Raw genomic sequence first — 57,347 nt, 5'->3', positions numbered from 1 at the left:
GGTGCACGGTCACTTCCAGCGCATTTGGTGTTACTGCATCGCCCAGGCCCCATGCGGCATGCTCCAGTGCCGAGTGCCGAACCGTTCGCCCGGCAGCGTCGATCAGACAAAGCATGATCTGCAGTTCGGCGGGCGCGAGCGTGACCGACAGATCACCGCAGGACATCTCGCGTTGCCGCGGATCCACTGTAACGTCCGCGAATGACGCGTCAAGCGCTCTCAGCACCACTGGCCGGCGCATGAGGGTACGCACCCGCGCAACCAGCTCGCTCATAGCGAATGGTTTGGTCACGTAGTCGTCCGCGCCACTCTCAAGACCGTCCACCCGATCGTGCAAGGCATCGCGCGCGGTCAGTATCAGGCATGGCGTCATCTGACCTGCAGCACGCAGTGCACTCAGGAAGGACAGTCCGTCGCCGTCCGGTAGGCCTCGATCGAGAATCATCACCGAGTAGTCGGCCTTGCGCAGGCCAAAGGTCGCCTCGGAGATGTTGCGAAACTGGTCGACCTCGATTCCCACGCCGGCAAGGGCCTGTCTCACCATATCGGCAAGACGTTCGGAGTCTTCAACGATTGCAACTCGCGACATGAAATGAACTCACTTGAACTGATTGTTCGGCCGAATCTGGTTTCCGGGGTGAATCACTTACTACTCGCGGAGATGACGCTGCCAACTGACGATGCAGCGGCGCCCAGAAAATCTGGGCTGTTGTTGCATTGACCAGGCGTTGAAGCGAGCGTTCAATGACACAAGCCCCGTGATTCGCACTGGTCGCCTTAGGGCAGCAACAGCAGATTTTCCGTATCGGCGTGGCTAGTGGCCACTTCTGCTTCCCCCGCCGCCCGGGAGAGAGTGCAGCCAAAGAGCAACATTTGTCGAACAGGCAAAGGTTTCGCTCACGGAACGTCAGTGTCCAAGGCGGGAGTGACTCTACAGCAACACGACTTACCGGTTCCTTACCGGTTCGAAAATGGTTGCCAACGATGCGTTATCGTGGCGGCTCAGTTGCTGTGTCGCCTGGATGAATGACGTGTCGATCCGTGACTGACAAGTGGAAGTCGCGCAGTGAGAAGAAGATGCCTGTGTTTTTCAGCATCCCCGTGGCCTTGAACGTGCATCTCAGACCCGAGCGCTGACGTCGCCGTCTTTGACCGTTCAATGACGACCAGGCCAAATGTAGAGGGCGACGGTCCCGCGTAATCCGCTCCGGCGAACGGCCGACACCCGGCGCTCCCGGAAGAGAAATGTGTTGGAAACGATGAAGGTTCCTGGCTTGAGAGCCTTGTCGAGAAAATCGCCCAGCTTCGCCATCACGCTCGGCATTAGATAACAGACGATTGCATCGGACTTGTCGAGATCGCTATGAAAGAAATTCCCCCATTTCAGCGACACGTTAGGCAAGTGGTGTGTTCTCAGGCGCGATACGAGATAAGGGAATAACGATATCTCCATGCCCTGAACGGACGCCTCGGGGAATGCTCGCGCCAACGCAATGACGGGCGCGCCCCACCCGCTTCCAAGATCGACGATCAACGCGTGCTTTGGCAGCCGCGCATGCTTGAGCAATGCGACAATGTCGTCCACTTCCGGTCTCCTTGATGAAAGCGTCGGCACGCCTGTCAACGCGGTGGAAATCAAAAGGGATGCACCGACGAGCAGGGTCAGGAAAACGGCAAAATATGGAATGAATGAGGCCGCCACGATATTGACTCAGCTGCGAGGCGGGATGTGAGGCAACAACAGGTACGATGCATGTTTGCTACCTGTCACGACAGTGTCCGTTCCACCGTATAGTGCGGGATCGCGATTGGGATGAGCGGCGAAGAACAGCCCGGAATGGCTGTAGTCCGGAAGATCGTAGTCTTTCGCGTGCACGGTGGACGCACCGGGCCCATAGCCGAAGTCCTTCCCCTGGATCGTCAGGGCCACGCGGTACCCCTTGGGAATTACGATGCTCGTCGGCTCCGTGAACTCCACGTCGACCGGATACAATTGGCCAGGAGTCATCGGCGCGGCAGCAAGGTGCGGATGAACCGGCTGCCAGGCAGTGGATTTCGCCAAGTCTACAGCACGGTGCGAGACCCGCAGATAGCCAAGATCGAGCGGTACGTTCGGATCGCTGTTTCCCATGAAAGTGACATCACGGCCGTCGGGATCGAGGAGCCGAACTGCCGCAAAAATGTCCATATCTGCCGTTGAGGAACTGACCCACAGCCGCAAAGCGATTGGACCAGTGAACTCCGTTTCGTTCGTAAATGGCGCGGTCGTAAATGTCAGCCCTTCACGTAACGCCGGCCAGGATTTCGCAGCTGGCGCCGCGGCTTCGAGCGCCGGATCCATCGACCCGCTCGCTGCGTCCAGGTAGTAGGGCTCCCAGTTCGTATCAGGCAATGGCCACGCCTTCTCGTTTCGCCATGTCGTGCCGTCTGGGCGCCTGACCTGCACGGCGACACGCGGCTCCTGGTCCCAGCCGTTGTCGATGCCTTTCAGGAAATGATCGAAGAAGCGCTTTTGCAGCGCCAGCGCCTCGTCCGAATAGAAGGGCGTCAAGTGGTCGCCGGTCTGGATGCGCAGCCACTTCTGCTTGCTGTCCGCCGCAAGATAACCTCGAGTGCTCCAGTCGGTCCAGTTGGCGACGTCGAGCAACGGCACCGTGATGCGGCGCCCGTCCGGTGTGCGCTCGTGATACCAGGCGTCGTCGAACGGATGTCTGGCGAAGGCTCCGACGGGATCGATGCGGTTGTCCTTCAGACGCTCCTGCGAAAGCGATAAGCCGGTGTCCTTGCCTCCCCTGATGGAATCGACCAGCGGTGTCCCGGCATTACCGTTCTGGTTAGGCACGACCTGATGTTCCCACCAGAACTCCCACGCCACGTTGAGAATCCCGCCGTAGTAAGCGATCTCGCGATATTGATCGAAGGCGCCTTCCCAGGGGAGGATCGCGGCGAGGCCTTCGGGCTTTAGAGCGGCGACCTGATACTGGTTGATTGCCTGGTACGATGTACCGAGCAGACCGACCTTGCCTGTGCTCCATGGCTGATGCGCGGCCCAGGTAATCAGTGTCGCGTAGTCTCGCGTTTCGCGCGGCGAAAAAGGATCGAGAACACCTGGCGATGCGCCGGCGCCCCGCACGTCGGCGTGGATAACGACATAGCCATTCGGAATCCAGCGCTCCGGATCGGGAGCCTCGAACCGGATATATCGGCAAGACGACTTTTTGCACAGGTCCGGATACTTCGCGATGAGCTTGGTCCACGACGTCTTGTACGCGGGCGCATCGGCCATGCTGGTGTCTTTGCCATAAGGGCCCATCAGCATCAGCACCGGATAACGACCGGGCTTGTCCGGACGATAGATGTTGATGCTCAGCTTTGCGCCATCGTTCATGGCCACAGGGACGTCATGCTCGAAGAGCATCCCCGGCACGCCGCTGTCGACACGCTCAGCCTGTGCCGACTGCGCGAACGCGATGAAAAGAGCCGCGGCTAGCGGCGCCACTCTGGTCAAACGCATCGGAACTACTCCTGGTTGTTGTGGAGCCCGTTTCGGCGGCCCGTCGTTTGCACCTACACGGCAATCAAGGGTTGGTGCCTCCATGCTGTGTCCGGAGCACGAGAGACGTTAACGACGTACGTCGCGCAAGAAAGCCATAAGGTCTGTCATCAACTGCGGATGGCGCGGCTCCCAGCCCAGTCGCTCCCGTGTGGCCTGACTGGAAACCGGGTTATCTGCGCTGACGAAGGGCGCAAGCCAACCAAAATGCTTCGCAGCATCTTCAGTTGGCAAAGGCATGACCTGGATGTCAAGATGGCGCCCAATTACCTCGGCGATGTTACGGAACGGGATGCCCTCCTCGGCCACAGCGTGATAGCGGGCCCCCGCCTCGCCGCTTTCGAGCGCGAGCCGGAATAGCAGCGAGGCGTCGAGCCGGTGCACGGCAGCCCATCTGTTGCCTCCATCCCCTGGATAGGCGGAAATCCGCTTCTTCCGTGCGATCTCGATCAACCGCGTGACGAGCCCGAGCCTGGTCTCGTCATGCACCGACGGCGGCAACCGAACGACCGTGGCGCTCACGCCGGTCCGGACGAGATCCAATGCCGCTTTTTCGGATTGCGCCCTGCGCCCGCCCACCGCACCGGCATCGGCGGAGTCAGTTTCAAGTGCCCGACGCCCCTGTGCCATCGCCATCGTCGGAAACGCGATGACTAGCGAGCCTTTTCTTGCTTCCAGTGCGTCACCGAATGTTTCGATGGCGCGCCGCTCTGCTCCCACGGCCGCAGTCGTGAATCGCTCGACGATATTCGTTGGGCGACCGCCGAACACGATGCGCGCACGAATACCGAGGCTGGCTTGCGATAGCGCGTGAAAGAAGGCGGTGTGAATGACGCCATCCGCAGTTGCCGCAGCCTGGCGCAGGACGTGGAGGTCCTCGATCGTCCCGCGGCAAGCTCGAGCCCCCAAGGCTTCCAGCGAAGCGGCGGCCTTCGCCGAGCGTACAAGTCCGGTAACGTCGTGGCCGGCGGCGACAAGACTGCGAACGGTAGCAGAGCCTATGAAGCCTGTGGCTCCCGTGATAAAAACCCGCATTCCGGGCTCCTTCGGTGTAAATTCAGTGGGAGGACGCGGCCGATCCGATGCCGAAATAATCGGATTGCGTCAGATTGGCGAGGAGGCCAGCTTGCTCAGGCGTCCAGCCCAAAAGCGCCCGCGTGCAATCACTTGTAGCAGGCGCGTCAATTGCCACGAATGGTGCAAACCATCCGAAATGCGCGGCGGCCTCCCCCGCAGAGGGTGAAACCAGCGGTAAGCCCAGGCTACGGCACCGACGAGTGACCGTGCACCGACGGCGGCGAGCTTCTCGACGCCCCATGCTGAGCGAACCAAACCGATGACCTGATGCCCACATTGAATCAGTTCCCGGACGACGGCGGAGCCAACCCAACCGGTCGCCTCAGTAACAAATACTCGCATCGCAAACCTCCTCTTTCGTTTCCGGGACAGGCTACGGCATTGAACCCGGACGATCTATGTTCTAAAGTACCGAATTAGCATTCAATCGTTCAGAATTTGTCTATGACGGACCCGTTATCGGATGTACTGTCGTTGCTGAAGCTGCGCAGCTATGTGTCCGGCGGCTTCGATGCGAGCGGCGATTGGGCCGTGCGATTCGGTCCACACGACGGCATCAAGTTTCACGCTGTTCTTTCGGGCCAGTGCTGGGTCCTCGTAGATGGCGAACCTGAGCCCGTGAAAGTCATTGCGGGGGAGTGCTTCATACTTGCGAGAGGGAGGCCCTTTCGAATCGCAAGCGACATGGCTGTAGAAGCAATCGATTTCCGCACGCTCCTACCGAACGTGCAGGACGGTCGTATCGTGACCTACAACGAGGGCGGCGAGTTTCTGAGCATTGGTGGCTATTTCACGCTGGCCGATGGCCAGGCAGATCTCCTGTTGAACATGCTCCCGCTTATCATCCATGTCCGGGACGAGCCGGGCCTCTCCACGTTGCGATGGTGTGTTGAGCGCATGAGGCAGGAATTGCGCGAGCGGCAACCGGGGGGAGGCATTATTGCTCAGCAGTTGGCCACAATGGTGCTGGTGCAGGCGTTGCGGCTGCAGCTTTCCAACGCGCGGAGCGATGGAGTCGGCTGGCTTTTCGCTCTCGCCGACAAGCGCATGCGCGCGGTGATCAATGCAATGCACGAGGCACCGGGCACCAAATGGACCCTGCAGACCCTGGCCGGCCAAGCGGCCATGTCACGCACCGCTTTCGCGCTCAAGTTCAAGGAACTCGTAGGGCTCTCGCCGATGGACTATCTGACGCGCTGGCGAATGACGCTCGCCGCGGACAAGCTGAGGCATTCCCGTGACTCCGTTGCCGAAATTGCGCGGGCGCTGGGGTATGAATCAGAGAATTCATTCAGCACAGCGTTCAAGCGGGTCATGAATTGCTCGCCTCGCCAATATGGGCGCAGGGAAAGCACAGGCAACGTATCGGCGAAACAGAACGAGACAGGAACGCGGGTTTTATGAGTTCCGCCGCTATTGACTGAAGCCAAGCGAAATCTGCTGCGGACCACGTGGAGCGGTAGTCCGAGATTTACCCGTGAAAACGGACACCTAACCTTTTATCGGGAGGTGTCGAAATGGGCAGGCAATGTACCCATACCCAGGGAGAGAGCATTGACAATCGCAGCATAGGCAATGTCTATCGATTTCGGATCGTCGTGCGTTCCGCACTCGACCGTCACGCCGAACCCTCCAACTGCGCCATGTACTCGGTCGTTCCACGGCCCTCTGAGACAGGGCCGCGCGGATATCCGTGACGTGCACGCACCTCGAGAAAGCGCGCGTAAATCTCCAGCCAGCCGTGAATGACGATTGACGGCCCCAAAACTGCCGCGAACGAACCCTCTGCCTCCGCATGGTGGAACGGTTCCAACATGCCATCGTTGTTCTGTGGCCCAAGAAAGATAAACGGCTCGCCCTTGCTGCGAAACGAGTGGAGGTCGAGCAGGATGTCATGCTCCCGCATCAGCGAGGACAAGTGGTTGCCGATGTGGTCCTCATAGTCCATAGGAGCGCTCTTCTCGCGTAGATCGCGATTCAGGTTGCGCTGACCTCCCCGTGTCCGCTGTCGAAATGCCTTCGGGTTGGCAACGGGAACGAACGTCACGCTGCCACGCCGGATGGCGAGCCGGCCACTGCGGCAATCCGCAAGCGCCGATAGCCCCAAATATTCTGTTTGACAAACACTCTTACGATATATATCTTAAAACATGTTTTAAGACACTCACCAGACAAGGAGGCCCTATGCGCCACCATTCGCACTTTGGTCAGAATGGCCGTCACGGCCATCCCGCGCGCGATCCGCGCGACTTCTTCGGCGGCCGCCACCCAGCCATGCAGGCGCTTCACGCGCTGCGCCACGCAATGGGCCGCCATCGCGGCGGCGAAGGTCCCGGCGACTTTGGCGACCGCTTCGGCGACGGTTTCGGCCGCGGCTTCGGCGGTTTCGGCGACGGCGACGGTTTTGGTCGGGGCCGCAAGTTCACGTCCGAAGACCTGCAACTCATGCTGCTCGTGCTGCTCGCCGAGCGCCCGAGCCACGGCTACGAACTCATCAAGGCGCTCGACGCACGTTCGAACGGCTTCTACAGCCCGAGCCCCGGCATGGTCTATCCAGCCCTCACGTACCTCGAGGAACTGGGCTATGTAAGCGTGACGCTCGAAGGCAACCGCAAGCGCTACGAGCTTTCGCCCGAAGGCCGCACGTACCTCGAGGCCAACCGCGAACGCGCGGACCTGATCCTCGCGAAGCTCACGCACTTCGGCCGCAAGATGGAAGTCATGCGCCGCGCCATGGCCGGCGAAGATCCGGCCGAAGGCAGCGCCTGGGTGCGCGAGTTGATCGAGGCGCGCCGCGCGCTCAAGCGCGCGCTGCTGCGTCGCACCGACGCCGCGCCGGAGGAACAGCGCCGCATCGCAGCGATTCTTGCGCGCGCCACCCAGGAAATCGAAACCGGCAGCGACAACAGCGACATTTGACAACCCGCTTCCACGCCGCGCCACCCCAACATCATCGGAGCCATACATGCAGAACCCGTCCCAACTCGAAGTCGTCCGTGTGCGTCACCCGCTGAAGTTCCGACTGTTGCGCGTGGCGCGCGTCACGGCGCTCTCGCCCTCGCTCGTCCGCGTGACGCTCACGGGTGATCTGAGCGACTTCGTCTCGGCGTCGTTCGACGATCACATCAAGGTATTCTTTCCCGCCGCCGGTGAAGAAAAGCCAGTACTGCCAACTTTTGGCCCTGACGGCATCGTGTTCCCCGAAGGCGTCGAGCGCCCTGCCGCGCGCGATTACACGCCGCGCCGCTTCGATACGCAAACCAACGAACTCGATCTGGAATTCGCGCTGCACGAAGCCGGCCCGGCAACGGCATGGGCGGCACAGGCGCAGGCCGGCCAGTATCTCGGCGTGGGCGGCCCGCGCGGCTCCATGGTGATTCCCACGGGCTTCGACTGGCATCTGCTGATCGGCGACGAAACGGCGCTGCCCGCCATTCAGCGGCGCCTAACGGAGCTGCCGGCCGGCGCGCGTGTAGCCGTGGTCGTCGAAGTGGCGAATCGCGCGGCCCGCATCGAGCTGCCCACCGAAGCCGATCTTTACGCCACGTGGTGCTATCGCGACGAAAGCGAGTCGGAGCACCCGCTCGTGGACGGCGTGTCCGAAGTGTGGCTGCCGCCGGGCGAGGGCTACGTCTGGGCTGCCGGCGAAGCCTCGGCGATCCGCGCAGTGCGCGCGCATCTGTGCAACGAACGCGGCGTCGACAAGAAGCGCATTCGCGCTTGCGCCTACTGGCGCCGCGGCGCGCAGGGGGCCCACGAAACGATCGACGACTGATCGATCTCGCTGGCGCGGCAATACTGCCGCGCCTTTTTACGTTCAGGCTCGAAGCCAATACATGACCACTTCTCTCACATCGCTGCGCGAACGCACCCTGCTCTGGCTGCTGGCGCTCACGCAGTTCACCGTCATCATGGATTTCATGGTGATGATGCCGCTCGGACCGCAGATCATGCGCGCGTTCGCGATCACGCCCGCGGCGTTCGCGACGGCCGTTTCCGCGTATTCGCTCTGTTCGGGTCTATCCGGACTCCTTGCTGCGACGTATATCGACCGCTTCGATCGCCGCCGCCTGCTGCAAGCGACTTACGCGCTTTTCGCGCTTTCCAATCTCGCCTGCGCGCTCGCCACGAACTTTCATCTGCTGCTCGCCGCGCGTGCGTTCGCGGGTCTCACCGGCGGCGTGCTCGGCTCGATCGTGATGGCGATCGTGAGCGACGTGATTCCCGCGGCGCGGCCACGGGCATCATCATGACGGCATTCTCCATCGCCGCGATCGCGGGCGTGCCGGCCGGCGTGCTGCTCGGCGCGCATTACGGCTGGAGCGCGCCGTTCATGCTGCTCGTCGTGCTCTCGGTTGCGATCTGGCTCGCGGGCTCGCGCGTCGTGCCCTCGCTCACCGAGCACCTCGGCCAGCGCACGCCGCTCGCGCAAGTGCTGCCGAACCTCTGGCGACTGCTCACGCTGCCGCGTCACCTGAAGGCCTTTGCACTGACCTTCACGATGATGGCCGGCCATATGCTCGTGATCCCGTTCATCGCGCCGATGCTCGTCGGCAATCACGGCATCGCGCCGCAGCAGCTTTCGTGGCTCTATATGGCGGGCGGCGCGGCGACGTTCGTGACCTCGCGCGCGGTGGGCCGTCTCGCGGACCGCTACGGCAAGCGCCGCGTGTTCCGCGTGATGGCGCTCGTTTCGCTCGTGCCGGTGCTGTTCGTCACGCATCTGCCCACGCTGCCTTTCCTCGCACTCGTGGCGTTCTTCGCCCTGTTCATGATCTCGATGTCGGGCCGCATGGTGCCGATGCAGGCATTGCTCACGACGATTCCCGAGCCCGCGCGGCGCGGCGCCTTCCTGAGCGCCAACAGCGCGGTGCAGGCGCTCGGCACCGGCATCGGCGCGTGGCTGGGCGGCCAGTGGCTCACGAATGGCGCGCACGGCGCGATCATCGGCTTCGGGCAGAACGGCTGGATCGCCGCAGCGCTCACGTGCGTGGCGGTGTTGTGGGTTTCGCGGGTGCGTGGGGCGTCGGAAGACGTGTCGAATGACGTCGCCGCAACTGTGAGCGCAGCACCGGCGGCTGCGGCTGCGAAATTCTGAGCCACAAAAGAAAACCGGTTCGCAGCCGTGGCGCGCCTCATGAACGCGTCACGCACCGCGAACCGGTCGTGCTTCAGGTAGAAAGCGGATGAAACCGCGGGCCTTGGGTAGCTTGCCCGCGTGCAGCGCGGGACCCGACCGGCCGATCGGGTGCCCGCGCTGCGTCACTCCGCGAGGGAGCGAGCCAACGATGCTTAGAAGCGGTGACGCAGACCCACCGTTGCGGCGACCTGGTTCTGCGAGGTCGACGGCGACAGCGTGTTGATCATCGCAACGTTCGCGCCAGCGTCGCCGAGTTCGCCCGAAGCGTGCTGATACACGGCGCCGGCGTAGACGTCGGTGCGCTTCGACAGCGAGTAGTCAGCCGTCAGCGAAACGGTGTGCCACTTCGGATCGCCCGAACCGTTCGAACCCGTGACCTTGCCGTCCGTGAACGTGTACGACGCGTTCAGGGCGAGAGCCGGCGTGAGTGCATAGGCGCCGTTCAACTCGAAGTTGTCGAGGTGCAGGTTCGTGCCCGTGGGGATCGAGAACGTCGTGCCGCCCTGACCGCCGGCGATCAGGTTCTGGTACTGCGTGTGCGTCCACACGAAGCCAACCGTTGCCGGGCCGTAGTTGTAGTTCGCGCCTGCGCCGAACGTGCGTTGCGTTTGAGCCGACAGGTTGAAGTTGTTGCCGTTCGATGCCGAGCTCGCGCCGTTCGTGTTACCGGTGCGCGTGTTGTTGATCTGCAGGTAGGCAGCCGAGAAGTTCAGCGGGCCGTTGCCGTACGATGCGCCTGCGCTCCATGCGCGGTTGTTCGCGAACTGGCCGGCGTCGTTGCTGAAGCCATACAGGCCGCCGAACTTGAAGCCCTGGTAGTTGACGCTCTGGTACTTGACCGAGTTCTTGATCGAGAACGAGTGGTCGAGGTTGTCGTTGTCGAACGGGTGAGCCGCGAGGTTGTTGCCGTAGCCGCTGCCGGTTGCCGAAAGCGGTGCCAGGTAGTCGACCATCGAGTCATACTGGCGGCCGAGCGTCAGCGTACCGAAGCGGTCGCTCTGCAGACCGACGAACGCCTGGCGGTTGAACATCGTGCCGCTCTCGGTGTCCTTGCCGTTGTTCAGGTTGAAGCCGTTTTCCAACGTGAAGATCGCATGCAGACCGCCGCCCAGGTCTTCGCTGCCCTTCAGGCCGAAGTACGTGTCGCCGACGGTGCCGCTACCCTGGTTCCATGCGGCGTGGCCGCCTGCATTGTTCGCGTAGACGATACCCGCATCCAGTGCGCCGTAGAGAGTAACGCTGCTTTGTGCGTGAGCGGAGGCTGCGAATGCGCCGAGGACGCCCGCGATAATCAAAGTATTCTTCATGACTTTCCTTATGACATTCAGACCGCGCTGACGCGGCTCCGGGTATTGGAGCCACACCGGCAATCCCGGGCGAAGTCTACGTGTCAAAGGCTTTAAATCGTCTTGGCAAACGCTGTAACAGTTATTTGCTAAATCTGGAAATATCGGAATAATAATCCGTAAGTCATTGTGGCGAATGGGAAATACGGAGTAATGCGCAGATCGGCCGGGATAGGCCGTGTGGCAAGGACGCGACGCCCGCTTCAGCGCGGAAATTCGATTATTGTGAAAAGTGGATTAATTGCAGGCGATTTCGCGAGATTAAAATCTTCGCGGCCGATGAAACTTTATGAGCACGATCATAGTCTTATCGCGCGCGTGCATTATTGCTATATACAGCGATTATTATTGCGCGAAATCGCGATTATCAAACCGATGATTTTCGGCGTCCTTTGAGGCGCTCGTGGGCGCCCCTCACGCGGCACGCGCGCGGGCGCGAGCGCGCGCATCCGTTAAAATCCCGGAACGCGCGCGCACCGCGAGCGCACCACCCGCATCGACGCCACTTCTACCGAACGGCCGCGTCGCCCTCACCCGTCCGGCGCGAGACCCCGTCATGACAAACAAAGCCACTCCTACGCAAGCCCAGCCCTTCAGCGAGCTGCCGCTCGCACCCGCCACACTCGAGAACCTCACGCGCCTCGGCTACGTCGACATGACGCCGATCCAGGCCGCGAGCCTGCCCATCGCCTTCGCAGGCCACGACCTGATCGCCCAGGCCAAGACCGGCAGCGGCAAAACGGCGGCGTTCTCGCTCGCGCTGCTCTCGCGCCTCGACCCGCGACGTCAGGATGTGCAGGCCATGATCCTCTGCCCCACGCGCGAACTGGCCGACCAGGTCACGCAGGAAATCCGCCGTCTCGCACGCGCGGAAGAGAACATCAAGGTGCTGACGCTGTGCGGCGGCACGCCCATGCGCCCGCAGGCGGCGAGCCTCGAACACGGCGCGCATATCGTCGTGGGCACGCCGGGCCGCATCATGGATCATCTGGAGCGCGGCAACCTCGCGCTCGGCGCGCTCAATACGCTCGTGCTCGACGAAGCCGACCGCATGCTCGACATGGGCTTTTTCGACGACATCGCCACCGTGGCGCGCCAATGCCCCAAGGAGCGCCAGACGCTGCTCTTCTCGGCGACCTACCCCGAAGGCATTACGAAGCTGAGCCAGCAATTCCTTCGGAACCCGAAGGAAGTCAAGCTCGAAGAGCATCACGACGACAGCAAGATCCGCCAGCGCTTCTATGAAGTCACGGAAGACGAGCGTCTGCACGCCGTGGGCATGCTGCTCAACCACTACCGCCCCGTGAGCACGCTCGCGTTCTGCAACACCAAGCAGCAATGCCGCGACCTGCTCGACGTGCTGCGCGCGCAGGGCTTTCACGCGCTCGCGCTGCATGGCGAGCTCGACCAGCGCGAGCGCGACCAGGTGCTGATCCAGTTCGCCAATCGCAGCTGCTCGGTGCTCGTGGCGACCGACGTGGCCGCGCGCGGCCTCGACATTGCTCAACTCGAAGCCGTGATCAACGTGGACGTCACGCCCGACCCGGAGGTGTACGTGCACCGTATCGGCCGCACGGGCCGCGCCGACCAGGACGGCTGGGCGCTCAGCCTCGCAAGCATGGACGAGATGGGCCGCGTGGGCGGCATCGAGCAGGCGCTCAAGCGCGAAGTCGAGTGGAGCCCGCTCGCAGAACTGAAGCCCGCCAGCAACGAGCCGCTGTTGCCGCCGATGGAAACGCTGCAGATCCTCGGCGGCCGCAAGGAAAAGATCCGCCCCGGCGACGTGCTGGGCGCGCTCACCGGCGAAGCCGGCTTCAGCGGCTCGCAGATCGGCAAGATCAACGTGACAGACTTTTCGACCTACGTGGCCGTGGAGCGCAGCATCGCGCGCGACGCGCTGCGCAAGCTCAACGCGGGCAAGGTCAAGGGCAAGAAGGTCAAAGCCCGTATGATGGACGAATGAACTGACGAATCATCCGCGCCGGGTGCGCACGCTGCTTGCGCACCCCCGCTGCACCGCGCCTCAGTTGCCCGGCGTTCAACCGGATCAGGAAAGCCATGAAACAACCGCTCAGAATCGATTTCGTCTCCGACATCGCGTGCCCGTGGTGCGCAATCGGCCTCTCTTCGCTGAACCTCGCGCTCGAACGGCTGCGCGACACCGTCGATGCACAGATCGTCGTGCACCCCTTCGAACTCAATCCGCAGATGGGCCCGGGCGGCGAATCCGTGCTCGAGTATCTCGGCAAGAAGTACGGCCGAACGCCCGAGCAGATCGCCGAGACGCAGGACATGATCCGCGAGCGCGGCGCGAGCGTCGGCTTCACGTTCGGGCCGCGCGAGCGCATCTACAACACCTTCGACGCGCATCGTCTGCTGCACTGGGCCGGCATCGAAGGCAAGCAGCTGCCGCTCAAGCTCGCGCTGCTGCGCGCGTATCACGGCGAGGGCAAGGACACGAGCGACCACGCGGTGCTCGTCGCGGCGGCGCAGTCCGTGGGGCTCGACGCAGATAAAGCGCGTGCAGTCCTGGAAAGCGGCCAGTATGCCGACGAGGTGCATGCAGAAGAGCACGAATACCAGGCGGCCGGTGTCCAGTCCGTGCCGGCGATCGTCTTCAACCAGCAGTATCTGGTCAGCGGCGGCCAGCCCGTCGAAACCTTCGAGCAGGCGATCCAGCAGATCCTGGCCGAGAGCGCCAAGGCCTGAACCGCTCAGGCGCCTGAAGCCCCCGTGTGGCGCGGCCTCGCGCCCGCGGGCGCCGCGCTTTCACGGCCCGCTGCGCCATCACATTCAGACGCCCGGCAGACGGCCGATGCCGGCCGATGCCGGCCGCCCCCTCGCGGGCGTGTAAACTAGCGGGTTTTTTGCCCAGGTGGAAAAGTGCTAGCCCCGCAGCGCCTCGCGTTGAGCGGCCCGACGCTCGTTCGCTTACTTGCCCGCTTCGGCGACGCCGAAGTCCCCGAATCCCGGCAATCGATCTCGGACCATCTGAGCCAGTGGCTCTGCTGGACGGACGCGATCGCGCTTTCGACGGCGCTGAGCGTCCAGACGCCGGGCGGCGAGCCAGCCACGCGCATAGGCGCCAGCGCCGAACAAAGCCAGAGCGAGCGCGTGCGCGCGACGCTGAGAAAGGCCATCGTGGGCGAAGGCGCGCCTGCGCGGCGCGACGGACGACGCACGCAGGCCGCCAGCCAGCCTGCCGATGTGGAAGCCGATTTCGCGGATTTCCGCCAGCGCTACCTCGCCCTGCAGCAGGCGATGGAGACTGACATCGCCACGCTGCGCGCCCGTCTGCGCGCCACGCTGGCCGCCCGTGCGCCTGCGCTCGCGCGCCTCGCGACGGTGGACGCCGTGATGGAGCAGGCACTCGGCGCGCGCGAGCGCAGCCTGCTCGCCGGCGTGCCCGCGCTGCTCGGCGCGCATTTCGAGCGGCAGCGCGCAGCGGCCGCGTTGGAATCCGCCGGAGAAAGCGGCGCGCCTCAGGCCTGGCTCGCCGGCTTTCGCAAAGATATGCAGAGCGTGTTGCTCGCCGAACTTGAGATTCGGTTTCAACCGGTGGAGGGGCTGCTTGCCGCCCTTCGCACCAGCTAACCCAAACGCTATGTCCCGAGCTATGTCCCGTTTTCGCATTGAACCTGTTGTCTTCGTCGTCGGTCTCGCCGCCGTGTGCTGGATCGGCGCCGGCTACGCGGTCACGAACCCGCTTGCGAGCGCCGTCACGCTGCTGATCGGCGCGTGCTATGTCACGGGCGCCTGGGAGCTTTATCGCTTCCACCAGGCCACGACCACGCTCGCCCGGGCCATCGTGCAACTGAACACGCCGCCCGCGCGCCTCGCGGGCTGGCTCGACACGCTGCATCCGGGCCTGCGCAACGCCGTGCGCGCGCGCATCGAAGGCGAGCGCGTGGCCCTGCCGGGCCCGGCGCTCGCGCCCTACCTCACGGGCCTGCTCGTGCTGCTCGGCATGCTCGGCACGCTGCTCGGCATGGTCGTCACGCTCAAGGGCACGGGCGCGGCGCTGGAAAGCGCCACCGACCTCGACGCCATCCGCGCCTCGCTCGCCGCGCCGGTGAACGGCCTCGGCTTCGCGTTCGGCACCTCGATCGCCGGTGTGGCCACCTCCGCCATGCTCGGCCTGCTCTCCGCGCTTTGCCGCCGTGACCGCATCGAAGCCGCGCAACAGCTCGACGTGAAGATCGCGACGACGCTGCGCGCCTTCTCGCCGGCCCATCAGCGCGAAGCCTCGTTCAAGCTGCTGCAGCGCCAGGCCGACGCCATGCCAGCGCTGGTCGACAAGCTGGGCGCGCTGATGACGCTGATCGAACGCCAGGGCGCCGCGCAACACGAACAGCAGATCGCGACCCAACAGGCCTTCGCCGCGAACGCCGAAGGCGCCTGGAGCCGCCTCGCCGCTTCCGTGGGCCAGTCGCTCAAGTCGAGCGCCGCCGAAAGCGCACGCGCCGCGGGTGCGGCGCTGCAGCCCGTCGTCGAAGCGACTATGGCGAGCCTCGCGCGCGAATCGGCGTCGATGCAGGGCGCGCTCACGCAGGCCGTGCAGCAACAGCTCGAAGGGCTCGCGCGCGGCTTCGAGGCGTCGACGGCGAACGTGGCCGAGATCTGGAACCGCGCGCTCGCGCAGCACCGCGAGACCAACGAGGCGCTTGCCGCCGACCTGGGCGGCGCGCTGGAGCGCTTCAACGCAAGCTTCGAGCAACGCGCCTCGGGCCTGCTCGATGGCGTGTCGACGCGCTTCGAAAGTGCGTCCGGAACGATGTCGCAGGCATGGCAGGCGGCGCTCGAACAGCAAGAACGCGCCGGCGAGAAGCTCGCCGCAGGCAACCAGCAGGCGCTCGCGACGGCAGCGGCGGCGTTCGAGCAGCATTCGGCGTCGCTGCTGCGCGCGGTCGATGCATCCCATGCGGACCTGCAGACGAAGCTCGGCGCGCGCGACGAAGCGCGGCTCGCAAGCTGGGCCGAAGCGCTCGCGGCGATGGCCGCCACCTTGCGCACGGAGTGGGAAGCGACCAGCGCGGTTTCGGCGCAGCGTCAGCAGGAAATCTGCGCGATGCTCGCGCAAACCGCGAACGACATCGCCGCGCAAGCGCAGCAGCACGCCAGCAAGACGATCGCCGAAATCGATCGTTTGGTCGATGCCGCCTCGCAAGCGCCGAAGGCCGCAGCAAACCTGCACGCGGAAATTTCCGCGCGCGACGATCAGCGCATCGCAACATGGACCGCATCGCTCGCGGCGATGGCCGCCACGTTGCGCACGGAGTGGGAAGCGACGAGCGCCGCCACCGCGCAACGTCAGCAGGAAATCTGCGCCACGCTCGCACAGACCGCGAACGAAATCGCTACGCAATCGCAGCAGCAGGCGAGCAAGACGATTGCCGAGATCGATCGTCTCGTCGATGCCGCCGCCGACGCGCCGAAGGCCGCAGCGAATCTGCACGCGGAAATCTCCTCGCGCGACGAGCAACGCCTCGAAGCATGGAGCGCGTCGCTTGCCGCAATGTCGGCTGCATTGCGCACGCAATGGGAAGCCACGAGCGCGGCCACCGCGCAGCGCCAGCAGGAAATCTGCGCAACGCTCGCCCAGGCCGCCAGCGACATCACCACGCAATCGCAGGCCCATAACGCCAGCACGATCGCCGAAATCGGCAGCCTCGTGCAGGCCGCATCGGCCGCGCCGCAGGCGGCAGCCGAAGTCATCGCCGAGCTACGCCAGAAACTGTCGGACAGCATGGTCCGCGACACCGCGATGCTCGACGAACGCAACCGCCTGCTCGCCACGCTCGAAACGCTGCTCGACGCCGTGAACCGCGCCTCCACCGAGCAGCGCTCGGCGATCGACGCGCTCGTCTCCACGTCGTCGGATCTGCTCGAGCGCGTGGGTGGCCAGTTCAGCGCGAGCGTCGAAGCCGGGAGCGGCAAGCTCGGCGCGATCGCCGCGCAGGTCAGCGGCAGCGCCGTGGAAGTGGCGAGCCTCGGCGATGCGTTCGGCGCGGCCGTGAGCGTGTTCGGCGAATCGAACGACAAGCTCGTGGCGCATCTGGAGCGCATCGAGGCGGCGCTCGACAAATCGCTCGCGCGCAGCGACGACCAGCTCGCCTACTATGTGGCGCAAGCGCGTGAGGTCATCGACCTGAGCATGCTGTCGCAGAAGCAGATCGTCGAGAACCTGCAGCAGCTCGCGAGCCAGCGCGCCGCAGCCGGAGCGGACGCGGCATGAACGACGAAATCGACGGCGGCGCGGCCCCCGCTGCGCCGGTCTGGCCCGCGTTCGCCGACCTGATGTCGGTGCTGCTGGGCGCGTTCCTGCTGATCCTCGTCGGTGTGGTCGGCATGCAGCTCGAACTGTCGAGCCGGCTCGCGAACGAGGTGAAACAGCGCAAGGCCGAAACCGAGCGCCGCAAGACGCTCGAAGAGGCGCTCGCGGGCCCGCTCGCGGCGGGGCGCGTGACGCTCGTGAACGGACGCATCGGCATTAGCGGCAGCGTGCTGTTCGCGCTGAACTCGGACCAGTTGACGCCGCAAGGCCACGATCTGCTCAAGAGCCTCGCCGGGCCGCTCACGGCGTATCTGAAGAGCCGCGACGAAATCCTGATGGTGAGCGGATTCGCCGACGACCAGCAGGTGCACGCAGGCAACCGCCGCTTCGCCGACAACTGGGAGCTTTCGGCCGAACGCGCGCTGACGGTCACGCGCTCGTTCATCGACGCGGGCGTTCCCGCGTCGTCGGTGTTCGCGGCGGCGTTCGGCTCCGAGCAGCCGGTGAGCGCCAACACGGATGAAGCCGGCCGCGCGAAGAACCGCCGCGTGGAGATCGCGCCGGTGCCGAGGCCGACCGTCGGCGAGGGCAAGCATGCTCAATGATGCGGGCCTGGAGGTCGAACGAACCGCTGCGTCCGACGCCCGCGCGCTGCTCGACGCCTGGCGCGCCCGCGGGGCGGATCAGCTCGACCCGGTGCGCTTTCACTTCATCGAGGCGCTGGAACGCCGCGCCGCCGCACACGCGGGTGAAGCGCGCCGGCTCATCGACGCGCGACTCGCACAACTACTTAAAGCCTTTTCAGACGACCTCGCACGCGAGACATCGAAAATCACGCACCAGTTCGACGGCGATACGCCGAGAAGCGAGCTGGGCCGCCTCGTCGATTCACTCGCGCGTGCGGAACCCGCTCAACCGGCGACGCGCGTGCGGCACGAGCCGGACCCGGAACTGGTCGAATACTTTCGGCAAACGTGGTTGCGCGTGCGCTCCGAAAAGCAGTTGCGGCAGTCGCTGGACCAGGTGCCCAGAAACGCGGGGCCGCTCAATTCGAGCAGCCTCGTGCATCGCGCGCTCTCGCTGATGCGAGAAGTGTCGCCGGGCTATCTGCAGCAATTTCTCGCCTATGCCGATGCGCTTTCGTGGCTCGAGCAGCTGAATGCGAGTGTGGGAGTGGCGGCGCCGGTCAAGGAGGCGCCGCGAACAACGTCTGCGAAGAAAGGCTCGCGCAAGGGGCGTTAGCGCCCTCAGGCCGCCTTGCGCCGCTCCCGCACCGCCTGCGCCAGCCCATCGAGCACCGGCGCCGTCTGCGCCCAGCTGATGCACGCGTCGGTAATCGACACGCCGCGCTTGAGCGGCACGCCCGGCTTCTGGTCCTGGCGCCCCTCTTCCAGATGGCTCTCGATCATCACGCCGACGATGCGCTTGTCGCCGCCCGCCAGTTGCTCGCCGATATCGCGCGCCACGTCGATCTGGCGCTGATGCGCCTTGTTCGAGTTCGCGTGCGAGCAGTCGATCATGACCTGCTCGCGCAGCCCCGCCTTCGCAAGCGACGCGCAGCACGCCGCCACAGAAGCCGCATCGTAGTTCGGCCCGCTCTTGCCGCCGCGCAGGATCACGTGGCAGTCGTCGTTGCCGCGCGTTTCGAAGATTGCGGCCATGCCCATCTTCGTCATGCCCATGAACGCGTGGCTCGCGCGCGCCGCGACGATGGCGTCGGCGGCGACCTGCACGCCGCCGTCGGTGCCGTTCTTGAAGCCGATCGGGCATGAGAGGCCCGAGGCGAGCTGCCGGTGGCTCTGGCTTTCGGTCGTGCGCGCGCCGATCGCGCCCCACGCCACGAGGTCGGCAATGAATTGCGGGCTCAGCAGATCGAGGAATTCCGTGGCCGTGGGCAGACCGAGCGCGTTGATGTCGAGCAGCAACTGGCGCGCGGCGCGCAGGCCCTCGTTGATGCGGAAGCTGCCGTCCAGACGCGGGTCGTTGATATAGCCCTTCCAGCCCACCGTGGTGCGCGGCTTCTCGAAGTACACGCGCATGACGATCAGCAGGTCGTCCTCGAGCGTATCGGCCTTCGCCTTGAGCAGCTTCGCGTATTCGATCGCCTGGTCGTGGTCGTGGATCGAGCACGGGCCCACCACCACCACGAGCCGGTCGTCGCGCTGCGCGAGCACATCCGCGATCTCGCTGCGGCTCGTCTCGACGAGCGTTTGCGTCTCCTGAGGCACCGGCAGCTCGTCGAGCAGCAGCGCGGGCGAGATGAGCGGGCGCACGGCGCCGATGCGCGTGTCGTCGATGCGGGTCGTGTCCTGGGTGGCGTCGGCCACGCCGACTTCCTGGTCGTGCTGCGGATTGTCGATACGGCTCAAGATGTTCTCCGACTGCGCTTTTGACGCGCGCATCATGCATGTGTGGTGGACGAATGCGCGATTATCGCATCCGGCGCGCCGCCGGCATCCCGAAACAGCATGACACGTCGTCCTGAAACGAAACGAGGCGGCCCGAAGACCGCCTCGCACGAGGAACCCCAACGAACACCGCAACGCTCAGCGCGCCGCGTCCCCCATCGGATACCCCTTGCCCGCGAGGCGCCGCGCGATGCGCACGAGCGCAAACCACTGCTGCGCGAGCAGGCCTTCGCCATAGTTCGCACCGCGGCCGTGCGGCGCGGGCAGCTGGTCGCGAATGCCGGTCGGCTCATGCTGCTTGTTCCACGACGCCGTGCGGAACATCACGTCCCACCACGGAAACAGCACGCCGAAGTTGCAGCCGTAGCGCGTGCCCTCGTGGCCATAGCCGATCGCATGATGGCGGCGATGAAACGCCGGGCTCACGACGATGCGCTCGAGCAGCCAGCCGAAGTCGAGCCGCGCGTTCACGTGCTGCACGCTCTGCATGAAGTTGCTCACGGCCACGAGCACGACGAACTGCGCGGGCGGCACGCCGATAAGGAGCGAGATGCCCGCAAAGAACGCGGCCTGCACGATATCGTCGAGGAAGTGATTGCGATCGTCGCACCACAGCGACATCTGCTGCTGGCTGTGATGCACGGCGTGCAGTTCCCACCACACGCCGAAGCGATGTTGCCAGCGGTGATACCAGTAGCCCGCGAAATCGAGCACGACGAGATAGATCAGGAACGACACGATCGGCTTGTCGGTCACGCCGGGCCAGAGGCTATCTACTTCGATGTTCGGTATGTTGTGGATCGCCATCAGGCTCTGCCAGTGATTGAACACGGGCGTGAGCAGAAAGAAGAACGCGATGTTCAGAATGCCGAGTTTCGCGATCCATGTGTACCAGACGTCGGCGCGCAGCGCACGGCGATCGCCCCAGTCTTCCGCGGGCCGCAGCGCTTCGAGCGGGCGCAGCAGCACATACGAGGCGCAGATCTGCAGCACGCCGACGATCACCCAATAGAGCGCGTCATAGGTGTCCTCGTCGTAGCCCATCAGGCCGACCTTGTAGAAGACCGGCTGCACCACGTCCACGTAGACGAGCGTCTGCAGCCACGAAACGAGGTTGTCGGCCTGCGAAATCAGCGTATCGAGCATCGAGACTCCTCAATCAGTCCGGGTTCGGCGCGTACACCGGCGCGCTGTTCGCGAAGTAGATGCCATGCGGCGAGCGGCCCACCGCGATCGTGTCGATCAGCTTGCGCGTGTTCAGGTCGATGATGCCCACGTGCTTCGCGAAACGGAACGTCACCCATAGGTAACGCTTGTCCGCCGAAAGTTCCATGTCGTCGGGACCGGGGCGCAGGCCCGTGATGTCGGCGACTTTCGTGAGCGTCGTGTAGTCGAGAATGCTGATCGTGCTCTCGACGCGATTCGACACGGCAATATGTTTGCCATCGTCCAGATTGCGAAAGTTATGCGCGCCGCGGCCGGTCTGGATCTTTTTCACGACCGTGCGGTTGTGCCAGTCCACCACGGCCACGTTGTCCTCACCCGTCATGCCCACGAGCAGGTACTTGTCGCCCGGCGTCATCCACAGACCCGCGGGCGTGGTGCCCACCTGCAGCTTCCAGAGCACCGTTTGCGTCGGCAGGTCGATGGCGGCCACTTCGCCCGTGTCCTGCAGCGTGACGAATGCCGTTTTGTTGTCGGAGGCGAACGTGATGTGGCTCGGCGTTTTCCCGAGCGGAATGCGCTTGGCGATCGTGAGGTTCTTGCCGTCGTAGTGATAGACGTCCACGCGGTCGAGTCGCAGGCCCGCGGTCACGAACCATTTACGGTCGGGCGAAAAGCCGAGCTGGTACGGGTCTTCGATCCCTTCCAGGCGGCTTTGCACCTGACCCGTATGCGGGTCGAGGAACAGCAGGTCGTTCGACACCGAATCGGCGACGATGAGCGACTTGCCGTCGGGAGTGATCATCAGGTGGTGCGGTTCCTTGCCCGTGGGCTCGGTGCCGACCACGGTGCGGCTTGCCTGGTCGATGAGCGAGAGCTTCGCCTCGCCCGAGTCGAGCACGATGACCTTGTCGTCGGCGTGGGCGAGCGCGCCCCATGCGAGGCCGCTTATCAGCAGCGCAGTCGCGAACGGTTTCTTCATACGGACCGGTGTAAACGAAAAGATCGGGAATTCAGGCATTTCGTAAGGGAAAGAGAGCAGCGAAGGCGCGGCGCGCCGGTTTGTGCTGAGATAGCGCCAAGACAGTCGTGCGGATTGCCTGCTTAACGCGTGAGGGCCCGATTCCGATGACGCACTTTCAACGTATTCACACCTGCTCGATGCGTGCCACAGAGCGATGGGCTGCGTCTTCTGACCCCGGCCCGCGCGAGAAGTTGCATGGATCATCGCGCCCGCGATGACGAGGTGCAGCGCGCCCCCGACGGCCTCACACGCAACACGGCCGCCGCGGTACGCGAAGCGCTCGAAGGACGCCGCCGCGGCGTCGCCCTTCTGCTGCCGCTTGCGGGTCCGGCCGTGGTCATCTCGGTGGCGTATATCGACCCCGGCAATATCGCTACCAACATCCAGGCCGGTGCGCGCTACGGCTACGCGCTGCTCTGGGTCGTGCTGCTCGCCAACGTCATCGCCATGCTGTTTCAGGGGCTTTCCGCGAAGCTCGGCATCGCCACGGGACGCAATCTCGCCGAACTGTGCCGCGACAGCCTGCCCGCGCCGCTCGTGTGGCTCATGTGGGGCGTGAGCGAGATCGCGGCCATGGCCACCGATCTCGCCGAATTCCTGGGCGGCGCGATCGGCCTTGCGCTGCTCTTTCGTCTGCCGCTGCTCGCGGGCATGGCAGTCACGGCTGTCGTGACCTATGCGCTGCTGTTTCTCCAGCGCGCGGGCTTCCGGCCGCTCGAATTGCTGATCGGCGCGCTCGTGGGCGTGATCGGCATTTGCTATGTTCTGGAGCTTTTCATTACGCCGATCGAGTGGCAGACCCTGCTGCGCCACCTCGCCACGCCACGCCTGCCCGACGCGCAAGCCGTGACGATCGCGGTGGGCATCATCGGCGCCACGGTCATGCCGCATGCGCTCTTTCTGCACTCGGGGCTCACCCAGGCGCGTGTGCTTGCGCGCAACGACGCCGAGCGCAAGCGCCTCGTGAAGTTTTCTAACGTCGAGGTCGTGGTCGCGCTTTCGGTGGCCGGGCTCATCAACATGGCGATGGTGGTGATGGCCTCCGGCGCGTTCCACCAGGGCTACGCGGATGTCGCCGAAATCGAGACCGCCTACCGCACGCTCGCGCCGCTGCTGGGCGCGGCAGCCGCCAGCATCTTCCTCGTTTCGCTGATCGCCTCGGGCATTTCGAGCTCGGTGGTCGGCACGCTTGCGGGGCAGATGATCATGCAAGGCTTCGTGAACTTTCGCATTCCGCTGTGGCTGCGCCGCGCGGTGACGATGGTGCCGAGTTTCGTCGTGGTGGCGCTGGGCGTGAACGCCACCGACGCGCTCGTCATGAGCCAGGTCGTGCTGAGCCTCGCCTTGCCGTTCCCGATGGCCGCGCTCGTCTGGTTCACGGGTCGCGGCGACGTGATGGGGTCCCATCGCAACCGCGCGCTCACGGCTGCGGCAGCCGTGGCGGGCGCGGCCGCGGTGCTCTCGCTCAATGTCGTGCTGGTGCTCACGACCTTCGGCGTGGCGGTGCCGGGGCTCGGGTAAGGATCGGCTCGCTGCCAGGCGATGGATGCATGAACGGCCGGTCGGTTTATCGACGATAGGCGTCTCGCGCGACGGCTCGTTCGCGCCATGCGTGCAAACTCGCGCGAAACCATGCACCATTAGCGTTTTCGCCGCACCCCGCTCTTGCGCCGGGTGCGGGTTCTGCAACCGCGCGCTAGCGGTCGTGCTCAACAACGTTGCCCGAGCGCGCGTCACCTCCGACCTGCCATGACGAATCAGCCTGCCCAAGCCTTGCCCGAACAGCCCGTCGACATGATCATTTTCGGCGGCGGAGGCGACCTGGCCGCGCGCAAACTGCTGCCCGCGCTCTACATGGCGCACCTGCACGGCAACCTGCCGCCGGAAACGCGCATCATTGCCGTGGGCCGCAAGAACTGGACGATCGACGACTATCGCAAGTTCATGGAAGAGCAGTCGCGTCCGTTCATCGACGCGAAAGCGTTCGATGCGCAAGCGTGGGACCGCTACCTGAACCTGTTCCAGTACGTGATCATCGACGTGAACGACCCCGTCAATTACGCGAACCTGAAGGCGGCGTCGCGCGAGCATGCCCTGCGCGTGTTCTATCTCTCGACTTCGCCGGAACTGTTCACGACGATTTGCGACAACCTCACGGCGGGCGGCCTGATCGACGGCAGCTCGCGTGTGGTGCTCGAAAAGCCGCTCGGCCACGATCTCGCCTCGGCGCAGGAGATCAACGAATCGGTGGGCCGGCACTTCTCCGAATCGCAGATCTACCGGATCGACCACTATCTGGGCAAGGAAACGGTGCAGAACCTGATGGTGCTGCGCTTCGGCAACCCGATCTTCGGGCCGCTATGGCAAGCGCCGTATATCCGCAGCGTGCAGATCACGGTGGCGGAAACGGTGGGCGTGGGCAGCCGCGCGGGCTTCTACGATCACACCGGCGCGCTGCGCGACATGGTGCAGAACCACCTGCTGCAACTGCTGTGCATCGTGGCGATGGAACCGCCCGTCTCGCTCGACCCGGACGCCGTGCGCGACGAAAAGCTCAAGGTGCTGCGCTCGTTGCGCCCCATGTCGCTCGCCGATATCGCACGCGACACCGTGCGCGGCCAGTACGCGGCAGGCGCCGTGGACGGCCAGCCCGTGAAGGGTTATCTGCAGGAAGACAACGTGCCGGCCGACAGCAAGGCGGAAACGTTCGTCGCGCTGCGCGCGCACATCAACAACTGGCGCTGGGCCAACGTGCCGTTTTTCCTGCGCACGGGCAAGCGCATGCAGAAGCGCCAGTCGGAAATCGTGATCGAATTCGCAGACCTGCCGTTCTCCATCTTCCCGAGCGGCCCGCGCAATTACGGCAACCGCCTCGTGATCCAGCTGCAGCCGGAGGAGTCGATCCAGTTGCAGATGCTCGCGAAGGAGCCGGGCAGCGGCATGAACATGCTGCCTGTGAGCCTGAATCTCGACCTGCAGCAGGCCATCCCCGAGCGCCGCGCAGAAGCCTACGAGCGCTTGCTGATCGACGTGATTCGCGGCCGCCTCACGCACTTCATGCGTCGCGACGAACTGGAAGCCGCATGGACGTGGGTCGAGCCGATTCTCGACGGCTGGAAGGAGCTGAACGACCGCCCGCGCACTTACACGGCGGGCACGTTCGGGCCGGCGGCATCGTCGGCGCTGCTCGCGCGCGAGAACATGTCGTGGGCCGAAGAGATGTAAATGTGAAGGACCGCGAGCGCCGCGCATCATGCGGGGCGCTCGCAGCACGGCTTTACCGGTCGCCCGAATCCGGACGAAAAAGATCGAAGCCGGCGAATACGATCACACCGCTGAGCGCCATCAACGGCACCGAATGGCGGCCGAGAAAAAGAACCGCGGCCGCAAGCCAGGTTGAAATACAGAAAGCGCCAATGCGCCGCATGATGCCACTCCCTACTCTTTAATGCCTTTTTGAATGAAGCGTGGCGGCGCATGACGCGTGCCGCACGTTTGCAGCCCGACATCAGCCCAACGTGGCCCGCGCCGTGCGCAGACGCGACACCGTATCCACGAACGCCTCCCCGCCGAGCGTGCGCTTCAGGCGGCTCGCGACCGTCGCGCTCGCCGCATTGAGCGCTTCGCGAATCGCGATGGCCTGGGCCGTGGGCACGATCGCCACTTCGCGGCCGTCGCCATCCGTGCGCTGGCGCTCAACGTAGCCGCGCGCCTCCAGGCCGTCGAGCACGCGCGTGGCCGTGGGGCGCGCGATGGAGAGCAGATCGGCCAGTTCGCGCTGCGGCAAACCGGGACGCTCCAGCACGGCGCGCAGCATGAAACCCTGCGGCGGCGTGAGCTCGAAGCACTCGAAGGCTTGCGCCCATTCGCGCTCGAGGCGCCGCGCGAGCGCCGTGGTGTTGAAGTAAAGGCAATGATCGAACATGCACACAGGATAACCCAATATAGTTAGCTATGCAACGATCTACTCCGAACGCATGTGCCGGGCCTTCTGACAAATCAAAGCGCGCAGCAGCAGAAAATAGAACGATCGGACGAATTTAGACGGCATCGGCTATGATGCAAAGACGCCGCAATCGTCTGGCCGGGCATGGCCGCCGTATACAACACTCACGGAGACATCGATGCAAATGCGCTGTTACTGCGTTATCCATCACGGCAAGCCGCTCGAACTGGTCGAGCGCGACGTGCCCGAACCCAAGGGCACCGAGGTATTGCTGCGTGTGAAGGCCGCGGGCCTGTGCCACTCCGATCTGCACATCTGGGAGGGCTATTACGACCTGGGCGGCGGCAAGAAGCTCTCGCTCGCCGACCGCGGCATCAAGCTGCCGCTCACGCCGAGCCATGAAATCTGCGGCGAGGTTGCGGCGCTCGGCCCCGACGCGCAAGGCGCACCGGAAGCGCTCGCGGCGGGCACGTCGGTAGTGGTGCATCCGTGGATCGGCTGCGGCGCATGCGCGGCCTGCGAGCGCGGCGAAGAGAACATCTGCGCGAAGCCGCAATCGCTTGGCGTGCTGCGCGACGGCGGCTTTGCCGATTACGTGATCGTGCCGCATCCGCGCTATCTCGTGGATCTCGCCGGCCTCGATCCCGTCAAGGCCGCGCCGCTCGCCTGCGCGGGTGTGACGACGTATTCGGCGGTGAAGAAGTTCGGCGCGCGCATCCATGAAGGCCCCGTGGTCGTGATCGGCGCGGGCGGCCTCGGCATGATGGCGCTCGAAGTGCTCAAGGCGATGGGCGCACAGGGCGCGATCGTCGTGGACGTGGACCCCGCGAAGCGCGAAGCCGCGCTTGCGGCGGGCGCGCTCGCGGCAATCGATGCGCGCGCGGACGACGCCGTGCAGCAAATTATCGCGGCAACGGGCGGCGGCGCACGCGCGGCGCTCGACCTCGTCGGCGCGACGCCCACCGTCAAGCTCGCGCTCGACTCCTGCGCGCGCGGCGGCCACGTGGTGATCGTCGGGCTGATGGGCGGCGACCTCACGCTCTCGCTGCCCGTCATCCCGATGCGGCCGTTGAGGATCGAGGGCAGCTACGTGGGCACGCTGCCCGAGTTGCGCGAACTCGTGACGCTGATGCGCGAAGGCAAGATGCAGCCCTCGCCCGTCTCCACGCGGCCGCTCACGGAAATCAACGCGGCGTTCGAAGCGCTCATGCAGGGCAAGGTGGTCGGGCGGCAAATACTGGTGCCCTGATGCGTTGCATCGCGCGCGGCCTGTTTCGGCGCGCGCGATAGCAAATCGTTCGGAATTCGAATCAACCGGGGAGATCGGCCCACGGCGTCGATTCCCCTTCTGCGCGCGCAAGCGCCCCGAACGCCCCCTATGGTCTACCCCGGGCGCTCGCTCCATTTTGCAAGCCACCTGCAAGCTTTTGCGGGCCGGATGCGCTTATCGCCCGAATAAGCGCACCGGATGCGCTCAATTCGCGCCGTTGACTGAGCACGAGCTGTCGTAATCTCGACACTGCCGCATTGTCCGTGTCGCCCACGCGTCGCGCCCCGTCTCTTACGATTTTCACTGTGACCATGTCGACGCCCCTCGCGCCCGCCCCCGACGACATCCTGCTCGAAGCCAATGCGCATTGCGAAGCGCACCGCTTCGCCGACGCACTCGCGTTGCTCGAACCGCATGTCGGCGGCCAACCCGATGCAATGGACGACGCCGCGCTCGCGCCGGCGCTCAATCTCGCGGCCCTGAGCGCCATGGGTACGGGCGACGCGGCGCGCGCCCAGGCGTTGTGGCAGCGCTGCCTCGCGGCAAAACCCGACTTCGCGCAGGCGTACAGCGGCCTCGCTGCACTCTTTGCGGCGCTCGGCGTCCTCGATCGGGCCCAGGCGCTCTATGAACGGCTGCTGAGCCTCACGCCCGCCGACGCCGACGCACGCAGCAACCTGGGCGTCGTCCTGCAGCGCCAGGCGCGCCACGCCGAAGCGGAAGCCGCCTTTCGCGCCGTGCTCGTGGACCGCCCAGATCACGCCGACGCCCACTACAACCTCGGCCTCCTGCTACAGGGACAAGGCCGCCACGCAGACGCCGAAAACGCGTTTCGCGGCGCCGTCGCGGCGAATGCGCGTCATGCGAAGGCATACAACGCGCTGGGCACACTGCTGCGGGATCAGGCACGCGGCGACGAAGCCGCCGAAGCTTTTCGCCAGGCCCTGCTGATCCATCCGCAGTATCCGGAGGCGCTCAACAATCTCGCCACGCTGCTCAAGGCGTCCGGCAAGCTCGCCGAAGCGGAACTCGCGGTGCGTCTCGCGCTGCAGATTCGCCCCAATTTCGTCGATGCGCTGAACAACCTGGGTTGCGTGCTCACCGACCTCGAGCGCGTACCCGAGGCGGAGACGGCTTTTCGCCAGACGCTCGCACTCGCGCCGAATCACGCCGAAGCGCAGTACAACCTCGGCGTCGCGCTGCATACGCTCGAACGGATGCCCGAGGCCGAAGCGGCGTATCGCGAGACGCTGCGCCGCCTGCCGGGCCGCGTCGAGGCGTATAACAATCTCGCCTGTGTGCTGATGGCGCTCGGGCGCCGCGCCGAAGCGCTCGACGTGCTCCAGGAAGCCATCGCCGTGCGGCCCGATTTCGCCGAGGCGCACTTCAATATCGCGAGCCTGCACAAGGAATACGGCCGGCTCGACGAAGCCGAGGCCGGCTACCGCCGCGCGCTCGACGCGAACCCGGAATACGGCGACGCGAAGTTCCGCCTCGCCACGCTACTCATCAGCATGGGCCGCTTCGAAGAAGGCTTCTCGCGCTACGAATGCCGCTACACCATGCCCGGCTTCGTGCATCACGCGACGCAACGTCTGCTCCAGTGTCCCGCCTGGCAGGGCGAGCCGCTCGCCGGCAAATCGCTGCTGCTATGGCAGGAAGACGGCCTCGGCGACATGCTGCAATTCGGGCGCTACGCGCGCCTGCTCAAGGAACAGGGCGCGACGCACGTCGCGTTCGCCTGCCAGCCGCCCCTGCAGCGGCTCTTTCGCAGCGTGGACGGCATCGACGCCGTGCTGGGCCATGAAGCCGGCGCAGCGGCAGCCGGCCAGTTCGACTACTGGGTGAGCCCGATCAGCGTGCCCCACCGCCTGGGCACGACGCTGGAGACCATCCCCGCGCCGCTCATCTATACGCCCGAGTCCGCGCTCGTCGAGCACTGGGGGGCGCGCCTCGCCACGCTCGCGCCGGGCCCGCGCATCGGCATCATCTGGAAGGGCAATCCGAAGCATTTCAACGACGCGCATCGCTCGCTGCCCTCGCTGGCCGCGCTCGCTCCGCTCTGGAACCTGCCGGGCGTGCAGTTCGTGAGCCTGCAAAAAGGTCAGGGAGAAGACGAGGCGCAGAATCCGCCCGCGAGCCTGCCGCTGCTCCACCTCGGCACCGACGTGCGCGATTTCGTCGATACCGCGGCGATCATCGCGCAGCTCGATCTCGTGATTTGCGTGGATACGTCCACGGCGCATCTGACGGCGTCGCTCGGCAAACCGTGCTGGGTGCTGCTGCCGCAGTACGACCTCGACTGGCGCTGGATGCACGAGCGCGAAGACTCGCCGTGGTATCCGGGCACGATGCGCCTGTTCCGCCAGCGTATGAACGAGGCGTGGAGCGCTGTTGTGGAGCGCGTGCGCGCGGCATGCGCGGAGCGCTTCGGCGTTTGAAAATTCGCGGGATTTCGGGGGATGAGGGAGGCGCTACCGCGCCTCAATCCCAGATGTTGCGGAACGCCACGGCGGCGATCACCGGCACGCACATGACGAGCGGAATGGCGAAGTACGGAATCTCCAGATCGACGACCCACTTGTAGACGATCCAGCCGATACCCAGCGCGAGCGTGAGTACGCCCACGAGCGCAGTGAGGGTGTTCAGCAGCCACGTGGGCGGCTGCTTGCGCGCGGGTTTATTCTCGGGTGACGGGTTCATGGCGGCGATGGCGGAAAACGAAAGCGTCTCGATCCGGAGTGCGGATGGTGGGTATTTTACTCTCAGAGATGCCAGGCGATTGACCCGCGCCACAATAGGCATTTGCATGGACAGCGCCGCTCGAACCTGAGCAGATCACAGCGCTCGACGCTCCGCTCACCAACATCGCACTCCGACGGCATTACGGTTAGCCTCGGGCCGTCATGCCCCGGCGCTTTGTCCAGTAGTAGCGCCAGAATTTGACGATCGTCGCATATAGAAAAACCGTAACGACGAGTTCTGCAATTAGCATCACTGGAATGTAGAGATCGTCCGGATCCCGGATACCCATGCGGTTTGAAACAGATAGCCACATGGAAAGCTGGCTCTCAGGCATCCGCAGCGGATACGTATGGACGTAGCGAACGGAAAGCAAAAACAATCCGACGAACAATGTCGCTTTAGCGAGCCTACGGGCAAGTGTCGCCATATGCTATTACCTCGATAGTTCCATACGCGCGAAGTCCCGAGTCACGAGCCGAGACGGCAGGCGTGTGCAACAGAGCCTGCCGGATCCTCGCGAAATCGGCATAACTCGGCAAGGTGATGCAGCCTAACGAGATACCGCGGCCTCCAGCCGGATGCAAGCGGAAGTGTCCGCGCTCTACGCCTTTAACCCACGTGAAATCGTCAATCTTTCCGTCGTCGCGGTAGAGCGCGAACCACTCCGAATGATGGGAAGGGATACCAGTGACGGTATTCCACGCGTCTTTCGTCCAGGTCCAGGCCTGCGACCCGATACCACCTTTAGGTCGGTCCACTATCCAGTATCGACCGGAAGGGATCGGACCGTTGTCCGGAATTGCTGTACACCCTCCCCGGTTGCGATATATACCGTTACCCGAGAACGCACTAAACGTTCCGACTCCGCAAATCGCCAAAGGTGAGAAAGGCGCGTTGTTCACGAAGAATTTTCCTTGCAGGGCCATTTGACGCTTCTCCCAATAATCAGCGCTCAGTCCATGCGTCGGTGTGTTTTATGTTTCCATCCGTGTAGTGCCACGTGATGCGATCGTACATCATGGAAACACATTCAACGTGATTCAGCGCCGATGCTTGTGCCAGCTTGATATTAACCATACCGGGATTGACACCAGTGATTTTCACACCCTCCAGGAGCATGATGAAATACACCTCTTCCCTTCCGGCGTCATTGATGCGATACCACTTTATTTCCGCTGATTTCAGCGTTTGCCCTCTTGATACTGCTTTATAAAGATAAGGGCTGGAGGCATCAAATTCCTTCTCTATCACCATCGGCGCATGCGTGCGCGCACCGGTAACTTTTCCGGCGATGCTGTCCACGGGAAGGTTGACTCCGTGACTGAAGCTGATGATTTCGATACTCCCTTCACGACTTTCGACCGTCGACGAGCCCCTGATATCGGCGCCACCATCATCTTTAAGCCATAAATGAGCAGGAATTGGCATATCGAAATACTCCCTCGAAAAGCGAATGAGCCTCGCGCCACAACGGGGCCATTTGAACAGCCATGCGCGATTAGAACGGTGAACCCACACTTCTACCCGAGGGATCTCTCCTGCGCAATGAAGGTGCAATGGGAATTGGGTAAATAGTGCCTTAGCCCGATACAGGTCAAGAAAAAGCCTTTCGAGAGAGGCTTAATCGAGAGGAAGGGCCGCCACTCCCGCGGTCTTTACCTCCCAGGTAATCGATTCCCTGCCCGGCGCGCCCTATTCTCGCAAGCGTGGCCCCACCCTTTCACGCTCACGAGACCTGCCATGACCGCCTACGCCATTGCCCATCTGCGCGACGTCGAACCTTGCCCCGCCATCGTCGAATATCTGGAGAAGATCGACGCCACGCTCGCCCCTTTCGGCGGCCGCTTCATCATTCACGGAGGACGCGTGGAGCGGCTCGAGGGCAAGTTTTCCGGCGACCTCATCATGATCGAATTCGCGAACCGCGAGATCGCGCGCGCCTGGTATCGCTCGAGCGCCTATCAGGCGATCCTGCCGCTGCGCGCGGAGCACTCGCGCGGCGAAGTGTTCCTGATCGATCAAGTCGAGATGCCGCATCGCGCGACAGACGTGCTGCGTCCCGCTCACGAAAACGGCTCTGGAAAGCGAAAGGATTTCGTTAACTAGCGATCGGCAGCGATTGGTTATCGCACGGCACGTTTGCAAAGAAAATTCATCGTGTGCAAACGTTTTCGTGCATTTCACAATTCTTTCTTCATCGACGGCGAAACTGTGCGCGACCCATCCCCACAGAACGGATGCGCACATGAGAATACGCCTTCCCAACCGCGTGTCGACGACCCTGTCGACCGCGGCGATCGTTGTACTCGCAACCATCATGCTCGCTGCATGCGGCCCGGGCGACGGCTCGTCGGCAGCTTCGTCGACGGCTGATCCATCGGAAAGTCAGAGCGCCGCAACGCAATCGCAATCGCCGTTGGCGAATAGCGCGCGCATATCGCCGCTGCCGACCGACACGAACACGGCGGCGAATGCGTCGGCGAACGCCTCGACCGACACTTCGGCGAACCCGAGCGCCATACCCGCTTACGGCGCGAACGCGGCCACCGCCACGAACAACGCGAGCGACCCCGTGCAAGGCGCACAGGCCAGCCTCGCCGCCGACAGCGACCAGGTCACGCCGGTCTTGAGCTACGCGCCGGGAGACAGCGCGCAGACCCAGGCCAGCAACGGCAACGATTCCGGCAGTCCCGCAACATCCAGCCATTGAAGCATTGCACCTGCGTGCCCTTGTGCGAGTACGCCGTCGGGCACGACACTCCAACCCCAAGCAGAAAGGTGAGCAACAATGACGTCAAACAGCCGTCGCCGTTTCCTGCAGACCGTCGCGCAATCGGGCGCCGCCGCCGCAGCGATGACCGTTCTTCCCGAATCGATCCGCAATGCGCTGGCCATTCCGGCCAATTCGCGCACCGGCACGATCCGCGATGTCGAGCACATCGTCGTGTTCATGCAGGAGAACCGTTCGTTCGACCACTACTTCGGCCATATGCGCGGCGTACGCGGCTATAACGACCGCCTGCCCATTGCGCTGCCGGGCGGCCTGCCGGTGTGGTACCAGCCGTCGAAAGAAGACGCCACGAAGCCCGTGCTGCCGTTCCACCTCGACACGTTCAAGACGAGCGCGCAATGCGTGGGCGACCTCGACCACTCGTGGTACCCGACGCAGTACGCAATCAACAACGGTCTGTACAACCAGTGGCCGCAGTACAAGACCGACATGACGATGGGTTATTACCTTCGCGCGGACATTCCGTTCCACTACGCGCTGGCCGACGCCTTCACGGTGTGCGACAACTACTTCTGCTCGCTGCCTGGCCCAACGCACCCGAACCGCTCGTATCTCATGACCGGCATGGTCGATCCGACCGGCACGATGGGCGGCCCGCTACTCGACAACAACGACTTCGTGGACGGCGACGTGCCGCCCACGTACCAATTGCTTTCGTGGACGACCTACCCCGAGCGCCTGCAGGCCGCCGGCATCTCCTGGCAGATCTACCAGCAGGGCACGAACGGCAGCGACCCGCTGAACGGCAACTACGGCACGAACATCCTGCAGAACTTCGCGAACTTCATCAACGCGCAACCCGGCTCGGCGCTTTATCAGCGCGCGCAAACGGTGCGCACCATCGCCGACCTGAAAAACGACGTACTCCAGAACAATTTGCCGCAAGTCTCATGGCTGCTGCCCCCCGCGGCGTTCTCGGAGCATCCGAAGTACACGCCGGCCTATGGCGCCGAATACACTTCGCAGATCATCGAAGCGCTGACTTCGAATCCCGATGTGTGGAGCAGGACCGTGCTCTTCATCATGTATGACGAGAACGACGGCTTCTTCGACCACATCGTGCCGCCGCAGCCGCCCACGACGTCCGCGCAGGGCAAGTCGACGGTGAGCGTGGCCGGCGAGATCCACAACGTGGTCAACCCGCTGCGCGGCGGCAAGTACACTGCCGACGGCCTGCCCTATGGTCTCGGACCGCGCGTGCCGATGACGGTCGTCTCGCCGTGGACCAAGGGCGGCTTCGTCTGCTCGCAGGTGTTCGACCACACGTCGGTGATCCGCTTCATCGAGGCGCGTTTCGGTGTGCAGGAGCCCAACATCACGGCGTGGCGCCGCGCGGTGTGCGGCGACCTCACCACGTGCTTCGACTTCCGCACGCCCGACGCCACGATGCCCGCGCTGCCCGACACGAGCAACTACATGGCGCTCGCCGACAAGCAGTGCTCGGCCAACTCGGCGCCCACGGTGCCGGCCACGCCGCTGCCGATCGACGCGCAGGAGCCCGGCGTGCGCTACGCGCGTGCGCTGCCCTACGAGCTTCATGTGAACGGGAAGGCCGAAGCGCAGAACAACACGCTGTCGATCACGTTCGCGAACAAGGGCCGCCAGGGCGCGCACTTCTACGTGTACGGCACGAACCGCAGTGACGGCCCGTGGCGCTATACGGTCGAAGCGGGCAAGTCGCTCGACGACACGTGGGACCTCACCGTGACGAACGGCGTCTATGCGTTCGAGGTGCATGGCCCGAACGGCTTCTTGCGCCGCTTTGCGGGTACGGCCGCGCAATCGGGTCCGGGCAAGTCGGGCCGCGCACCGGCGCCTGCCGTGACGGCGCATTACGACGTGGCCAACGGCAACCTCTTCCTCAGGTTCTCGAACGCGGGCAGCAGCGTCGCGCACCTGAACGTGACCGACAACGCCTATGGCGCGCACGAGCGCAACGTCGTCGTGCCGGCCGGCGCGCAAATCGACGAAGTCTGGGTTCTTGCCTCGAGCCATCACTGGTACGACCTCACGGTCACGAGCCGCGACGACGCGACGTTTGCCTGGCGCTTCGCCGGACACATCGAGAACGGCCGGCCGAGCATCAGCGATCCGGCGGCCGTTGCGCCGGTCACGAAGCTGAGCTGAGCTGAGCCCAGCACAGGACGAAGGTCTGACGATTGCTTTTCTGTTCTCTGGTTGCGGCGCCTTCAGGCGCCGTTTTTTTTGCCCTCGCGCAGCGGATGCACTCCGTCTCAAAGTGTGGGTAAAAGGGGCCAACGCACCCTTCGCAATGGCACGCCCTGCAGCCTCGGCGAAGCAGTGGCACAATGGGCGCTCCGCATTTTCCGGCGCCCGCCGCGCGCAATGCCGTGCGCGCAGGCGGGCGCCTGTCGTTGAACCGTTGACAAGGATCGTCCCATCATGAGTTCCAGCGTGAAGCCCTATCCCGACACCCAGATCTACATCGACGGCGCATGGCGCGCCGGCGCGAAGACGATTGCCGTGATCGACCCCGCGACCGAAGCGGAAATCGGCCGCCTGAGCCTCGCGAGCGAGCAGGACCTTTCGGATGCGGCCAGCGCGGCAGAGCGCGCCTTCCGCGAATGGCGCAAGGTCTCGCCGCTCGAGCGCAGCAAGCTCATGCGCCGCGCGGCTCAATTGCTGCGCGATCGCGCAGACGACATCGCCGCGATCATGACGCGCGAGCAGGGCAAGCCGTTTGGCGAAGCGAAGCTCGAAACGCTCGCGGGCGGCGACACGATCGACTGGTTCGCCGAAGAAGGCCGCCGCACCTATGGCCGCGTGATTCCCTCGCGTACTGACGCCGTTCGCCAGATCGTCACGCGCGAGCCGGTGGGTCCGGTCGCCGCGTTCACGCCCTGGAACTTCCCGCTCAATCAGGCCGTGCGCAAGGTGTCGGCCGCGCTCGCCTCGGGCTGTACCGTCGTGCTCAAGGGACCGGAAGAAACGCCGGCCAGCTGCGCCGAACTCGTGAAGGTGTTCACCGACGCGGGCCTGCCCGCAGGCGTGCTGAACCTCGTGTTCGGCGTGCCCGCGGAAGTGTCGTCGTACCTGATCGCGCATCCGGCGATCCGCAAAATTTCGTTCACGGGCTCGACGCCGGTGGGCAAGCTGCTCGCCTCGAAGGCCGGCGAGCACATGAAGCGCGCCACGATGGAACTGGGCGGCCACGCCCCCGCCATCGTCTTCGCCGACGCGGACGTGCCGCGCGCCGCAAAGCTGCTCGCGAGCGCGAAGTTCCGCAACGCGGGCCAGGTGTGCATCTCCCCCACGCGCTTCATGGTGGAAGACGCCGCGTACGACGAGTTCGTCGAGCATTTCGTCGCGACGACGCGCGCGATCAAGGTGGGCAACGGTCTCGAAGACGGCGTGCAAATGGGCCCGCTCGCGAACGACCGCCGCCTCGCCGCCATGGAGCGCCTCGTCGCCGACGCGCGCGAACAGGGCGCGAAGGTGCTGACGGGCGGCGAACGCGTGGGCCGCGAAGGCTACTTCTTCGCACCGACCGTGCTCACCGACGTGCCGCTATCCGCGCGCATCATGAACGAAGAGCCGTTCGGCCCGATCGCGCCGATCTCGCGTTTTTCGAGCTACAAGGACGCGATCGTCGAAGCGAACCGTCTGCCGTACGGTCTCGCCGCGTATGCCTACACGCGTTCGAGCGCGACTTCGGCCGCTCTCTCCGACGACGTGGAAACCGGCATGCTGTCGATCAACCACCACGGCCTCGCCCTGCCGGAAACGCCGTTCGGCGGCGTGAAGGACTCGGGTTACGGCTCGGAAGGCGGCAGCGAAGCGATGGAAGCCTATCTCGTCACGAAGTTCGTGACCGAGCATCGTTGATCGCTTCGCTTTGAAAACGCGCGCGCTTCTCCGGCTTACGGCCCGGGAAGCGCACGCGGATATTGCGGCAAGCCGTCCGCGAGCTGCACCCAGGCCAGCTTTTGCGAGGTCCAGCTGTGATTGTCGGGCGGCGCGTCGTCGGGACGATCGAGCGTGCCGGTCGCGATGTCGATCTCGCCCACGAACGCCGCGTGCCGGTACGTGAGCGGCGTGCCACAATCGGCGCAGAACGCGCGCTCGACACCCGGACTCGACGCATGCGTTTTCGTTGCGCCCGCAACGAGCCGGAACGCACTCCACGGCACGCTGAGCCAGCCGACGAACGGCGCACCTGTTGCACGCCGGCAATCCGCGCAATGGCATACCGTGCTGCCGACCGGCGCAGCCGAAATCTGGTAGCGGACCTTGCCGCATGAACAGCCGCCAGTCAGCATCGCTCTCTCCTTCGCACACCTCGCCTGCTCAACGCTTTCGGCACGGTAACCACGACCGCCCGGGCATGGTTGCACGAATTCGCGTCGCGCATGGAATAAAACGCGGCGACGTGTTGTTGACGCCAGTAACGACCCTCGGACCATCGACTGGATCCATCATGCATACACTCGCACACATTTCGCTTTCGCATACGTTGCGGCGCATGCGCACCGGAGCCCGCCCGTGAACCGCGCCTCGATCTGCGTGCCGTGCCGGCTCGCGGCCATTGCGGTGGTGGTGGGTTGCGCTGGCGCGGCATTTGCATGGACGGCCGGCTGGCTCACGCCGAAGCGCATCACCGCGCCACATATCATCAATACGTTCGAGTCGAACTACGGCATCCACACGGGCTATCGGCGCAATCACGCCAAGGGGCTTTGCGTGGAAGGCTGGTTCGAAAGCAATGGCAACGGCGCGCAGGTCTCGCGAGCAGCGGTGTTCGCGCCAGGACGCACACCCGTGATCGGACGCTTCGCCATTCCCGGCAGCAACCCCGGCGCGCCGGACGCGAGCACGCCCGTGCGCAGCATGGCGTTGCTGTTCCAGCTGCAGGACGGCGAGCAGTGGCGCACCGGCATGAATTCCGTGCCCATCTTCGTCGTTCGCACCCCGAAGCAGTTCTATAGCCAGCTAGTCGCCTCGAAGCCGGACCCGGCGACGGGCAAGCCCGATCCCGCGAAGCTCGACGCCTTCTTCCAGGCGAACCCGGAAACGCTGCCGTTCCGCCAGTGGCTCAAGGCGCACCCGCCCTCCTCCAGTTTCGCGAATACGGCGTTCTACAGCGTCAACGCGTTCATCGCGACCGATGCCGCGGGCAACCAGCACGCCGTGCGCTGGCAGACCGTGCCCGAAGTGGCTTATGCACCGCAAACCGCGGCAGAAAAGGCCAATCCGAACTTCCTCGCCGACGACTTCTCCACGCGTTTCGCCGGAGGACCGCTACGCTGGCATCTGGTGCTCGCGGTCGCCGCACCGGGCGACCCCACGAACGACGCCACGCTGTCATGGCCCGCGGACCGCCAGCAGATCGACGCCGGCACGCTGGTCTTGCAGCGCGCCGAGCCGCAAGCCAACGGCATGTGCCGCGACGTGAACTACGATCCGACCATCCTGCCCAACGGCCTGAAGCCTTCGGACGACCCCTTGCTCGCCGCCCGTTCGGCAGCGTATGCCGTTTCGTTCAATCGACGCACGCGTGAAGAGGCCAACCTCACGCAAACGCATGGAGACGCGCAGCCATGAAACAACCGGGCCAACACTTCAGCGCACTCCAGCGCCTGCTTCACTGGTCGATGGCAGTCCTGATCGTTACGATGCTGTTCGTCGGCGTAGGGATGGTCTCGACCGTCTCGAGGCTGCATGACACCTTGATCGCGCTCCACCGGCCGCTGGGTATCGCGCTGCTCGCGCTCGTGCTGCTGCGCGTGGCCGTGCGGCTCACGCGCGGCGCGCCGCCCCTGCCGGCCGATCTGCCCGTCTGGCAGCGCCTCGGCGCGCACGCCTCGCATCTCGTCCTCTATGCGTTGATGATCGCCATGCCGCTGATCGGCTGGTCGATGCTATCCGCGGGCGGCTATCCCATCGTGATGTTCGGCGGCGTGCACCTGCCGCCCATCGTGCCGCATAACGTCACGCTCTATGCATGGCTGCGCGCCGCGCATACGTGGCTTGCGATGGCGCTCTACGCGACTGTGCTGCTGCATCTGGGCGCCGCGCTTTTTCACGCGCTCATTCGCCGTGACGGCGTACTCGCCAGCATGGCACGCGGCGAGGCACGCAGCTGACGCGAGCATCGGCACGAGGATCGCGGTCACGGGGCAGGCGGTGGCGACCATCGCCGTCGCCGCCGGCACGAGCGGTTCGAAACGCGGAATCATCTCGCCGATGATGGCCGGATTCGCCACCGCCGCGCCCGCCGTTGACGATGCCGCGAGGCCCGCCGTACCGTTGCCGCCCGCAACGCCGGCCTCTCGATCTCGTTTCCGACCATGCGCTGCGGCGCGGATACGAAAGCGCACTACGTCGCCCTGCTCAAGCGCGCAGGTGCGGCGATCTCGGCGCGGCTCGGCTATCGTGAGCCGGCCGTGCACGAGCATGCGCCTGCCGAACCCTGTTAGCCCGGCGCGGCGGCTGTCGCGACCGTGGCTGCCGCAGTGGTCTGCCAGCCGAGACCGAGGCTCTTCTGCAGCGACACGAAGTCCTTGAGCAAATCGGCCTGGCCCGACACCACGTTCTGCTGCGCGGCGAATTCCGTGCGCTGCGTGTCGAGCAGGTCGACGAGGCTCGACGCCCCCGCGCGGTAGCGCTGGCGCATGAGCGTCGCCGAACGCTCGGCGGAAACCTGCACCTTCTGCAAAGTCACCAGATGCTCGCGCTGATAGCCATAGCGCGAGAGCGACGCGTTGGCGTCCTGCAACGCCGCGAGGACGGCCTTCTCGTAATGCGCTTCGGCTTCGTCGCGCGAAGCTTGCGCGCCGTGCACCGCGCCCAGCGTGCGCCCGAAGTCGAACACGTTCCACTGCAGATACGGCGCCCCAACCCAGCTGAAATTGCTTTTACGGAACAAGTGCCCCGGCTCAGCAGCCGTAAAGCCGAGGTCGCCGAACAGCGTGAGCTTGGGCAGAAAATCCGCCACGTGCTCGCCGATCTGCGCGTTGCTCGAGGCGAGGCGGCGCTCCGCCGCGCGAATATCGGGACGCTGCGCGAGCATCGTGGTGGGATCGCTCACGGGCACGCTGGCGGGCAGCGTGGGCAGCGGCTGCGCCGTCGCCAGTTCCGCATCCAGCGCGCCGGGCGCCTTGCCGGTGAGCACGGCCAGTTGATCCAGCGATATTTCCACTTGCGCCGCGAGCGGCGTAATCGTGGAGCGCGTGTTCTCCACCTGGGTGGTGAGCCGCTCCACGTCCACCTCGGCCGCCGTACCGCCCGCGCGGCGCTGCTCGGTGAGCGTGAGCATCTCCTGCTGCAGTTGCGCCGTGCGCTGCGCGATGGTCAGGCGCTGCTGCTCGTCGCGCAGGTCGATATAGGCCTGCGCGACTTCGGCCGCGAGCGATACCTGGGTATCCGCAAGATCGGCGTCCACGGCATCGGCTTCGTCGCTCGCTGCTTCCACGGCGCGGCGCGTGCCGCCGAACAGGTCGATTTCCCACGAGGCATCGAACCCCGCCGTGTAGAACGTGATCGGGCCGCCGCCCGAAGAGCCGCCCTGACCCGAGCTGCTGCTCGACGACGTCAAGGCGCCCAGGTTGGGCTCACGCATGCGGATCGCCGCCGCGCTCGCGCCGACCTTCGGCAGTTCGGCGGCGCGTTGCTGCTGCAGTTGCGCGCGCGAAGCGCGCAGACGCGCCTGCGCCGCGCGCAAATCGGGATTGTGGGCAAGCGCCGCTTCGATCAGCGTGTTCAGTTGCGGGTCGTTCAGCGCAAGCCACCATTGGCTCGGTGCACGCGCGGGCGTCACGCCTTGCGCGGGCGTGCGCAGGAACGAAGCGGCGTTCGCCGCTTCCGGCGCGACGGCCGGTGCGCCGTGATAGTCGGGGCCGACGGTGCAGGCGGCCAGCGAGCAGGCGGCCGCGAACGCGCTCAGCGCGGCGTAGGAGATTCGGGAGTAACGGGTTGCCGTCATGAGTCAGTGATAATCTTCAGTGGCCGCCAGACGGCGTTTGTGCGCCAGGCTGCGGCTTCTTGAGCAGGAGCGCGAGCGGCACGCACGTCGCCAGCGCGATGCCGAGCACCCAGAATGTTTCGGAGTACGTGATGACCATCGATTGCTGCGTGATCTGCGCCGCGATCTGGCCGAGCGCCTGCATTTGCGAATGCGCCATGTCGCCCGTCTGCGTGAACCAGCTGGCCGCGCTCCCGGCCACGCGCTCCTGGCCGATGACCGAATTGGCGCTGAGCGATTCGCGCAGCACGGCGGTATGGAACGTCTCGCGCCGGTCGATGAGCGTGCCGATGATCGCAAGACCCACCGAGCCGCCCAGATTGCGCGCCATGTTGTAGAGGCCGGCCGCGTCGCCGGAATCTTCGCGCGACACCGCTGCCATCGACGCCTGGTTCAGCGGCATCATCGCGAGCATTTGCGCGACGCCGCGCACGAGCTGCGACCAGACGAAATCGTGACCGACGCTCTGCGCCGTGAGCGAAATGTCGAGCATGCAACTCAACGTGAAGAGCAGCAGCCCGGACACCACCAGGATGCGAAAGTCCACCTTGGCTAGCAAGCGCGGCAGAATCGGCATCACGAGGAAAGCGGGCAGCCCCGAAAGCAGCATGATCGCGCCGGACTGCTGCGCGTTGTAGCCGGCGACGAGGCTCAGAAACTGCGGCAGCAGGTACGATATACCGTAGAGCCCGGCGCCCACTGCAAACACGATGATGATGACGCTCGCATAGCGCGGATTGCGCATGAGCGACAGACGCAGAATCGGCTTTTTCGCGGTGAACTGCGAAAGCGCGATGAGCACCATGCCCGCGAGCGAGACCCATGTGAGCGTGACGATGAAGCTCGACTCGAACCAGCGTTCGCGCTGGCCTTCCTCGAGCACGACGGTCAGCGAACTCAGGCCCACTGCCAGTCCGCCAATGCCGAGCCAGTCCGCCTTGAGAAAGGCTTCCCAGTGCGGCCGGTCGGGCTCGAGGCCGACGATAAGCAGCGTGATGAGTGCGAGACACACCGGCAAATTGATGAAGAAGCACCAGCTCCAGCTGATGTTCTCCGCCAGCCAGCCGCCCACCACGGGCCCGAGCAGCGGGCCGAGCAGCACGATCAGGCCGAACACCGTCATGCCCACGGGCAGTTGCGAAAGCGGCAGGCGCGTGCGGATGATGGTCTGCCCGGTCGGAATCATCGCGCCGCCCGTGAAGCCCTGGCCGATACGCCCGGCGATCATCATGCCGAGCGTAGTCGACCAGCCGCACATCATCGAAAAGGCGATGAAGAGCGCCGAATTCGCCAGCAGGAAATTTCGCAGTCCGAACACCCGCGTGAGCCACGCGGCGAGCGGAATCATCACGATCTCGGACATCAGATAGCCCGTGGAGATCCACGTACCCTCGGTGCCGGTCGCGCCAATCTGCCCCTGGATCTGCGGCAGCGCCGAGTTCGTGATGGAAATGTCGAGCGTGGCCATCAATGCGCCCAGCGCACCCGCCGCGACGGCGATCCAGTCGGCCGCGCTCGCGCGCTCGCCGTGCGGATGCGGCACCGCTGCGCGAGCCGTATTAGCCACGGTGGTTCTCTTGGTCGATACGGCGGTCGTCCTCACGCGCGGAGCGCGTGTCGACATCGACGGTCACCGACATGCCCGGCAGCAGCACGCTGCGCGTTTCGGGCCCGGTATCGAGGCGGATGCGCACCGGCACGCGCTGCACGATCTTCGTGAAGTTGCCGGTGGCGTTCTCGGGCGGCAAGAGCGCGAACTGCGCGCCGGTACCCGGCGAGAAGCTGTCCACCACGCCGTGCAGCGTGTGGCCAGGCAGCGCGTCGACATGCAGCTCCACGGGCTGGCCCGCGCGCATGCGGCCGATCTGCGTTTCCTTGAAGTTCGCTGTGAGGTAGGTGCGTTGCACCGGCACGACGGTCAGCATGCGCGTGCCCGGCTGCACGTACTGGCCCACACGGACGGTGCGGTCGCCCACGCGGCCCGCCAGTGCGCTCTTCACCACGGTATTGTCGAGGTCGAGTTGCGATTGCGCGGCGTTCGCACGCGCCGCCTCGAGCTGCGCGCGCGCCTGCGAGAGCTGCGCGTTCAGCGCCGAGATCTGCGAGCGTGCGGACGTGACGGCGGCTGCGTCGGCGGCGAGCGTGGCCTGCGCCTTGTCGCGTTCGCTCTTCAGTTCGGCAAGCCGTTCGGTCGTTTCTGCCCCCGTGGCCGCGAGCGGCGCGTAGCGCGCCACTTCGTCGTTCGCGTGGCGCAGGCTCACCTGGGCGACTTCCTGCTGCGCCTGTGCCTGAGCGACGTTCGCCCGCTGCTGCTCGATCTGCGCCTGCGCATGCTCGATGTCCGCTGTGCGCGCATCGACGGTGGCCTGCGCCTGGTCGAGCGCCACCTGATACTGGCGCGCGTCGAGCTTCACGAGCGGGTCGCCCATTTTCACGGCCTGGTTGTCGGCCACGTAGACGTCCGTCACATAGCCGCTCACCTTCGGGGCGATCGTCACGCTGTCGGCCTGCAGATAGGCGTCGTCAGTGGATTCGATGAAGCGCCCGACGACCCACCAGTGGCCCAGCCACACCGCAGCGGCGATGAGCGCCGCCAGTCCCAGCAGGATCAGAAGGGTTCGTTTCGCGCCGCTGCGCGCAGGTGCAGCGGCGGCGTCCGGCGCGTCGCGTCCGGGCGCGCCTGCAGTCGTAGACATGTTGTTGATTCTCAATTTATTCCAGTCGGCAAAATTATTCCACCTGGAAAAATTGTGTCAAGTGTTATATTTCGCAGGGATACGAAAGGAAATGCATGAGCGAAGGTAAGAAACTGCGACGCTCGCCCGACGGAGGCTATGCGCGTGGCGACGAGACACGTCGCAAGATCATCGAGGCGGCCATCAGCCTGTTCGGGCAGCACGGCTTCGACGGCGCCTCCACGCGCGACATCGCCGCGCGCGCGGGCGTGAACGCGCCGGCGCTGCAGTATTACTTCGAGAACAAGGAAGGCCTCTATCGCGCCTGCGCGGAGTCGATCGCCGACGAATCGTGGCAATCGTTCGCGCCGGCCGTGCTGCGTGCACGCGAAGCGCTCGAGCACAACGCGGACGTCGAAGCGCTGATCGACGCCTTCATCGACATCCAGTCGGCCGTGGCCGACCGTTCCTTCGTCAAGCAGCACGGGCCGGACCAGCGTCTCTTCTTCGCGCGCGAACAGGGCGGCGGCGAACCGGAGATCGGCTCGGAAATCCTGCGTGAGCGCGTGCGCTCGCCGCTGAACACCATCAACGTGGAACTGCTCGAACGCATTACCGGCATGCCGGCCCACGATCCGCTCACCGTGGTGCGCATGTTCAGCCTGTATGGGCAGTTTCTGCTTTTCTTCATCGCCCGCCGCTCCACGCTCTCGATGCTCGGCTGGGACGACATCGACAGGGCGAAGGCCGATTTTCTGAAAGAGAGCATCGCGGAACAAACGCGCGTGCTGCTGCGCCACTGGAACCGCGAGCGCGACAAGCCCAATCGCTCAAGATAACTAAGCACTATTCAGGCGGCCGGCACGATCCCGCGGCGCCAGTGAGGAATCCCCGCGGCGCATCTGCGCGCGTGTTAGCGTTCGAATTTCCCACCCGCATGGAGCCGCCAGCATGTCTCCCCTCGCCGCCGTTGCCAGCATTCTCCTCGCTGTCCTGATCGGGGCCATGAGCCCCGGGCCGAGCTTCGTGCTCGTCGCGCGCAACTCGATCGGTCTCTCGCGCCGCGACGGCGTCGCCACCGCGCTCGGCATGGGCACGGGTGCGATCTGCTTCGCGGGCATCGCACTCGCCGGGCTCTACACCCTGCTTGCCACCGTGGCCTGGCTGTACGCCGCGCTCAAGATCGCAGGCGGCGCCTATCTGCTCTATATCGCTTCGCGCATCTGGCGCGGCGCGGGCTCGCCCGTCACGGTGAGCAGGACGGCCGCACCCGGCGAGCGCCCCGGCAAGTCGTACTGGAGCGGCCTCACCACCCAGCTCAGCAACCCGAAAACGGCCATTGCCTACGGCGGCATCTTCGTCGCGCTGCTGCCGCATAACCCGCCGCTGTGGTGCTACTTCGCGTTGCCACCGCTCGTCTTCGCGATCGAAACCGGCTGGTACACGGTCGTCGCGCTGTGCTTTTCGAGCCAGCGTCCGCGCGATCTCTATCTGCGCGCCAAGAGCTGGATCGACCGCGTTGCGGCCGGCGCGATCGGGGCCTTGGGCCTGCGCCTCATTTTCAGCGCCGGGCATCGCGGGATCTGACGCCGCCCCGCCGGACGCGGCCAGAAGGTCGCGCCCGGCGGACTGGAATTTATTTCGTGAGGCGCTTGACAATCTATCTTCCAGTAGATAAATTGGAGCCCATGAACACGAAGCTGACAGTGCGGGAGCAGGTTCTCGACCACGCCATCACCCTCATGATGCTGTGCGGCTACAACGGGTTCAGCTACCGCGACCTGTCAGAGCTGGTGGGCGTGAAAACGTCGAGCATCCACTATTACTTCCCGTCGAAAGACGACCTGGTGCTCGAAGCGGTGAGCCAGTACAGCGGCGAAGTCATGGCGGGATTGCAGTCGATCGACGCGGCGCTGCCGGCGCGCGAAAAGCTCGCTACGTACACGCGGCTCTTCGGCAAGACGCTGGGCGACGGCAACCAGATCTGTCTGTGCGGCATGCTGGCCGCCGACATCGAATCGCTGCCGGAAACTGTGCGTCACGCGGTGCAGGCGTTCTTCCGCGCCAACGAAAGCTGGCTGGCCGAGGTGCTGGCTCAAGGCGCGAAAGAAGGCACGCTGGTCGTGCGGGGCAAGCCGGAAAGCTCGGCCCGTACGTTGTTCGCGGCCTTGCAGGGCAGCGTCCTGGCGAGCCGGTTGTTCCATACGAAGTCGCGCCTCGAAGATGTCGAAGCCATGTGGCGCGTGGCTCAGTAACGTACTCTGGCCTGAAACACGGGGCGGCTCAGCGCCCTTTTATCGGGCCGCGAATTCTATCTTCTGATAGATAGCTAGAAAGAGGAGCATCATGAACGTGTTTCGACGGCCGGAAATCTATCTGTCAATAGATAGAATACAAAAACTGACGACCGGAAATTCGCAAGCGCAGCTCTTCTGCTGGACCCTGGTGCACATGGCTGTCGCCTTGCATCAGTAAATTGAATGCCGTACTCCGCCGTACCTTCAACGAACCGTCTTTGTTCAAAGGAGCCTGTCATGTCGATCGAAAAAGTCCTCTACCGCGCCGAAGCCAACGTCACCGGCGGCCGCGACGGCCGTGCCGTCATTCCCGCCAGCAACCTGGACCTCAAGCTCACCACGCCGCGCGAACTCGGCGGCGCGGGCGGCGACGGCACGAACCCCGAGCAGCTGTTCGCCGCGGGCTACAGCGCATGCTTCATCGGCGCGATGAAGTTCGTCTCGGCGCGCGACAAGATTGCCCTGCCCGCCGATGTCTCGATCACCGGCAATGTCGGCATCGGCCAGATTCCGAATGGCTTCGGCATCGAAGTCGAACTGAAGATTTCGTTGCCCGGCATGGATCGCGCGGCCGCCCAGGCGCTCGTCGACAAGGCCCATATCGTGTGCCCGTACTCGAACGCCACGCGCGGCAACATCGACGTGACGCTCACGATCGTCTAAGCCGCGAGCCGCATGCAGCACGCGCCGAGGGCCGCCAAAAGCGGCCCTCGGCCTATGTGCCGGCCGCTCACGCAGGTTCACGCAGCCTGAGCGTCGCGCGCGAGTCCCGCCATGAGGCCGCTGGCGCGCTGCACTTTGGCGAGCACGGCGCGATCGAGCACGGAGCGCCCCTCGGGCACCGCGAGCGTGAGAAACGAGCGCGCACGCGTAATGCCGGTGTAGACGAGTTCGCGCGTGAGAATGGGGCTGTATGTGTCGGGCAGCACGAGCGCGGCGTGGGTGAACTCCGAGCCCTGCGATTTGTGGACGGTGAGCGCGAACACCGTCTCCACGCCCTGCAACCGGCTCGGCGAGACCCACTTCACGCCGCCCGAGCCGTCGCCGGCCGGGAAGGCCACGCGCAACACGGGCGGCTCCCCCGCCGCAACGGGCAGCTCCAGCGCGATGCCGATATCGCCGTTCATGAGCCCAAGCTCGTAGTCGTTGTGCATGACGAGTACGGGCCGGCCCGCGTACCAGTCGCCGTGCGGATCGATGAGCCCTTCTTCGTGCAGCAAACGCGCGACGCGCCGGTTCAGGCCTTCGACGCCCCACGGACCGCGCCGCAGCGCGCACAGCAGCTGAAACGCGCCGTGCGCCTTGAGCACGCCAGCGGCCCAGCCGGCAAGCGCCTCGGGCGTCGCGCCGGGCTCGGGCCGCGTCGTGCGCATCGTTTCGAGGTAGTGGCGGTAGCCCTGGCGCTGCGCATGCGCGTCGCCGTGTTCGCCCACGCGGCCATCGACGATCAGCGAGCGCAACGGGCCGTCATCGTCGGCGGGACACACGAGGCGCGCGAGATCCTCGTAGCCGCGCGACCAGATCTTCGCGACTCCCACTGCATCGCCCAGATTGACGAGTTCGGCCAGCGCGCCGATGCCGCTCTCCGATGCGAAACGATGGCTCTCGCGCAGCATCGCGATGGCCTGATCGAGCGGCAGGCCGTGCGCGTCGAGCATGGCCGCGTCGATGCGCTCGCCCGTGGCCGCTTCGAGCCACGCGCGCGACCCCTGCGTGTAGTGCCCTTCGCGCGCGCGGTCGCACAACTCGCCCAGCACCGCCCCGGCCTCGACCGAAGCGAGCTGGTCCTTGTCGCCGAGCAGGATGAGCCGCGCGGAGGGCGGCAGCGCGTCGAGCACGGCGGCCATCATTTCGAGGTCGACCATCGAGGCCTCGTCGATCACGAGCACGTCCACGGGCAGCGGATTCGCGGCGTCGTGCCTGAAGCGCCGGCTGCCGGGCCGCGTGCCGAGCACGCGATGCAGCGTCGTCACGACGGTCGGAATCGCGTTGCGCAGCGCCACGGCGTCGACATGCGCCTGCAGCGCATCGAACGGCAGCCTCTCGACCGCGCCTGCAATCGATTCGTTCAAACGCGCCGCGGCCTTGCCGGTGGGCGCAGCAAGCCGGATGCGCAAGGGCCGCGCGGCATGCGCTCCCTGCCCTGCACGGCCGAGCGCGAGTGTCTGCAGGAGTGCCAACAATCTCACCACCGTCGTCGTCTTGCCCGTGCCCGGCCCGCCCGTGACGATGCTGAACGCGCTGCGCGCGGCGAGCGCGCAGGCGAGCTTCTGCCAGTCGGCGGCGCGCGCAACTTGACCGGCGCGTGGCGCAAACAGCGCATCGAGCGCCGCGCGTGCGATGTCGAGCGGCAACGCGGCTTCGAGCTGTGCCGCGCGTGTGAGCCGGCGCTCGATGCCCTCGCGCACGTCCTGCTCGTATTGCCAGTAGCGCCGCAAATAAAGCCGTGTGCCCGCCAGCACGAGCGGCGCATTGCCTTGTGCCACGTCGGCAATCGGTGTCTCCTCGCTCACGAGATCGGGCACCGCGAGCGCCGCGCGCCATTGCGCGAGTGTCACGCCGGCGAGCACTTCGGCAGGCGGCTGCGCCGGCACTGCAGCCAGCATTTGCGGCCCATCTGGAGGAAGGGACAACGCGAACGCCGGATCTTCCAGCGTGGCCTTCAGGTCGAGACACACATGACCACGCCCAAGCTGATGGCTCGCAAGCGCGGCCGCCAGCAGCAGCAACGGCGGACTGTGCGGCGCTTCCGTCCACAAAAAGCGTGCGAAAGCGGCATCGAGCGTGCGGAGCCAGCCGCGCTCGACCCAATTGTCGAGCACGCCGAGCATTTGCCCGGCCGTTTCGCGCGCGGCGCCGGGCCTCGGTTCCGGCGCGGCGTCCGGCATCTCCAGATGCTCGAACAGATCACCGGTGAGGCCGTCCTGCCCTTTCGTGCGGCGCCTCGTCATGCCACATCCTCCAGCGTGTTGCGACGCGCGAAGAGCGCGTCGAGTCGTTCGATCAGCTCGCGCGGCGGCCGCTCGCAATGCAGCCCCTGCCCCGGCGCGCGGCCGCCGCGCAGGAACAGATACACGGCGCCGCCCACGTGGCGGTCGTAGTCGTAATCGGGCAGGCGCGACTTGAGCAGCCGATGCAGCGCGAACAGATAGAGCACGTATTGCAGTTCGTATCGCGAATGCAGGATCTGCGCGCGCATTTTCGCGGGCGTGTAGGACGCATCGTCGGGGCCGAGCCAGTTCGACTTGTAGTCGGCCACGTAATAGCGGCCTTCGTGTTCGAACACGAGATCCATGAAGCCCTTGAGCATGCCGTTGAGCGTCGCGGCGTCGAGCGCGGGGCGCGCTTCGCCGTCCAGCGTGAATTCGGTGACGAGCGCATCGATTGCGAGCGTATCGACGGCATGCGCCGTGACCCAGAACTCCAGTTCGGCCATATACGCGCCGGGTTCGAACGCCGCGAGCGCCACGGGCGCCACGCTCTCGCCGTCGATGTCGGGCAGACGCAGCGGCGTGCGCACGAGTTCGAGCATCCACGCCGTGAGCGTCTCGATCCACTGCGACCAGCCGCGCACGCTGCAGCGCCGCGCGACCATGTCGCGCACGCGCGCTTCGTCCTGCGCGATTTCGGCGAAGCCTTCGTTGGCGGCCCATTCCATCAGTTCGTGCAGAAACGTGCCCGCGTCCGCGCCGCGTTCGAACCCGTGCATCGGCGCAAGCGCGGGTGCGACGAGCGTCTGGCCGGCGCTTGCGAATGCATCGTCGTCTTCAGGCGGCACGCTCGCGTCGAGCAGTTCGAGGAACACGTCCTCGCTGCGCGTGTCGGGCGCGCCGCGCGCATCGTCCGCTTCGACGGGCACGCCCGAACCGATCGACGTTTCGAGCGTCTTCAGGCTCGAATAGCTCGCGATCCACCAGCGTTCGCGCTCGCGATGCGCGAGCGTGCGCGCCTTACCGCGCACGGCGCCGGTGTCGCGCAGCGCGAGCAGATCGCGGCGCGCTACGGGAGCGGGCGCGACGGCAATGTCCGTGCACTGGCCGCGCAACATGTCGAGCCATGCTTCGGTTTCCTGAGCAGGAATGGCCGCGCCGCCGCCGAGCAAATACCCGAACGCGCTCGCCTCGACGCCCTGCACCGGCCCATAGCCGACCCACGTGGCGTAACGCGCGCGCGTCAGCGCGACGTAGAGCTTGCGCAGGTCCTCGCCGAGGCGCTCGCGATCGGCCTGACGCAGCACGCGCGCGTCGGCCTCGAGCGTGACGCGCAATTCGCCTTCGTCGTCGTGCCATTTGAACGGCACGTCGTCGGGTTTGACGGCGCGGTGCGCGCACGCGAACGGCAAAAACACGAGCGGATATTCCAGGCCCTTCGACTTGTGGATCGTGACCACCTGCACGAGTCCCGCATCGCTTTCCAGACGCAACTGGCGCGCGTCGCCTCCGCCGCCCGCGCTTTCGTCTTCGCGCTGCTCGTCGAGATAGCGGATCAGCGCGTGCTCGCCATCGAGCTGCGTGCTCGCCTGTTGCAGCAGTTCGGCGAGATGCAGCAGGTTCGTGAGCGCGCGCTCGCCATTGAGCCCGGCACCAGCGGTTTCGCCAAGCAGGCGCTGCGGCACGTGAAAGTCGTTGAACAAGCGGCGCAACATCGGCAGCACGCCCTTCCTGCGCCAGCATTCGCGGTACTCGCGGAACTGCAGCACGCGCGACTCCCACGCGATCTCGTCGTGCCCGAGCCGGTCGAGTTCTGCCCACGCGAGCCCGAGCGTGGGGGTGGCGAGCGCCGTGCGCACGAGGCGGCCGTCGTCGGGCTCGGCACAGGCCGCGAGCCAGAAGCGCAGTTCTTCGGCCTGCGGCGTCTGGTACACCGAGTCGCGATCCGACAGATAGACGCTGCGCACGCCACGCGCGGCCAGCGCTTCACGTATCGCCTGCGCCTCGCTGCGGTTGTTGACGAGCACCGCCATGTCCGCGGGCTGCAACGGCCGCATGCCGCGCTCGCCCGAGAAACCCGCTGCCTGCGCCTGGCCGAGATTGAGCAGGCGCACCATCTCGGTCGCGCAGCTGCCGGCCATGCCCGCGAGATACGCGCCCTTGCTGAGCGGCTTGCCATCTGCGGCAGGCGGCATCCACCAGACGTTGAGCGCGGGCAGCGCCGCGCCGGCGGCAACCAGCCTCTCGGGGCGTCCATGCGCATCGGCAGCCACGAACGGCAGTGCGTTTTCGCGTCCATCAGGGCTGCGAAACAAAAACGCGCCGCTACCCTCTGGCCGCGATTCCGCCGCCTCGAAGCAACGATTCACCGCCTCGACCATCGCGCGCGTCGAGCGGAAATTCTTCTTGAGCGTGTAGAGCCGCCCCTCGCAGGCACGACGCGCACGCAGGTAGGTGTAGATGTCCGCGCCGCGAAACGCGTAGATCGCCTGCTTCGGGTCGCCGATCAGGACGATGGCCGTTTCGGCGTCGTGTTCGGCGATGCGATAGACCGCATCGAAGATCTGATACTGAACCGGGTCGGTATCCTGAAACTCGTCGATCAGCGCGACCGGATACTGCTTGCGGATGATTTCCGCGAGACGTGGGCCGTTCTCGCGCTGCAGCGCCGCGCGCAGCCGCGTGAGCAGATCGTCGAAGCCCATTTGCGAGCGGCGCGCCTCTTCTTCCTCGAAGCGCTTCGCCACCCAGCGTGCCGCGTGGCACAGCAGGTCTTGCTTCGCCGCGGGCGGCGCAGCCAGCGACTCGCGCAAGCTTTCCATCGCCACGAAGGCCGCATGCCCGGGCGGCTCGCCCTTCACCCAGATCTCGGCGAGGCCCGCGGGCGTGAGGCGCGTCCACACGGCCGCCTTGTCGTCGAAACCGGGATGCGCGGATTCGGGATCGTTGGCCCAGTCGCGCAGCTTGCCGATCCATGTTTCGCTGTGCTTCGAATTGAGCTTTCTGGCGTCGAACTGTTTCGCGGCGCGCGCCGCGTTGAGCAACGCCTCGACCTCGTCGATCCAGATGCGCCACGGCGCCTTCAGCGTTTCGAGTTCGTCGCGTGCGCGCCGGCGGGCGTCTGCCAGTGCCGCGCCGGGGTCGCATGCGTCGGGCAAAAGATCGGCGTGCGCGAGCAGCCCGCGTATCGCGTCGTGCAATTCGTCGGGACTCGCGAACCATGCCCTCACTTCGGCGGCGCTCACCGCGTCGAGGGGCGCCATGAAGGTGCGCCAGTAGTCGCGCACGACTTCGGCGCGCAATTCCGTCTGGTCGGTTTCGAGCGTCTGCGAAAAGAGGCTGTCGCTGTCGAACGCGTGCTCGCTCAGCATGCGATTGCACCAGCCGTGAATCGTCGAGACCGCGGCCTCGTCCATCCATTCGGCCGCCAGTTGCAGGCGGCGCGCGCACGCGGGCCACTGCTCCGGCGCGTAGTCCTCGCGCAGATCGTGCAACAGGTCTTCTCCCGGCTCACGCTCAGGCACGTCTTCAGGCTCGACGCGGAAGCATTCGGCGGCTTCGATGAGGCGCGCGCGAATGCGCTCGCGCAACTCCTTCGTGGCCGCGTCGGTGAAGGTCACGACGAGAATTTCGGGCGGCGTGAGCGCGCGGCCTGACGTGCGCGCCTCGTCATCGAAATCCGCTTCGTCGCTTGCTGCGTTGAGCGCGCCGTGCCCCAGCACGAGGCGCACGTACAGCATGGCGATCGTGAAGGTCTTGCCCGTGCCTGCGCTCGCTTCGATCAGGCGGCTGCCGTAAAGCGGGAAGCGCAGTGGCTCCAGGACTTGGGCGTCCATGTTCCCGAGCGGATTCATGCCGCCCCTCCTGCCTCGCTCGAGGCCCGCTTCGCACGCGACGACGCGAGCGGCGCGCGGCTCACCGGCAGCAGCAGCGTCGTGGCGAGCGTAATGAACTCGTCGTGGGCAACGAGCGCGTCGAAATCGGGGAAAGCGCGGCGCAAATACGCGTTCGTCTCGCGCTCGCCCGGCGTGCGGCCATTGCCCTCGTAGGCCGCGCGTGCGGCTTCCCACGCTTCGGCAGGCACCATCGCGCGCGTGCCGTCGAATGGATCAGGCAGCTTGCGCAGCCATGCGAACGCGGTCTTCACCGCGAGCGGCAAGGGCCGGCGCGCACCGTCGTCCCACGCGGCCAGCAGCGCCACCAGATAGTCGCGCGCAACCTGCGCGGCGAGCGGCGCGAACTCCACCACGCCCACCTTGCTCACGATCACCGTGGTCACCGGCCCGGCCGCGATCTGCGCGGCCACGTGCGCGACCCAATAAGGTACGAGACGGTCGCTGCGATAGCGGTGGTCCTTCACGAGCGTGCCCGGCTCCAGAATCACGCGGCCGAGCGCGCCGTCCGGGCCCGCGCGCAAATCGTCGAGCCAGTCGTCGAGCGAGACGATGCGGCCTTCCCGCGTCGCATCGAGACGGATTTCGTATTGATGCTCGAGCGGCTCGGGCCAGCGCGCGAGCGCCTTGCGATATTCGGCGAACAGTTCGGGCATGGGCGCGAGCAGTTCTTCGCCGATCACCTCGCCAAAGCCGCCGGTCGCGAGGTCGCCGCTGCGATGCATGCGCTCGAGGCGCGCAAGCGCGGCCGGTTCGAGATCGTCTTCGCCGCGTTCCATTGCCAGAACCTGCGCGCGGATCAACTCGCCCTGGAGCTGCCACGCCTGCAACGCGTCCACCTCGAAGGGCTCGTGATTTTCGCTCGCCGCGTCCTCGCTTTCGAAAGCCACGCGCAGACGCTGCCGGAAGAAGCTGCGAACCGGCTCGCGCAGGAATTCGCCGAGCTCGCGAATCGACAGCGGCTCGTCGCGTTCAGTCGGCGCGAGGACGTCGGCGTTCGCTTCAGCCGCGGGCCGCACCTGGGCGGGCTTGCCCCACTCGTGCGCATACGTATACAGCGTCGCCTCTTCCGGCCGCGGCGGAAAATAGTCCGGGCTGAACGGCTGCAGGCGATGCTCGATGGTCAACGCGTCGAGCAGCGCTTCGCCGTTGTCGTTTTCGTCGCCTTCGAGCCGCCAGCCGGCCTTGAGATGATCGCGCAACTGTCCGACCAGCACCGAAGGCGGACGCGGCGTGTTGTCGGTCACGCTGCGCCCGATCCACGAAACATGCAGATGGTCGCGCGCCGAAAGCAGCGCTTCGAGGAACAGATAGCGGTCGTCTTCGCGGCGCGAGCGGTCGCCGGGGCGATAGTCGCGGCGCATGAGGTCGAAGTCGAGCGGCGTGCGGCTGCGCGGATAGTCGCCGTCGTTCATGCCGAGCAGGCACACGCGCCGGAACGGAATCGCCCGCATCGGCATGAGCGTGGCGAAGGTCACCGCGCCCGCGAAGAAGCGCTGCGAGAGGCCGCCGCCTTCGAGCGCCGCGAGCCAGTTCTCCGCGACGATGGCGAGCGGCAAGCTCTGCGTGAGCGCGGCTTCATCACAGGCCTCGCGCCAGGTTTCGAGCGCGCCGTCGAGGCGGTCGAGCGTGTAGGCATCTTCGTCCTGCGCCGCGAAAAACGCCGCCTTCAACGCACGCAGACGCTCGCACCACACTTCCACCGTGGCCGGTTCGCGCAGCGTGCGCCACGCGTGATCGAGCGCATCCACGAGGCGCGTGAGCGGGCCCAGCAACGCGGCGTCGAGCCCACCGATTTCGCTGTACGGTTCGATGCCGCGCCAGGCGCCCGCACGCTCGCCCGCGGCGTAGCCCAGCAGCATGCGCCGCAGACCGAACGCCCAGCTATTGGGTGCGCTGAGTTCGTCGGCCTGGGGGAGCCCGAGGCTCGCACGCTGGCCCGCATGCAGGCCCCAGCGGATATTCGCGCCGTCGATCCAGTTGCGCAGCGTGGGCACGTCTTCGGCGTCGATGCCAAAGCGCGCGCGCACGGCCGGCACTTCGAGCAGGTCGAGCACGTCGCTCACCGTCACGCGCGAGTACGGCAGCGAAAGCAGCATTTCCAGCGCGCCGATGAGCGGGTCGAACGTGCGCTGTGCGCGGTCGGCCACGCTGAACGGAATGCTGCGCGGGTCGCTGCCGTCGAGCAGGCCGAACACCGCCTGGATATGCGGCGCATAGACTTCGATGTCCGGCACCATCACGATTACGTCGCGCGGACGCAGCGTGGGGTCTGCCGCAAATGCGGCGAGCAGGCGGTCGTGCAGGATCTCCACTTCGCGCTGCGCGCTGTGCGCAACGTGAAAGCGAATGGATTCGTCCGCCTGCACATCGACAGGCTCCCAGTGCTCGCGCGTCTCGCCAAGCGGACGCAGATCGCGAATGTCGTCCTGCAACTGCGAGAGCAGTGTGAGCGCGTCTTCGCCGTCGAACAGATCGATACGCTGACCAATGCGCGTGAAATGCGGCGTGTAAGTCTCGCGCGCTTCGTCGCTGTCGTATTCGTCGAGCAGGCCGATGAAGTCGCGTCCCTGCTTGCCCCAGGCCGCGAGCAACGGCTGCGAATGCAGATGCAACTGCGCCTCATCGATCCGGTCGGGCGCACCCGCGCGGCGGCGCTGACGCGCGTGGCGCGCGCGCAGCAGATCCTGATCGGCGACGATGTCGGCCCAGTAGTGCATGCAGGGGTTATGCACACACATCAGCACCTGGCTCCAGCGCGCGAGCGCCGCGAGCACTTCCACCGACTGGCGTGCGAGGCTCGAAATGCCGAACACCACCAGCCGGCGCGGCAGGCCTTTCGGCCGGGCGTCGCCCGCCTGCCACGACTGCGCGCGCGCCATGAACGCTTCGTGCACGGCGGCACGCCCCGTGTCGCGCAGGCCGATGCCGTCTTGCGCCTGCGCGCCCACATCCGCGAGCAGCGCGCGCCAGAGCGCAGCCTGCCAGCGCGCCTCCTCGGGCAGCGGCGTGCGCGCGTTGCGCGCGTCGATCAGCACGTCCTCGTTCGCGGCCCACGCAGCGAGCCAGTCCGCGCGATAGACCTGATACTGGTCGAGCAAATCCGCCACGCGCTGCGCGAGCTGGAAACACTTGCGCTGATCTTCGTCGTTGGCCATGAAGCGCTTGAGTGGCGCGTAGCCCGGCGCGTCTAGCAGCGCCGGCAGCATGCGCATGAGACGCCAGACGAGGCGCGACTTGTCGAACGGCGAGACCGCGGGCACCGCGTCGTTGCCGAGCACGGCGCGATACACCTGCCACAGGAAACGCGACGGCAGCGACATTTCGAACGCCGCCGCGATCCCGCAGCCACCCTCCTCGGGATCGGCGGCAAACGCGAGCTTGAGCCACTGCGCGATGCCGTTGCTCTGCACGAGGAAGATTTCCTTTTCGAGCGGCGCGATCGGGTTCTGGCCGATCCAGCTCACGATCAGGTCGCGCATGCGCTCGGGCTGATTGCCGTGAACGAGCATCAGCCCGGTGGGCAGTTCGCGCGCGCTCAAGCGTGGCTCCGGCGCGCCTGACACAGGTTACGCGCGGGTTGTGCAGATGGGGCGGGGAAGCGGAGAAAAGGAATTGCGGCCATGTCGCCTGTTCGTGTTTAGTGCCGGTACATACCGCTACATGCCGGTACGCGCCGTTACTTGCCGATACGAATGGCGCGGGCGGCATTTGCGCCCGCGCGATGCGACAGTTTACGACAATCGAGGCCGTGGCGAGCGCCGCTTTCGCGCGCAGGCCGCGGCGTTGGCACCTGCAGGCGCGGCCTAGCCCAGACGCTTGCCCGTAGCCGGATCGAAGAAGTGCAGGCGCGCCGGCGGCAGGTGCACGGCCAGCCGCTCGCCGGGCGTGGGCCGCGTTTCGTGCGGCAGGCGCACCACCACGTCCGCGCTGCCCCAGCGGCCGTGCGCGAGGTTGTCCGCGCCGAGCAATTCACAGGTCTCGACTTCGAGCGTGACCGGCTCGTTGGCGCCGCGCGCGTGCATATGCTCGGGCCGCACGCCCAACACGCATTGCGCGCCCTTCGGCAGCCAGGCCGGCGCATCGCCGAGCGGCAGATGCGGCCCGTTGCCCGCGACTTCGAAGCGCCGGCCGTCGTCGCTCACGCGCCCGCGCAGCAGGTTCATGGCCGGCGAGCCGATGAAGCTCGCCACGAACATCGAAGCGGGCCGGTCGTACACTTCGCTCGGCGTGCCGATCTGCTCCGCGCGTCCGCCGTTGAGCACCATCACGCGCTGCGCAAGCGTCATCGCCTCGATCTGGTCGTGCGTGACGTACAGGCTCGTCGTACGCAAACGCGCATGCAGACGCTGGATCTCGAGGCGCATCTGCACGCGCAGCTTCGCGTCGAGGTTCGAGAGCGGTTCGTCGAACAGAAACACCGAAGGCTCGCGCACGATCGCGCGGCCCATCGCCACGCGCTGACGCTGGCCGCCCGAAAGCTCGCGCGGCTTGCGCTCGAGCAGCTTGCCCAGTTCGAGGATTTCGGCGGCCGCCGCCACGCGCGAATCGATCGTCGAGCGGTCGAGCCCCTGCAGCTTGAGGCTGTAGCCCATGTTGCGCGCGACCGTCATGTGCGGATAGAGCGCGTAGTTCTGGAACACCATGGCGATGTCGCGATCCTTGGGCTCCACGCGATTGACCACCTTCTCGCCGATGGCGATCTCGCCCGACGTGATCGTTTCCAGCCCCGCGACCATGCGCAGCAGCGTGGACTTCCCGCAGCCCGACGGGCCGACGAGCACCATGAATTCGCCGTCCGCCACCTGCACGTCGATGCCGTGCAACACCTGT

Annotated in this window: 46 protein-coding genes and 3 pseudogenes (2 of these 49 cut by a window edge); 25 read left to right on the top strand and 24 right to left on the bottom strand. The window is 65.5% G+C overall.

The features are described from left to right. From AB4Y36_RS32240 to AB4Y36_RS32225, 4 genes are all read right to left on the bottom strand, one after another. A protein-coding gene (locus AB4Y36_RS32240; RefSeq protein ID WP_368617808.1) for a response regulator transcription factor crosses the window boundary here: on the bottom strand, nucleotides 1-589 show its 5' portion. Its footprint begins 92 nt before the window's first position; the window shows 589 of its 681 coding nt (coding positions 1-589); the start codon lies at nucleotides 587-589; its stop codon lies beyond the left edge, outside the window. A gap of 567 nt (nucleotides 590-1,156) precedes the next feature. Beyond that, nucleotides 1,157-1,702 carry a methyltransferase gene (locus AB4Y36_RS32235; protein WP_368685149.1) on the bottom strand — a complete coding sequence of 182 codons (546 nt, stop codon included), beginning with the start codon at nucleotides 1,700-1,702 and terminating at the stop codon, nucleotides 1,157-1,159. 9 nt (nucleotides 1,703-1,711) lie between these two features. Next, nucleotides 1,712-3,514, bottom strand: a complete 1,803-nt coding sequence (locus AB4Y36_RS32230) for a CocE/NonD family hydrolase (RefSeq protein WP_368685148.1) — start codon at nucleotides 3,512-3,514, stop codon at nucleotides 1,712-1,714. Nucleotides 3,515-3,622: 108 nt separating this feature from the next. Next, the gene (locus AB4Y36_RS32225; protein WP_368685147.1) at nucleotides 3,623-4,588 is read right to left on the bottom strand and encodes an SDR family oxidoreductase; all 966 of its coding nucleotides are present in this window, start codon (nucleotides 4,586-4,588) and stop codon (nucleotides 3,623-3,625) included. Nucleotides 4,589-5,074: 486 nt separating this feature from the next. On the opposite strand from AB4Y36_RS32225, the gene AB4Y36_RS32220 reads away from it, so the two are divergent. Beyond that, a complete protein-coding gene (locus AB4Y36_RS32220) occupies nucleotides 5,075-6,034 on the top strand; it encodes an AraC family transcriptional regulator (RefSeq protein ID WP_368685146.1) in 960 nt (319 codons plus the stop codon). Nucleotides 6,035-6,248: 214 nt separating this feature from the next. On the opposite strand, the gene AB4Y36_RS32215 is transcribed toward AB4Y36_RS32220, so the two are convergent. Then, the gene (locus AB4Y36_RS32215) at nucleotides 6,249-6,677 is read right to left on the bottom strand and encodes a succinylglutamate desuccinylase/aspartoacylase family protein (protein WP_368685145.1); all 429 of its coding nucleotides are present in this window, start codon (nucleotides 6,675-6,677) and stop codon (nucleotides 6,249-6,251) included. A gap of 227 nt (nucleotides 6,678-6,904) precedes the next feature. On the opposite strand from AB4Y36_RS32215, the gene AB4Y36_RS32210 reads away from it, so the two are divergent. From AB4Y36_RS32210 to AB4Y36_RS32200, 3 genes and pseudogenes are all read left to right on the top strand, one after another. Next, entirely contained in the window at nucleotides 6,905-7,549 is a 645-nt protein-coding gene (locus tag AB4Y36_RS32210) for a PadR family transcriptional regulator (RefSeq protein ID WP_256095117.1), read from the top strand. Nucleotides 7,550-7,595: 46 nt separating this feature from the next. Beyond that, nucleotides 7,596-8,405: a siderophore-interacting protein gene (locus AB4Y36_RS32205; protein ID WP_069269396.1), complete on the top strand. Its 810-nt coding sequence runs from the start codon at nucleotides 7,596-7,598 to the stop codon at nucleotides 8,403-8,405. Between the two features lie 61 nt (nucleotides 8,406-8,466). Beyond that, nucleotides 8,467-9,728, top strand: a pseudogene (locus AB4Y36_RS32200) (MFS transporter). A 194-nt stretch (nucleotides 9,729-9,922) separates the two neighbouring features. Here AB4Y36_RS32200 and AB4Y36_RS32195 read toward each other — a convergent pair. After that, on the bottom strand, nucleotides 9,923-11,077 hold the full coding sequence (locus AB4Y36_RS32195) for a porin (protein ID WP_069266003.1): 1,155 nt from the start codon (nucleotides 11,075-11,077) through the stop codon (nucleotides 9,923-9,925). Between the two features lie 595 nt (nucleotides 11,078-11,672). Here AB4Y36_RS32195 and dbpA point away from each other — a divergent pair. From dbpA to AB4Y36_RS32165, 6 genes are all read left to right on the top strand, one after another. Then, nucleotides 11,673-13,079, top strand: coding sequence for an ATP-dependent RNA helicase DbpA (gene dbpA / locus AB4Y36_RS32190; RefSeq protein ID WP_069266004.1), 1,407 nt, complete (start codon nucleotides 11,673-11,675; stop codon nucleotides 13,077-13,079). Nucleotides 13,080-13,174: 95 nt separating this feature from the next. Beyond that, entirely contained in the window at nucleotides 13,175-13,825 is a 651-nt protein-coding gene (locus tag AB4Y36_RS32185) for a DsbA family oxidoreductase (protein ID WP_069266005.1), read from the top strand. A gap of 174 nt (nucleotides 13,826-13,999) precedes the next feature. Continuing rightward, nucleotides 14,000-14,710, top strand: coding sequence for a DUF3348 domain-containing protein (locus tag AB4Y36_RS32180; RefSeq protein ID WP_368685144.1), 711 nt, complete (start codon nucleotides 14,000-14,002; stop codon nucleotides 14,708-14,710). A 22-nt stretch (nucleotides 14,711-14,732) separates the two neighbouring features. Continuing rightward, nucleotides 14,733-17,351 carry a DUF802 domain-containing protein gene (locus AB4Y36_RS32175; protein ID WP_368685143.1) on the top strand — a complete coding sequence of 873 codons (2,619 nt, stop codon included), beginning with the start codon at nucleotides 14,733-14,735 and terminating at the stop codon, nucleotides 17,349-17,351. Continuing rightward, the gene (locus AB4Y36_RS32170) at nucleotides 17,348-17,995 is read left to right on the top strand and encodes an OmpA family protein (RefSeq protein ID WP_069266008.1); all 648 of its coding nucleotides are present in this window, start codon (nucleotides 17,348-17,350) and stop codon (nucleotides 17,993-17,995) included. The genes AB4Y36_RS32175 and AB4Y36_RS32170 overlap by 4 nt, the downstream gene beginning before the upstream one ends. After that, nucleotides 17,985-18,632, top strand: coding sequence for a DUF2894 domain-containing protein (locus AB4Y36_RS32165; protein ID WP_368685142.1), 648 nt, complete (start codon nucleotides 17,985-17,987; stop codon nucleotides 18,630-18,632). Before AB4Y36_RS32170 ends, AB4Y36_RS32165 begins: the two co-directional genes overlap by 11 nt. 5 nt (nucleotides 18,633-18,637) lie before the next feature. Here the strand turns inward: AB4Y36_RS32165 and AB4Y36_RS32160 are convergent, their stop codons facing one another. The 3 genes from AB4Y36_RS32160 to AB4Y36_RS32150 all read right to left on the bottom strand — a co-directional run bounded on the left by AB4Y36_RS32160 (nucleotide 18,638) and on the right by AB4Y36_RS32150 (nucleotide 21,944). Next, entirely contained in the window at nucleotides 18,638-19,759 is a 1,122-nt protein-coding gene (locus AB4Y36_RS32160; RefSeq protein ID WP_368685141.1) for a 3-deoxy-7-phosphoheptulonate synthase, read from the bottom strand. Nucleotides 19,760-19,936: 177 nt separating this feature from the next. Next, the gene (locus AB4Y36_RS32155) at nucleotides 19,937-20,944 is read right to left on the bottom strand and encodes a sterol desaturase family protein (RefSeq protein WP_368685140.1); all 1,008 of its coding nucleotides are present in this window, start codon (nucleotides 20,942-20,944) and stop codon (nucleotides 19,937-19,939) included. Between the two features lie 13 nt (nucleotides 20,945-20,957). Further along, nucleotides 20,958-21,944 (bottom strand): beta-propeller fold lactonase family protein, encoded by a 987-nt coding sequence (locus tag AB4Y36_RS32150; protein ID WP_342950169.1) that lies wholly within the window; start codon nucleotides 21,942-21,944, stop codon nucleotides 20,958-20,960. Nucleotides 21,945-22,181: 237 nt separating this feature from the next. Here AB4Y36_RS32150 and AB4Y36_RS32145 point away from each other — a divergent pair, with 237 nt between their 5' ends. Together AB4Y36_RS32145 and zwf are read left to right on the top strand one after the other, a co-directional pair. After that, a complete protein-coding gene (locus AB4Y36_RS32145) occupies nucleotides 22,182-23,507 on the top strand; it encodes an Nramp family divalent metal transporter (protein ID WP_368685139.1) in 1,326 nt (441 codons plus the stop codon). 228 nt (nucleotides 23,508-23,735) lie between these two features. Then, nucleotides 23,736-25,211 (top strand): glucose-6-phosphate dehydrogenase, encoded by a 1,476-nt coding sequence (gene zwf, locus AB4Y36_RS32140; protein ID WP_069266013.1) that lies wholly within the window; start codon nucleotides 23,736-23,738, stop codon nucleotides 25,209-25,211. 52 nt (nucleotides 25,212-25,263) lie between these two features. Here zwf and AB4Y36_RS32135 read toward each other — a convergent pair whose 3' ends face one another. After that, the gene (locus tag AB4Y36_RS32135; protein WP_176732918.1) at nucleotides 25,264-25,413 is read right to left on the bottom strand and encodes a hypothetical protein; all 150 of its coding nucleotides are present in this window, start codon (nucleotides 25,411-25,413) and stop codon (nucleotides 25,264-25,266) included. 81 nt (nucleotides 25,414-25,494) lie between these two features. Further along, nucleotides 25,495-25,911: a MarR family winged helix-turn-helix transcriptional regulator gene (locus AB4Y36_RS32130; protein ID WP_133180547.1), complete on the bottom strand. Its 417-nt coding sequence runs from the start codon at nucleotides 25,909-25,911 to the stop codon at nucleotides 25,495-25,497. Nucleotides 25,912-26,116: 205 nt separating this feature from the next. On the opposite strand from AB4Y36_RS32130, the gene AB4Y36_RS32125 reads away from it, so the two are divergent. Both AB4Y36_RS32125 and AB4Y36_RS32120 read left to right on the top strand, forming a co-directional pair. Next, nucleotides 26,117-27,181, top strand: a complete 1,065-nt coding sequence (locus AB4Y36_RS32125) for an alcohol dehydrogenase (protein WP_368685157.1) — start codon at nucleotides 26,117-26,119, stop codon at nucleotides 27,179-27,181. Nucleotides 27,182-27,513: 332 nt separating this feature from the next. Then, a complete protein-coding gene (locus AB4Y36_RS32120) occupies nucleotides 27,514-29,643 on the top strand; it encodes a tetratricopeptide repeat protein (protein ID WP_368685138.1) in 2,130 nt (709 codons plus the stop codon). 43 nt (nucleotides 29,644-29,686) lie between these two features. Here AB4Y36_RS32120 and AB4Y36_RS32115 read toward each other — a convergent pair whose 3' ends face one another. The 4 genes from AB4Y36_RS32115 to AB4Y36_RS32100 all read right to left on the bottom strand — a co-directional run bounded on the left by AB4Y36_RS32115 (nucleotide 29,687) and on the right by AB4Y36_RS32100 (nucleotide 31,375). Further along, nucleotides 29,687-29,905: a hypothetical protein gene (locus AB4Y36_RS32115; RefSeq protein ID WP_028206128.1), complete on the bottom strand. Its 219-nt coding sequence runs from the start codon at nucleotides 29,903-29,905 to the stop codon at nucleotides 29,687-29,689. A gap of 187 nt (nucleotides 29,906-30,092) precedes the next feature. Further along, complete coding sequence (locus tag AB4Y36_RS32110; protein WP_368604760.1) at nucleotides 30,093-30,374, bottom strand: hypothetical protein; 282 nt, start codon at nucleotides 30,372-30,374, stop codon at nucleotides 30,093-30,095. Further along, complete coding sequence (locus AB4Y36_RS32105; RefSeq protein WP_368685137.1) at nucleotides 30,355-30,873, bottom strand: DUF2778 domain-containing protein; 519 nt, start codon at nucleotides 30,871-30,873, stop codon at nucleotides 30,355-30,357. The genes AB4Y36_RS32110 and AB4Y36_RS32105 overlap by 20 nt, the downstream gene beginning before the upstream one ends. Nucleotides 30,874-30,892: 19 nt before the next feature. Next, a complete protein-coding gene (locus tag AB4Y36_RS32100; protein ID WP_368685136.1) occupies nucleotides 30,893-31,375 on the bottom strand; it encodes an Hcp family type VI secretion system effector in 483 nt (160 codons plus the stop codon). Nucleotides 31,376-31,687: 312 nt separating this feature from the next. On the opposite strand from AB4Y36_RS32100, the gene AB4Y36_RS32095 reads away from it, so the two are divergent. The 4 genes from AB4Y36_RS32095 (at nucleotide 31,688) to AB4Y36_RS32080 (ending at nucleotide 36,584) form a co-directional block, all read left to right on the top strand. Beyond that, a complete protein-coding gene (locus AB4Y36_RS32095) occupies nucleotides 31,688-32,053 on the top strand; it encodes a DUF1330 domain-containing protein (RefSeq protein WP_342950175.1) in 366 nt (121 codons plus the stop codon). A gap of 139 nt (nucleotides 32,054-32,192) precedes the next feature. Next, nucleotides 32,193-32,657: a hypothetical protein gene (locus AB4Y36_RS32090; RefSeq protein WP_368685135.1), complete on the top strand. Its 465-nt coding sequence runs from the start codon at nucleotides 32,193-32,195 to the stop codon at nucleotides 32,655-32,657. Between the two features lie 78 nt (nucleotides 32,658-32,735). After that, on the top strand, nucleotides 32,736-34,865 hold the full coding sequence (locus tag AB4Y36_RS32085) for a phosphocholine-specific phospholipase C (protein ID WP_368685134.1): 2,130 nt from the start codon (nucleotides 32,736-32,738) through the stop codon (nucleotides 34,863-34,865). A 276-nt stretch (nucleotides 34,866-35,141) separates the two neighbouring features. Continuing rightward, a complete protein-coding gene (locus AB4Y36_RS32080) occupies nucleotides 35,142-36,584 on the top strand; it encodes an NAD-dependent succinate-semialdehyde dehydrogenase (RefSeq protein ID WP_069266019.1) in 1,443 nt (480 codons plus the stop codon). A 35-nt stretch (nucleotides 36,585-36,619) separates the two neighbouring features. Here the strand turns inward: AB4Y36_RS32080 and AB4Y36_RS32075 are convergent, their stop codons facing one another. Next, nucleotides 36,620-37,018 carry a GFA family protein gene (locus tag AB4Y36_RS32075; protein ID WP_069266020.1) on the bottom strand — a complete coding sequence of 133 codons (399 nt, stop codon included), beginning with the start codon at nucleotides 37,016-37,018 and terminating at the stop codon, nucleotides 36,620-36,622. 223 nt (nucleotides 37,019-37,241) lie between these two features. On the opposite strand from AB4Y36_RS32075, the gene AB4Y36_RS32070 reads away from it, so the two are divergent. Both AB4Y36_RS32070 and AB4Y36_RS32065 read left to right on the top strand, forming a co-directional pair. After that, nucleotides 37,242-38,300: a catalase family peroxidase gene (locus tag AB4Y36_RS32070; protein WP_368685133.1), complete on the top strand. Its 1,059-nt coding sequence runs from the start codon at nucleotides 37,242-37,244 to the stop codon at nucleotides 38,298-38,300. Further along, entirely contained in the window at nucleotides 38,297-38,842 is a 546-nt protein-coding gene (locus tag AB4Y36_RS32065; protein WP_368685132.1) for a cytochrome b, read from the top strand. Before AB4Y36_RS32070 ends, AB4Y36_RS32065 begins: the two co-directional genes overlap by 4 nt. 3 nt (nucleotides 38,843-38,845) lie before the next feature. On the opposite strand, the pseudogene AB4Y36_RS32060 reads toward AB4Y36_RS32065, so the two are convergent. After that, nucleotides 38,846-39,013: pseudogene (locus AB4Y36_RS32060) on the bottom strand (2-keto-3-deoxygluconate permease); the annotation flags it as partial. 6 nt (nucleotides 39,014-39,019) lie between these two features. On the opposite strand from AB4Y36_RS32060, the pseudogene AB4Y36_RS32055 reads away from it, so the two are divergent. Continuing rightward, nucleotides 39,020-39,175, top strand: a pseudogene (locus tag AB4Y36_RS32055) (DNA-binding transcriptional regulator KdgR); the annotation flags it as partial. Here the strand turns inward: AB4Y36_RS32055 and AB4Y36_RS32050 are convergent. The 3 genes from AB4Y36_RS32050 to AB4Y36_RS32040 are packed head-to-tail and all read right to left on the bottom strand — an operon-like array spanning nucleotide 39,172 to nucleotide 43,415. Beyond that, nucleotides 39,172-40,680, bottom strand: coding sequence for an efflux transporter outer membrane subunit (locus AB4Y36_RS32050; protein ID WP_368685131.1), 1,509 nt, complete (start codon nucleotides 40,678-40,680; stop codon nucleotides 39,172-39,174). The pseudogene AB4Y36_RS32055 and the gene AB4Y36_RS32050 overlap by 4 nt on opposite strands. A gap of 16 nt (nucleotides 40,681-40,696) precedes the next feature. Further along, nucleotides 40,697-42,343, bottom strand: coding sequence for an MDR family MFS transporter (locus AB4Y36_RS32045; RefSeq protein ID WP_368685130.1), 1,647 nt, complete (start codon nucleotides 42,341-42,343; stop codon nucleotides 40,697-40,699). Further along, nucleotides 42,279-43,415: an HlyD family secretion protein gene (locus AB4Y36_RS32040; RefSeq protein ID WP_368685129.1), complete on the bottom strand. Its 1,137-nt coding sequence runs from the start codon at nucleotides 43,413-43,415 to the stop codon at nucleotides 42,279-42,281. Before AB4Y36_RS32040 ends, AB4Y36_RS32045 begins: the two co-directional genes overlap by 65 nt. A gap of 95 nt (nucleotides 43,416-43,510) precedes the next feature. Here AB4Y36_RS32040 and AB4Y36_RS32035 point away from each other — a divergent pair, with 95 nt between their 5' ends. From AB4Y36_RS32035 to AB4Y36_RS32020, 4 genes are all read left to right on the top strand, one after another. Next, entirely contained in the window at nucleotides 43,511-44,233 is a 723-nt protein-coding gene (locus tag AB4Y36_RS32035) for a CerR family C-terminal domain-containing protein (RefSeq protein ID WP_342950182.1), read from the top strand. Nucleotides 44,234-44,345: 112 nt separating this feature from the next. Continuing rightward, a complete protein-coding gene (locus AB4Y36_RS32030; protein WP_069266027.1) occupies nucleotides 44,346-44,981 on the top strand; it encodes a LysE family translocator in 636 nt (211 codons plus the stop codon). Nucleotides 44,982-45,082: 101 nt separating this feature from the next. Continuing rightward, complete coding sequence (locus tag AB4Y36_RS32025; RefSeq protein WP_368685128.1) at nucleotides 45,083-45,649, top strand: TetR/AcrR family transcriptional regulator; 567 nt, start codon at nucleotides 45,083-45,085, stop codon at nucleotides 45,647-45,649. A gap of 279 nt (nucleotides 45,650-45,928) precedes the next feature. Next, the gene (locus AB4Y36_RS32020; protein ID WP_069266029.1) at nucleotides 45,929-46,354 is read left to right on the top strand and encodes an organic hydroperoxide resistance protein; all 426 of its coding nucleotides are present in this window, start codon (nucleotides 45,929-45,931) and stop codon (nucleotides 46,352-46,354) included. A 77-nt stretch (nucleotides 46,355-46,431) separates the two neighbouring features. On the opposite strand, the gene recD is transcribed toward AB4Y36_RS32020, so the two are convergent. The 4 genes from recD to AB4Y36_RS32000 form a co-directional block, all read right to left on the bottom strand. Beyond that, a complete protein-coding gene (recD, locus tag AB4Y36_RS32015; protein ID WP_368685127.1) occupies nucleotides 46,432-48,642 on the bottom strand; it encodes an exodeoxyribonuclease V subunit alpha in 2,211 nt (736 codons plus the stop codon). Beyond that, complete coding sequence (recB, locus tag AB4Y36_RS32010) at nucleotides 48,639-52,475, bottom strand: exodeoxyribonuclease V subunit beta (protein WP_368685126.1); 3,837 nt, start codon at nucleotides 52,473-52,475, stop codon at nucleotides 48,639-48,641. The genes recD and recB overlap by 4 nt, the downstream gene beginning before the upstream one ends. Next, a complete protein-coding gene (recC, locus tag AB4Y36_RS32005; protein WP_368685125.1) occupies nucleotides 52,472-56,056 on the bottom strand; it encodes an exodeoxyribonuclease V subunit gamma in 3,585 nt (1,194 codons plus the stop codon). Before recC ends, recB begins: the two co-directional genes overlap by 4 nt. A gap of 264 nt (nucleotides 56,057-56,320) precedes the next feature. Continuing rightward, nucleotides 56,321-57,347, bottom strand: partial view of a sn-glycerol-3-phosphate import ATP-binding protein UgpC gene (locus AB4Y36_RS32000; RefSeq protein ID WP_069266031.1) — the 3' portion only. Its footprint extends 50 nt past the window's final position; only the last 1,027 of its 1,077 coding nucleotides appear in the window; its start codon lies off the right edge, out of view — the gene reads right to left on this strand; it ends in the stop codon at nucleotides 56,321-56,323.

The sequence above is a fragment of the Paraburkholderia sp. BR10936 genome (assembly GCF_040965735.1).
Classification (GTDB): domain Bacteria; phylum Pseudomonadota; class Gammaproteobacteria; order Burkholderiales; family Burkholderiaceae; genus Paraburkholderia; species Paraburkholderia nodosa_A.
This window is presented reverse-complemented; position numbering and strand designations above follow the sequence as displayed.

Bases quoted from the DNA above. Each gene is read 5' to 3' on its own strand.
- AB4Y36_RS32230 (WP_368685148.1), bottom strand. From the start codon at position 3,514: ATGCGTTTGACCAGAGTGGCGCCGCTAGCCGCGGCTCTTTTCATCGCG.
- AB4Y36_RS32225 (WP_368685147.1), bottom strand. From the start codon at position 4,588: ATGCGGGTTTTTATCACGGGAGCCACAGGCTTCATAGGCTCTGCTACC.
- AB4Y36_RS32220 (WP_368685146.1), top strand. From the start codon at position 5,075: ATGACGGACCCGTTATCGGATGTACTGTCGTTGCTGAAGCTGCGCAGC.
- AB4Y36_RS32210 (WP_256095117.1), top strand. From the start codon at position 6,905: ATGCAGGCGCTTCACGCGCTGCGCCACGCAATGGGCCGCCATCGCGGC.
- AB4Y36_RS32205 (WP_069269396.1), top strand. From the start codon at position 7,596: ATGCAGAACCCGTCCCAACTCGAAGTCGTCCGTGTGCGTCACCCGCTG.
- AB4Y36_RS32195 (WP_069266003.1), bottom strand. From the start codon at position 11,077: ATGAAGAATACTTTGATTATCGCGGGCGTCCTCGGCGCATTCGCAGCC.
- dbpA (WP_069266004.1), top strand. From the start codon at position 11,673: ATGACAAACAAAGCCACTCCTACGCAAGCCCAGCCCTTCAGCGAGCTG.
- AB4Y36_RS32185 (WP_069266005.1), top strand. From the start codon at position 13,175: ATGAAACAACCGCTCAGAATCGATTTCGTCTCCGACATCGCGTGCCCG.
- AB4Y36_RS32175 (WP_368685143.1), top strand. From the start codon at position 14,733: ATGTCCCGTTTTCGCATTGAACCTGTTGTCTTCGTCGTCGGTCTCGCC.
- AB4Y36_RS32170 (WP_069266008.1), top strand. From the start codon at position 17,348: ATGAACGACGAAATCGACGGCGGCGCGGCCCCCGCTGCGCCGGTCTGG.
- AB4Y36_RS32165 (WP_368685142.1), top strand. From the start codon at position 17,985: ATGCTCAATGATGCGGGCCTGGAGGTCGAACGAACCGCTGCGTCCGAC.
- AB4Y36_RS32155 (WP_368685140.1), bottom strand. From the start codon at position 20,944: ATGCTCGATACGCTGATTTCGCAGGCCGACAACCTCGTTTCGTGGCTG.
- AB4Y36_RS32150 (WP_342950169.1), bottom strand. From the start codon at position 21,944: ATGAAGAAACCGTTCGCGACTGCGCTGCTGATAAGCGGCCTCGCATGG.
- AB4Y36_RS32145 (WP_368685139.1), top strand. From the start codon at position 22,182: ATGGATCATCGCGCCCGCGATGACGAGGTGCAGCGCGCCCCCGACGGC.
- zwf (WP_069266013.1), top strand. From the start codon at position 23,736: ATGACGAATCAGCCTGCCCAAGCCTTGCCCGAACAGCCCGTCGACATG.
- AB4Y36_RS32135 (WP_176732918.1), bottom strand. From the start codon at position 25,413: ATGCGGCGCATTGGCGCTTTCTGTATTTCAACCTGGCTTGCGGCCGCG.
- AB4Y36_RS32130 (WP_133180547.1), bottom strand. From the start codon at position 25,911: ATGTTCGATCATTGCCTTTACTTCAACACCACGGCGCTCGCGCGGCGC.
- AB4Y36_RS32125 (WP_368685157.1), top strand. From the start codon at position 26,117: ATGCGCTGTTACTGCGTTATCCATCACGGCAAGCCGCTCGAACTGGTC.
- AB4Y36_RS32120 (WP_368685138.1), top strand. From the start codon at position 27,514: ATGTCGACGCCCCTCGCGCCCGCCCCCGACGACATCCTGCTCGAAGCC.
- AB4Y36_RS32115 (WP_028206128.1), bottom strand. From the start codon at position 29,905: ATGAACCCGTCACCCGAGAATAAACCCGCGCGCAAGCAGCCGCCCACG.
- AB4Y36_RS32110 (WP_368604760.1), bottom strand. From the start codon at position 30,374: ATGGCGACACTTGCCCGTAGGCTCGCTAAAGCGACATTGTTCGTCGGA.
- AB4Y36_RS32105 (WP_368685137.1), bottom strand. From the start codon at position 30,873: ATGGCCCTGCAAGGAAAATTCTTCGTGAACAACGCGCCTTTCTCACCT.
- AB4Y36_RS32100 (WP_368685136.1), bottom strand. From the start codon at position 31,375: ATGCCAATTCCTGCTCATTTATGGCTTAAAGATGATGGTGGCGCCGAT.
- AB4Y36_RS32095 (WP_342950175.1), top strand. From the start codon at position 31,688: ATGACCGCCTACGCCATTGCCCATCTGCGCGACGTCGAACCTTGCCCC.
- AB4Y36_RS32090 (WP_368685135.1), top strand. From the start codon at position 32,193: ATGAGAATACGCCTTCCCAACCGCGTGTCGACGACCCTGTCGACCGCG.
- AB4Y36_RS32085 (WP_368685134.1), top strand. From the start codon at position 32,736: ATGACGTCAAACAGCCGTCGCCGTTTCCTGCAGACCGTCGCGCAATCG.
- AB4Y36_RS32080 (WP_069266019.1), top strand. From the start codon at position 35,142: ATGAGTTCCAGCGTGAAGCCCTATCCCGACACCCAGATCTACATCGAC.
- AB4Y36_RS32075 (WP_069266020.1), bottom strand. From the start codon at position 37,018: ATGCTGACTGGCGGCTGTTCATGCGGCAAGGTCCGCTACCAGATTTCG.
- AB4Y36_RS32065 (WP_368685132.1), top strand. From the start codon at position 38,297: ATGAAACAACCGGGCCAACACTTCAGCGCACTCCAGCGCCTGCTTCAC.
- AB4Y36_RS32050 (WP_368685131.1), bottom strand. From the start codon at position 40,680: ATGACGGCAACCCGTTACTCCCGAATCTCCTACGCCGCGCTGAGCGCG.
- AB4Y36_RS32045 (WP_368685130.1), bottom strand. From the start codon at position 42,343: ATGTCGACACGCGCTCCGCGCGTGAGGACGACCGCCGTATCGACCAAG.
- AB4Y36_RS32040 (WP_368685129.1), bottom strand. From the start codon at position 43,415: ATGTCTACGACTGCAGGCGCGCCCGGACGCGACGCGCCGGACGCCGCC.
- AB4Y36_RS32035 (WP_342950182.1), top strand. From the start codon at position 43,511: ATGAGCGAAGGTAAGAAACTGCGACGCTCGCCCGACGGAGGCTATGCG.
- AB4Y36_RS32030 (WP_069266027.1), top strand. From the start codon at position 44,346: ATGTCTCCCCTCGCCGCCGTTGCCAGCATTCTCCTCGCTGTCCTGATC.
- AB4Y36_RS32025 (WP_368685128.1), top strand. From the start codon at position 45,083: ATGAACACGAAGCTGACAGTGCGGGAGCAGGTTCTCGACCACGCCATC.
- AB4Y36_RS32020 (WP_069266029.1), top strand. From the start codon at position 45,929: ATGTCGATCGAAAAAGTCCTCTACCGCGCCGAAGCCAACGTCACCGGC.
- recD (WP_368685127.1), bottom strand. From the start codon at position 48,642: ATGACGAGGCGCCGCACGAAAGGGCAGGACGGCCTCACCGGTGATCTG.
- recB (WP_368685126.1), bottom strand. From the start codon at position 52,475: ATGAATCCGCTCGGGAACATGGACGCCCAAGTCCTGGAGCCACTGCGC.